This is a genomic window from Paenibacillus sp. V4I3 (assembly GCF_030817215.1).
In the GTDB taxonomy this organism is placed as follows: domain Bacteria; phylum Bacillota; class Bacilli; order Paenibacillales; family NBRC-103111; genus Paenibacillus_E.
Map to the genome: position 1 here is coordinate 1298257 of NZ_JAUSZA010000001.1, position 57671 is coordinate 1355927.

The window sequence follows — 57671 nt, forward strand, 5'->3', positions numbered from 1 at the left end:
AAGAGAGTATAGCGGCTTCATTTCCGATATCGATTTTAGTATCAGAAGCAGCTTTTCCAACGTTAAAGTCTTTCACCGATCCCTTTGGAAGCTCAATGACAATGCTTTGGGCAACAACGTTGACGGTTTCAAATGAACCTACTAACTGAATGCGTGAGTCTTTAGGTAAAGCTTCAGATAGTGTTACACTATTGATCTTTGAACCTGTCTCAGCCTCAATTTTTGCATTTGATTGCACTGTAACGTTGCCCACTTGTGTTGCTCCGTTAGCAACAATACGTACCTTGCCAGTAGCTTTATCTACAACAATGGTGACCATAATTGAGTCTTCAAAATGAATACTGTTCTCGCCACCGCCACGCACTGTCGTAGTTCCATGGACGTTAACATTTTTGAGAGTGACATCTCCTTCACCAATACCTTTACCTAGAAGAAGATCACCTTCAATCTCTACATTTCTCAAAGTGACATTGGCGGCATCTATAATGACATTCTGCTTGATCTTTTCTACGCCTGTTTCTGGACCATAGACGCCTGCTGTTTTATAAGTTATTGATTTAGCAGCTAAGGCTTTCTCCAATACTGTCAATGCCTCGGCCCTAGTTAAGTTTGATGTTGGTCTAAAAACATTGCTCTCATAGCCATTCATAATCTTGGCGTCAATAACAGAGCCAATCGCACTTTTACTCCATTCAGGGCTATTGTTTGTATCTGTAAAGGAATTGGCAGACGAAGACCTTTTTAAAGAAAGTATATTGGTAATGAGAACCGCTGTTTCTTCTCTTGTAATCTGGTTGTCTGCTCTGAAAGTATTATCGGCATAGCCTGAAATATATTTAGCGTTTTGTGCTGTTGCAACATCTTTAAAGAACCAATCGTTCATTGTTACATCTGAAAATGAAAGCTCGGATGAGGCTTGTTGAAAACCAAAAAGTTTGTTGATAATTGTAACGAGTTCAGCTCTAGTGATAGAACTATCAGGTTTAAAGGTGCCGTCCGGATAGCCTTGAACTACATTGTTGTAAACATAACCTGTAATTGTTTGTTCTGCCCAGTGTCCCTTAACGTCGGATAGTGAAGATGATAAGCTTGTCTTTGATTGCATGTTTGTAGAGTCGTTCGCATAACCGCCTGTTGGAATGCCTACTCCAATGGCTAACAATAGGGCTAGAGTAAAATAAATGAATTTCATTTTCTTCATGCTGGTTCCTCCCACGGATTGAATAATCTGTAATATTTAAATGACATGAAATGACAATTTACAACATTTTCCTTGTAAATTCAAATTAATTATATACATAAATAGAAATATATAGAATAAATAACGGAATTTATTAATAGTAAAATGTTTAACATGAAAAAACACCTTATTTTATCGTAAGTGCTACGACAAATAAGGTGTTTTTTTTCATTTCTTTACTCCACGCTAGTAAGCAATCCCCACACGACACCCCACATACTCGCCCTCGAGAGCGGCTCGGTAGGTGAAAGCCGCGGTGTCGCCCACGGAGACAGACATCCCGCCTTCGGGCAAATAGTCCCGCTCGATGCGGTACTGCCCCTGTGGCTCGCCGTCGGGTAAATAAGTTGGACAGACGACTGTCCAACTTAAGCCCGAGGCAGCGAGCTGCTCCCATGCTTTGCGATGCTCCTCGGCGGCGCGTGTTGAGGAGCGCCGGGAGTCCGGCGTCTCATAGCGCAGCAAGCCGGGATGCTCTCTGCTTTGCAGAATGCCGGCTGTACCGACAGTGACTATTCGGCTTACGCCGTGTGTCTTCATAGCCTCTATGAGCAGAGGCGTAAACTCGGTCAGCACCGTGCCGCCATCGGTGCCGAGGCAGCTTATGACCAGCTCCGCCCCGCGGAGGGCAGCATGTAGATCTTCTCCGTTACGAGCGTCCCCTTGAAGCATGGTTAAGCCTTCAGAGTGAATTCCCGGCAGTTTCTCAATGCTTCGAACGAGTGCAGTGACTTCGTGTCCGTTCGCTAGTGCTTTTTCAAAAATTCTTCTTCCTACTCTTCCTGTGGCTCCTAATATGAGAATATGCATGATGGGGCCTCCCTGTTTCTTTAATGGTTATCATTATTATACGCTTATCACACTCGGGGGTGGGAATTTCCCCGAGATATGCTCGCATTGTCTTGTCTTGTCATAACGGATTCATCGGTCCTGAACCCTTTGTTCAGACGGTGCAAGAATCTATTTATTTTTTACTTGGTCAGCTCAACGGGCCAATTGATTGTTCCACAAGGTCATTTACTAAGTTACAGTGTCGGTGACCGTTTTTTTAAATCAGGGCGTACAACCGGACTTGTTATTGGTACTGTCGAAAGTATTGGTATGCAATTTAATGTTGGACCTTACCGTGAGCTTGGCAATGCCACCTTACAGTTCCGCAATCAGACTTTGCTTACAGCACCGAATAACATATCATTGCCTGGTGATTCAGGCTCTGTCTGGATGAGAGGTAGGTTTGCGGCTGCTTTGAACTTTGCGGGCAGTGGCACTCGTTCTGTTAGTACCCCGATTGCAAGCGTTCTGAATACGTTTGGTTTGCGGGTAGCCATTCCTGCAGGAACTGGAGGTTTCAAGGCAGGTAGAGTTACAGGGGCTGCTCCAAAGGGGAATTATGCCTATGTTCGACCTTTATCGGCAGAGATGCTAAAGCAACTACGTGTCGTTCGCGCCACATCGTCGAAATAGATCCACCAAAGATCGCCCCGTGCACATCTGGTATGATCAGTGTGAGGGGCGATCTTTTTTTTGGCAATATGTTCCCTACATAGATCCCTTTGAATGCTACTTGAACCGAGTGAGCGAATCCAGCATAATAGTAGGTACTTGATTACGGCATAGAAGGGAATTTCCCAAGCATGAGAATTAACAAATTTATTAGCGAAACCGGTGTTTGCTCCAGACGGGAAGCGGACAAGTGGGTAGAGGCGCAGCGCGTTACGATTAATGGTGAGGTTGCCGGACTGGGGAGCGTCGTTGGCCCTGGGGATGAGGTTCGGATCGATGGTCGACCAATTGGCGAGAAGAAGGAACATGTTTATATTGCACTCAACAAGCCTGTAGGGATCACAAGTACAACCGAAGCGCATATCAGAGGCAACATTGTTGATTTCGTGGGGCATTCTGAGCGTATTTTTCCGATCGGCAGACTGGATAAAGATTCTGAGGGGCTCATCCTTTTGACCAACAACGGAGATATCGTGAACCAGATTCTGAGGGCGGAGAATAACCATGATAAAGAATACATCGTGACGGTCAATCGACCGATTACACCGATGTTTTTGCAAGGAATGGCTAGCGGGGTCCGAATTCTTGGCACGATGACGAAGCCTTGTGAGATTTACCAAGTTGGTGACCGCGTTTTCCGAATTATTCTCACACAAGGGCTTAACAGGCAAATTCGTCGGATGTGCGAAGCGTTTGGTTATCGGGTGGTGCGTCTGCAGAGGGTTCGGATCATGCATATCCATCTGGGTAATTTGAAGGTTGGCAAATGGCGGAATTTGACGCAAGGTGAAATGCAGGATTTAATGCATACACTTAGCAAAGAGAACACCCAATCAAACCGATAGTTTCAGTATAAGAATCGCACATGTATGAACACCCGACAATGGAGTGCTCAGACATGTGCTTTTTTGCTCAAAATTATTATTTTTTGAACATAAACCGTTTCGAACCAATGACATTTCGTGTAATTAAAAATATATAGCAGTAATCGAGTTTCTAAAGCAACTTTTTTCCAGTTTTAAACGTCAAGGATTATTATGGAATCTCTATGTTTCTAAAGCTTTAAAGCTGTATTTTGGAACGTAAAACGTTGAGGAGGAAGATGACTTTGAAATTAATCAAACAAGCAGGAACGTTGGTACTCGCTTCGACACTGCTGCTCACTGCTGCACCTGGGGTTTGGGCGGCTGAAGCTGCTGTAGGAAGCACGTCCATTGCACCCCCTGTATCTCCCGGTAAAGATGATAAGCAGCTGGATGCCAAAATTACCAAAGAACAAGCCATTGAACGAGCTAAGACCTACATAACGCTGCCGGAAGGTTATACGTTTCAATCCATCAGTTTGAATGCTTATTACAACATGAATGGCCGGAATTTCCCGACGTGGAACATTAATTACTCCAAAATGGTAAAAGATCGGAATTACGGCTCTTTAAACATATCGATTAACGGCTTGGACGGAACGCTGACTTCCTATTCCATGAATGACAATGACCCTGACCATAAACCTAGCTATCCACCGAAGGTGGATTTCAAAGCTGCCAAGGAAGTCGCTTCTGCCTTTGTTGGCAAAATGAACCCAGAGAAGCAGAAGGAACTTGTATACAATGATTCAGAGGAGAATGCATTTCGTACGCCGCTGAATGGTAATTACCAGTACAATATTCGGTTCGATCGATCTGTTGGCGGTGTGCCTTTTGCTCTAAATGGTATCAATGTGGTCGTCAATGGGGACGGACAGGTTACGAATTATAACTACAATTGGGATGATAATGTCACGTTTCAGCAGAATGTAACGCCGATTGCTAAGGAGAAAGCTGCCCAAATGTTCCGCGATAAGGCGAATCTTTCTTTACTTTACCAGATTCCATACGGTGCCAAAGGTAAGAAATTGCCGATTATTTCTTACATGCTTGGCGGCTTCTCCCTGAATGCAGAAACCGGTGAGATCTGGAGCCCAGTCAAAGGGCTGGAGGATGTTGAGGGGAATAAGCCGTTAACCGACAAGCCACTGGCTGCTAAGCCAGAAGCTACCTTGGACCTGACTAAGGAAGAGGCTGTTAAGAAGGTGACAACGGTTTTCAACCTATCCTCCGACTACAAAATCCAAGAAGCATCTTATAATGAATTCACCAACCCTGAAACAGGGGAAACCAATTCAAATTGGAATTTAAGTTGGAATGAGACGTCTGAGAAGGATTCTAAAGTTAAAATTGTCGGCAAAGGTGCATGGGCTAGCGTGAATAGCAAGACCGGAGAGATTACGAATTTCAGCAGCTACACCCCTTATGGTCCTGATGCCGATAAAGATATAGAGGGTAAAATTGCCCTGGAAGATGCGATAACAACAGGTGTTGATTTTGTGAAAAAGCAGCTTACTGCTTATACCGATCAGTTGTTGCTTCGTGTACAAACGGCTAAAAATTATTCGGAAGATCAACTGAAGCATATGCGCAATTGGGATATTAGTTTTAAGCGCGTGATTGATGGCGTAAATGCCGGGAATGAAGAAGTGACGGTAAGCATCGATCGTGTAACCGGCCAAATTGTTGGTTATCACTTCTCTATCAGCAATCTGCCATATCCACAGCAGAAGCCGCAGGTGCTGGCCATTGATAAAGCCAAGGATCTTTGGCTCGCGCAGTTCGACATCAAGTTAAATTATGTGGTTGAAGGCACCGGGTTCATCGGTGGGATTCCACTGGAGAAATACAGAGTCATGGTGGCTGCTGGGGATGTCCCGCAATCCATGGATCTGAAAACAGACGGGAAACTAGATGCAAAGCTTGTCTATTCACTCGTTCCTAAATTTAACCGTGAACCTTTCCTCTTGGATGCGCAAACTAGTCAATGGCGGAATAGTGAAACGGGTGAAGTGATTTCCTTGGATAAAGTGACAGTAAGCGACATTGACAATCACTGGGCTAAAAATGAGCTTCAGCTTATGCTTGATTATCAAGCGCTGGATGTGAAGGATGGCAAAGTGAATCCGAATCAAACCATTCAACGTGGTGAGTTGGTCAAAATGCTCGTTATTGCCATGAATGGCGGTAACGGTGGTATTTATTACGGGGCAGAACGGAAGGCATCCTTCGCCGATGTGAGTAAATCTTCTCCTTATTTTGCCTATGTCGAAAATGCGGTTGATCGCGGTTTGTTAGATGTAGGTGCTGATTTCAATCCAGAAGCTGCGATGAATCGGGAGGAAATGGCACAGCTGATCGTGAAGGCGCTTGGCTACAAGAGCCTGACGAAGTTCGATGGCATCTTCAATGGCAATTTCGCAGATGCTGCTAAACTTAAGCATGTTGGCGACGCAGCCATTGTGGTGGGGCTGAATATTATGTCTCTGGACGATGGACAATTCGTACCTCAGCAAGAAGTGACCAAAGCACAGGCGGCCAGCGCCTTCTATCGCTTTTTGCAAAGACGGTCTGAGCTTCAGGAGCAGCCTCGTTACTATTACTAACTAAGTGGTTGAGGGGAGTTAGCTAACTCCTCTAATATCACTAAAAGAAGCCTCAAATCCACTAACAAGTGGGTTTTGAGGCTTCTTGTGGTTGACCGAGCTCCAGATCGTGCCCTCTTTGATGAGGTTACAACACAACTTAAGTCCTAGCTTTAGAACATTGGGAACACATATCGAACTAGGAAATACAGAACGCCGAAAATGATGACGATGTAAGCAGCATATTTGCTATACCAATATTATTTTCGTACAGGCGGGTAGAGTTGTGTTACAATAATCTTTAAAACTTTAATAGCACAATGTGGAGAAAGGGAGTAAGAGAAAATGGTTGTTTCCAGTAAAGTAGGTTTGGAAGATATTATTAGGGCCAATCATGTGCTCAGCAGGGTGATCGAACCATCGCCATTGCAACGCAATGAGCTGCTCTCTAACTTGTATGAATGCAACGTTTATCTTAAACGTGAAGATATGCAAATTGTTCGTTCTTTCAAAATTCGTGGAGCGTATAATGTGATTCAAAGTTTAACGCCAGAGGAACGCGAAGCGGGTGTCGTGTGTGCGAGCGCCGGCAATCATGCGCAGGGTGTGGCTTATTCCTGTAAACAGCTCGGTATTGAAGGCAAAATCTTCATGCCGACGACAACGCCTAGACAAAAGATTTCCCAAGTTAAGCTATTTGGCGGATCGTTTGTTGAAGTTATTCTCACAGGTGATTCATTCGATGATTCCTCTAACCATGCCAAAGCCTACTGTGCTCAAGAGAATAAGGTGTTTATACACCCCTTCGATGATGTCCGTACGATTGCCGGGCAAGGCACGGTTGGCCTTGAGATCATGAATCAGATGCCCGAATCTCCTGACTTTATCTTCGCAACGATTGGCGGAGGTGGACTTGTAGCGGGAGTTGCGACCTATGTGGATAGTGTTTCTCCACGAACGCGCATCATCGGTGTAGAGCCAGAAGGCGCGGCAAGCATGACGGAAGCGCTCAAGCAGGGGAAGGTCGTGACCTTATCCACGATCGAGAAGTTTGTAGACGGTGCAGCCGTGAAGCGGGTCGGCGAGCTTACCTTTGACATTTGCAAAGAAAAGTTGGAGGATATTGTAATTGTCCCTTCCGGCAAGGAATGTACAACCATTCTTGAGCTTTACAACAATAACGCGATTGTCATTGAGCCCGCTGGCGCACTCCCCGTTTCAGCACTCGATACCTATCGGGAGCAGATTCGCGGTAAGAATGTGGTCTGTATCATCAGCGGCGGCAACAATGACATCGACCGTATGCAGCAGATTAAAGAAAGATCGCTCGTGTATGAAGGCTTGAAGCACTACTTTATTCTTAATTTCCCGCAGCGTGCTGGGGCCTTGCGCGAATTTCTGGAAGAAGTCTTAGGACCCACAGACGATATTACCCGATTTGAGTATACGAAAAAAAATAACCGCGACGATGCTCCGGCGTTGGTCGGCATAGAGCTCAAAAATAAAGATGATTATGAGGGGCTTATTGAGCGCCTATCCCAGAAAGATTATGGCTATATAGAAATAAATAAAGACCCCAAGCTCTTTAACTTGCTTATTTAAGGAAAAATAGCCAAATGTGGAATGACTATGATATAGTTAATTAGTCCCGCTTATTTCCTTAATATCGTAAAGGCAAACTTATCGAAAGGTAAGGACGCAAAGCTGCAGATCTAAGGTTGCCCTCGCAACAATGATGGCTGGCTGCCGACAGGTTGCAGTTTACCTAGACAGGTACACCTACGGCTATTCCGATTCGGAATAGCCTTTTTTAAATATCAGATAAGGAGGTTCATGAATGAGAGGCATATTTTCTAAGTGGATACAGCATATGAAAGCGCAAACGTTGGTCTATCTAGGCGTGCTGGGCTTCTTTTTGTTGACCGTTAATCTACTTGCTGCTTCTTCTTTCTCCTTTTCGCCTTACGTTTTCATTAGTATGCTTTTTCAAGCGCTAATCTGTCTGTTTATTGCGAAGAGTGTCCGACAACTGCTTCTTACTAGTAAGAAGCAGGAAGAAAAGAGCAAACAACTTGCCTTCTTGGCCTATCATGATACATTAACGGGATTACCTAATCGCCGATTGTTTAATGACCGATTGGAGCGGGCGCTCCTGCATGCGCAGCGTAGTGAACAGATGGCGGCTGTTATGTTCTTGGACATGGACAGATTCAAGGATGTCAACGATTCATTAGGTCATGCTTATGGGGATCGTTTAATTCGCCTTGCAGCAGAACGTTTACTGGGCTGCCTGCGGGGATCGGATACGGTGTACCGCCAAGGTGGCGACGAGTTTACTATATTACTAGAATCTTTTACAAAGCCTGAAGATGCAAGAGTTGTAGCTTCCCGAATTCAAATGGCTCTGGAAGAGCCTTTTATCCTAGATGGCATGCCAGTAACCATAACAGCTAGTATAGGGATAGCTCTGTATCCGTTAGATGGCAAGCTGCCTGAGCAGCTGATGGCGTATGCAGATGAAGCGATGTATGAGGCCAAAAACCGAGGACATAACCAGTTTCAATTCTATGCCTCTGACATCGATGCTATGGTCAAGAGCAAAGCTCACATGGAGAAAGAGCTGCGATTGGCCTTAGACAACAATCAATTTGAAATCCTATATCAGCCTCAATATGAAATAACAAATCGGAAATTAATCGGAATGGAAGCGATCATATATTGGAGCAAGGGAGACAACCTCCTCACACCTAGCATGGATTGGAAGAAAGCGGCCGAGGAAATGGGTTTCATGATACCCATCGGGAAATGGGCTGTACGAACGGCGTGCAGACAGATGAGAATCTGGCAGGACGATGGCTACACACCGCTGAGAATAACCCTACCAGTAACGGCTTCGCAGTTTAAAGATGAGCATTTTATTGAAGAAATTGCTGTTGTTTTGAAAGAAACAGGGTTGGATCCGATGTTGGTGGAGCTGGACCTTACGGAAAGCATCACATCTTCCAATGTACAAGAGGCTAGTGAAAAATTGATTATGCTGAAGAAATTTGGTGTGCGTATCGTTATGGATGACTTGTGTACAGGCCTATTTACACGAAGCGGGCTCGAAGGAATGCCGCTCGATAGCGTTAAATTGGATAGTACATTGATCCGGGATTTGGTCGACGACGATGAGAATCAGCTGCTGGCTGCTGCCATTATTCGCATGGCTCACCGTCTAGGTCTGAATTTAATTGCAAAGGGTGTTGAAACCGAAGAACAACTGGAGCATTTGAGACTTTTGCAGTGTACGGAAGTGCAAGGAATGCTGTTCAGCAGCCCGTTAGGACCCGAACAATTCCTGAGGCTTATGAACGATAAAATTAACAAAGGGTAATCTAGATTTTATTAACCAGTGGTAGTATAATAAATAATTGGGGCTTGGAACCTATATTGTAGGGGCTTACAAAAAGACCATGTCAACTTGTATGACATAACGAATTATGTTGTTTAGCTCGTGTATCGCTTTTCTGTTGGGTTTCAAAATGATACACTCAAGCTTATAGCCAGTCTTACATAATTTAACTAATTTTGGTCAACCTACGATGTGAGATTTCATGGTTTTTAATTAAATGATCCTATGGGGGTAATTAAGATGAAGAAAATGCTTTCAACAGCTCTTATGGCTGTAACGGTTTCTGCATTAGCTCTTTCCGGCTGTGCCAAAAAAGAAGAAACGAAACCGGCGGCTTCAGGGGCTCCAGCTACTACTGCAGCAGCAACAGCTTCAGCGGCACCAAGCAACAACAGCGGTAAAGATTTCAAAATCGGAATGGTTACCGATATTGGTGGCGTCAACGATAAATCTTTTAACCAAAGTGCATGGGAAGGTTTGAAGGCGCTTGAGAAACAAACAGGCGTTAAAGTGAAAAACCTTGAAAGTAAAGGCGATGCAGATTACACACCTAACTTAAACCAATTCGTTAAAGACGGCTACAACCTGACTTGGGGTATCGGCTTCTTGATGGGCGATGCACTAAAAACAGTAGCAACACAAAACCCAAATGCTAAATTAGCGATCATTGATAATGTCGTAGAAGCTCCAAACGTAGAATCCGTAACATTCTCTGAGCAAGAAGGTTCTTACCTTGTTGGGGTAGTTGCAGGTCTAACAACCAAATCAAACAAAATCGGTTTCGTTGGCGGTATCGACATCCCGGTTATCAAACGTTTTGAAGCTGGTTTCGTAGCTGGCGTTAAAGCGGTTAATCCAAATGCTAAAGTTCAAATTAACTATACAGGCGCTTTTGACAAGCCAGACCTTGGTAAAGCAGCAGCAGCTACGATCTACAACGATGGCGCTGATGTTATTTTCCACGCAGCTGGTTCCACAGGTAATGGTGTATTCAACGAAGCGAAAGACCGCGCGAAAAACGGTAAAAAGGTTTGGGTTATCGGCGTAGATAAAGACCAATCCCTTGAGTTCGGCGATGAAGTAACACTGACTTCCATGTTGAAACGTGTTGACACAGCAGTTATTCGTGTTTCCAAAGACATTATCGACAACAAATTCCAAGGTGGTAAAGTGGTTACACTTGGTTTGAAAGACGATGGCGTAGGCCTTCCTGAAACTTCCAAGAAGAACGTATCCGCGGAAATCTTGAAAAAAGTGGATGAGTTCAAAGCAAAAATTATTAGCGGCGAAATCAAAGTTCCTGAAAAACCTTAATTTAGGTATAAAAGGCATTGCGGTTACGAACGATAGGTTTGCTTCTGTTCAAACAAGGCTGGTTATAATAACTAGCCTTGTTCTTTAGTTTTAGAGGTAATTAAAAAAATTGATCCTTAGGGTGATCTGATGAGTGAAGTAGTCCCTGTTGTTGAACTTAGCAACATTACGAAGCGGTTTCCAGGAATAGTGGCGAATGATGCCATTAGCTTAAAGCTGATGAAGGGTGAAATTCACGCCTTGCTTGGCGAAAATGGTGCGGGTAAATCAACACTAATGAACATTGTATTCGGTCTTTATCAACCGGATGAAGGTAATATTAAAGTGCAAGGCAAGGAAGTATTTATTGATAGCCCGAATCGTGCTATCGAGCTTGGCATTGGTATGGTGCATCAACATTTCAAGCTGGTTCAGCCATTTACCGTGACAGAAAACATCATTTTGGGCATGGAGCCCAAAAAAGGGTCGAAAATCGATTACAAAACAGCGCAAGACAAAGTACGCAAGTTATCGGAGCAATATGGTTTGCGTGTGGATCCAAAAACGAGAATTGAAGATATCTCTGTCGGCATGCAGCAGCGTGTGGAAATATTGAAAACGCTGTATCGCGGCGCCGATATTCTTATTTTTGATGAACCTACAGCTGTACTAACGCCGCAAGAGATTAGTGAATTGATGGTCATTATGCGCAATCTTGTCAAAGAGGGCAAATCCATCATTCTCATTACACATAAGCTGAAAGAAATTATGGAGATTGCCGATACCGTGACAATCATTCGTCGGGGCAAAGTGATTGATTCGTTGGAAATTTCGAAGACGAATCCGCAGATTCTGGCAGAGAAGATGGTTGGGCGCGACGTCTCCTTCAAAGTGAACAAGCAGGATGTGAAGCTCGGAGAACCCGTTCTCCAGGTGCAAGAACTAGTCGCGCGTAACCAGCAGGGTTTGCCTGCTCTAAAGGGGCTTAACTTTGAGGTGAAAGCCGGAGAGATTCTGGGTATCGCCGGTGTCGATGGCAACGGACAGAGTGAGTTAATCGAGGCATTAACTGGGCTGCGTTCCATTGATAGCGGTCGTGTGCTGCTGATGGGAAGCGATATTACCAACCATACGCCGAGAGAAATCTCCGAGGCTGGATTGTCCCATATTCCTGAGGACCGGCACAAGCACGGACTCGTGCTCGATTTTACAATGAGCGAGAACATGGTGCTGGAAACGTATTTTCATCCTGCGTATAACAAAGCTGGTTTCTTGAATTATGAAGCTATCGACCGCCATGCGGAAGCGTTGATCAAGCAGTTCGACGTTAGAACTCCAAGTATCTACAATAAAGCGCGATCGTTGTCGGGTGGTAATCAGCAAAAGGCGATTATTGCCAGGGAAATATTCAAAAATCCCAATCTTCTCATTGCCGCGCAACCGACGCGAGGATTGGATGTCGGTGCAATCGAGTTCGTGCATCGTCAATTGATCGAGCAGCGGAACAAAGGCAAAGCAGTTTTGTTGATTTCTTTTGAGTTGGATGAAATTATGAATGTGTCGGATCGCATTGCCGTCATCTATGAAGGACAGATTGTGGGAGAAGTGCTGCCGCAGGAGACGAACGATCAAGAGATTGGTTTGCTTATGGCTGGCAGTAAGCGCACAGAGAAAGGAGCTGCTCATGAATAAGGTTGCTCGCATTTTTACAAGTGAATCAGCGGTGAATCCGATCGTTGCGATTATACTTGGGCTGTTATTCGGAGCACTCGTGATGCTGGCAGGCGGATATAACCCAATTGCCGCCTATGGGGCGCTATTTTCTCGCATTTTCGGTAATTCGTATGATATAGGTGAATCCATTCGGGCGATTACCCCTCTTATTTTGACAGGATTATCCGTCGCATTCGCTTTTCGTACAGGCTTGTTTAATATCGGTGCCGAAGGGCAATTCGTTATGGGTATGACGGGAGCCACATTTATCGGTGTCAAAGTGACAGGTCTTCCATGGATTATTCATGCTCCGTTAGCTGTTATCGTCGGTGCACTTATTGGTGGACTATGGGGAGCTATTGCGGGCTATTTGAAAGCAAAGCGTGGAGTTAATGAAGTCATTACAACGATTATGTTGAACTGGATCGCTTTGTTCCTGTCGAATTATATCATTAATCAATTTCTTCTAGAGCCGAAGCAGCAGCGCTCCTACATGATCCAAGAGTCGGCATCTCTGAGTATCACATGGCTATCGACAATGCTAGATAACGCGAGGATGCATTGGGGTACACTGATTGCGATACTCGCAGCGATTGTATTCTATGTCATCTTATGGAAAACCAAACAAGGCTATGAGCTGCGTGCAGTTGGCCATAACATCGATGCCGCGAAATATGCCGGTATGAATGTGAAGAAGAACATTATTAAAGCGATGTTTATCTCAGGCGTTTTTGCCGGTCTTGCGGGCGTGTTTGAAGTTCTTGGTGTATTCCACTATCAAGTTGTTTCAGCAGGCTTCCCAGGTTACGGGTTTGATGGGATCGCGGTATCCTTGCTGGGTGCTAACAATCCAATAGGGATTGTGCTCGGGGCCGCACTGTTTGGCGGATTGTCTTACGGTTCAGCAGGCATGAGTTTCGGTGCTGATGTGCCGCCGGAGATTATCCGTATTGTCATCGGTTCGGTCATCTTCTTCGTTGCAACCCAAGGTATCGTTAAATGGGTGCTCATCCCGTTCTATAGTAAACGCAAGAAAGAGAGGGCTACGTAACATGGACCTGCTCACCATGCTTAACGCGTTTTTCACGAAATTTAGTGAACTTATCAACACGACGCTCGTCTATTCGACGGCGCTCATCTTTGGAGCTTTGGGTGGGATTTACTCGGAGCGCTCCGGAGTAGTCAATATCGGGATTGAGGGCCTCATGGTTTCCGGGGCATTCGCCTCGGCTGTTGGTGCTTATTATGCAGAAGAGGCGAATATGGGTATCTGGTCCCCGTGGATCGGTTTATTGACTGCCATGGTATTTGCGCTCATTTTCGCTCTGATTCATGCGGTAGCAACGATTTCGTTCAAAGCCAATCAAGTCATCAGCGGTGTTGTGATTAACTTCTTGGCAGCAGGCGTAACGTTATATTTGGTCAAAGTGCTGTTCAATGGTGCTGGTCAAACAGAAACGTTAAATGATGTGTTTTCCAAATGGGAAATTCCGATTTTGTCCAAAATACCGTATATCGGATATGCTCTCTTCAATGCCTATCCAACAACGTACATTGCTTTAATTCTCGTCGCGGTTACTTACTATGTGCTGTTCAAGACACCATTCGGTTTACGTCTTCGTTCCGTTGGGGAGCACCCGAGTGCCGCGGATACCGTAGGGATTAAAGTGAAGCGTATTCGTTACATCGCCGTGTTGATTAGCGGTCTGTTAGGCGGACTTGGCGGGGCGACCATTACGCTTACGACAACAAGTGCCTTCTCACATAACACGATCTCAGGTCAAGGGTTTATTGCGATGGCCGCAATGATTTTCGGTAAATGGCATCCAGTAGGCGCACTGGGCGCAGCAGTCTTCTTCGGAATGGCGCAGGCGCTCAACAACTTCATGCGTTTGTTCGAATTCTCGAAAAATATTCCGCAGGAATTCCTCTACATGCTGCCTTATGTACTGACCATCTTAGTACTGGCAGGCGCAGTAGGTCGGGCTAAAGCACCATCAGCTCTTGGTGAACCTTACGATCCAGGTAAACGATAGAAATAAAACATGCATAGCTAGGGAATATTCCCGCGGCGGTGCATGTTTTTTTGTCTGATCATTGTAAACAATCACCAGTCAATTTGTGTCGGAAAATAAAGGAAAAATGTCGAAGCGTGGCGAATTTCCAGTCCACTCGATATTTTTCATAATCTATTACATATGACCGCGGAAGGAAGAATGCCACAAATGTCTTTTTTACGAACCTTGTTAGGAGCCAAGTCGCTGAAAGGTGAAAATGACGCTGCTGCTTCTTCTGTTGTTGAGTCTGATACCAAAGATCAGCAAATGCATATTGCGGAGCTTAGTACAAGCGAGATCAATGCCTGGCTGAATGGCAAAATTGCTTCTATTCAATCCGTTGTTAAAGCCCATCCAGAGTTTATGAATGCTAAAGCAAACACGATCTTACCCGTGCTGAAAGTTATGGCGGAGAGCGATCCGGAAGTGTATCGTTTTGCCTATATTGACCCGCTGGGCATGTCCGTTGACACAGCTGGCGATAAGTTGGACGCAAGCAAATTTGATAATTTTAAGAAAGCTATCGTTGATAAGAAAGTATCGGTATCCGAAATCATCAAGGAGGAAAGCAGCGGTAAAAACATTATCATCATCGATGTTCCGCTTGTGGACGGCAATGGCGATTTCCGCGGCATCGTGCAATCTTTCCTCTTTCCTGAACAAATGCTATCCATCATCAATCGCATCAAATTCGGCGAAACGGGTTATGGCTACCTACTCTCACCAAACGGTACATATCTCGTGCACCCGCAGAAGATTGGTGAAAAACTGGAGAAATCATCCACGGGTTGGAAGCTTATTTTGACCGGTGAGCAATCGGAAGTATTCCAGAAAGTAAATCTCCTAAAGAAAAATGCAGCCATCATGCTAGCTGTTTCTGCGCTGCTTGTCATTTGTACTAGCTATGATCGTCTCACGGATGATGATTCGCCCAATCACGACGATTTCATCCCTCATGCAGCGAGTAGGGCAAGGTGATTTATCCGGCCGATTAAACAACCATGGTGATGATGAGATCGCCTCGATGCGCAAGAACATCAATGCGATGCTTGATTCTTTTTCCGAGATGATTTGCAAAATATCAGAAGCAGTTTCGCACACCGCAGCATCTTCCGAGCAGCTCACTGCAATTGCGAGTGAATCGACGAAGGCTTCTGAACATATTACTGTAGCGGTGGGGCAGGTTGTGCGGGGTTCCGAAGCGAACTACCAGGCATCCGAACAAATTTCGACCGCGATGGGTGAAATGTCATCGGGCGTGCAAAAAATTGCCGAATCATCCACGAATGTCTCGGAAACAGCACAAAGTGTCGTTCAAGAAGTAGGACGTGGAAACGGGGAGATTCAACAAGCAATTACCCAAATGCGACAGGTCAGTCATGCTGTAGAACATACGGCCGAACTCGTGCACGGCTTAGAGGAGAAATCCGAACAAATTCGCCAGATTGTTAGCTTTATTTCCGAAATTGCCTCACAAACTAACCTGCTTGCCTTGAACGCTTCCATTGAAGCGGCAAGGGCTGGCGAACATGGCAGAGGCTTCGCCGTCGTCGCTAGCGAGGTTAAGAAGTTGGCGGAGCAAACAAGCAGTGCGACCGTGAACATTACCTCCATTATCGGTGAAACGATCAACGCTACGAAAGAAGCATCAAGCTCGATGCAGGGCGGACTGTCAGAGGTTGAAAAAGGCTCAGCTCTCGTTCAAACGGCTGGGCAAGTATTCCAATCGATTCTGGCCTCGATTGGGCATGTAAACGACCAAATCCAAGAAGTATCGGCCGCATCAGAGGAAATATCAGCGGGAACCGAAGAGGTGGCTGCCTCTTCTCAGGAGACAGTCAGTATCGTGAGGCAGGCTATGGATGAGCTGCAGGCCATTGCCAAGTCGGCAAGTGGTCAGCTGCAATCGATGGAAGAGATCAGCTCCTCCTCCGAATCGCTTAGCGTGTTGGCGGTCGATCTACAGGATCAAATCAACCGCTTCAAGTTGAAATAAAACGAAGCACCTCATCCGACTATCGGTGAGGTGCTTTGTTTATTTATTTTACAGATGAGATCCGCCGCTTGCATCAATCAATTGCCCTGTAATCCAGCGGCTGTCCGAAGAAGCAAGAAAGGCGGCGATATCGGCCACATCTTCCGGCTGCCCCCATCTGTTAAAAGGGGAGAGACCGGTAGCAAATTTCTGCCCATTTGGATCCTGCAGTGTTGCAGCATTCATATCGGTATCGATGATACCGGGCAAGATGGCGTTCACCGTAATGCTGCGATTCCCAAGATGCTGAGCTAAGACGAAGGTGAGTGTGTTGAGCGCACCTTTCGAAATGCTGTAGCCCAGAAGATTAGGGAAAGCCAAACGTGTGACAGCCGAAGAAATATTGATGATACGGCCCTCGTCTCTCAGACGTGGCAAAGCGTGTTGGATAAGAAATAGCGGTGCTTTGACATGGATGCCCATGACTTCGTCAAAAGATTGTTCCGTCGTCTCCTCGATGGTTCCACCTTGCCCGATTCCGGCGTTATTAACAAGAATATCAAACTGATTACCGCCAGTGTGCTTCTCGAGGGCTTCGTCCAAGTCCACATATAAATCACGAACGCCGTTTACGGCATTCAAGTCCGCACCTAATGTAAAGGCGGAGCCGCCTTTATGCAGAATCTCACGAACCACTCCCTCCGCGGCGTTATGATTCTTTCCGTAATGTACGGCGACTATGGCGCCATCCTGTGCGAGACGCAGTGCAATCCCTCGTCCAATCCCCCTACTTGCACCCGTTACTAAAGCGATTTTACCTTTCAGCATGCTCATATCCTCATCTCCTTAAATGTTTTCATGTTTAGTTTTATCACAGGGTGACATTCGAAATGTTGCTCTCTCATTAGCGAATGCGAAAAAAAGAGCCATTCGGAGGTATACTTTTACGATCGATGTGGGAACATTTAGGTTTGGGAGTGGGGAGTACAGATATGATCAGTACCCCCTTATGAACATGCTTCAGGAACTGCGTGAAGGATTTTATCCGATGCTTGCGGAGGTGGCGAATCGGTGCCTTGAGACACTGCGACCTTAAAATCAAAGCGATTTGATTTGATTCCGGTATTCGCTTGGCGAGACGCCGTACCAACGTCGGAATTGCTTAGAGAAGTACAGCGGATCGTAGAAACCGACGGATGATGCAATCTGTTCGATGGTGAGTTCCAGCCGTTCTCGAAGCAGCAGACGAGCTTTATCCACACGCAGTTTCAGAAGAAACGTGACGGGTGTTACTTTAGTATGACGCTTGAACATGCGCGATAAATATGCGCGGTTGTAGCCCAAACTCTCCGCCATCAGCTCAATGGTAATAGGCTCGGCGTATTGGGTGGACAGGTAGTGAATCGCTTGCTGCACGATGCGATCACTCTCGGCTTCTGTGACCGCGCTGGCTAATGTGGATGCTGATAATATTTCACAGTATTCACCGAGTAACAAATGTAGGTATCCGATGGATTTCAGCTGTGCGTTCGCTTGTTTGGATCTTAGAGCTTGCTGAATATGGCGAAAAAGGACGGGGATGTGGCGGTTGCGCTTGGTATGAATAATGGGCTGCAAAGGATTCACTCCTGTTGATGCAACCAACGCCGCGGCCTGCGTACCTGTAAAAGCGATCCAGCAATAATGCCACGGATCTGTCTCATCGGAGACGTAGCTAATGAGCTGTTCAGGCTCGATGACGAAGCTGTCTCCGGCGCCAAGCTCATACTCTTCACCTTGAGAAGAGAATACCCCTTTACCCGATATCACATAATGGATCAGATAGTAGTCGTATACCTTGGGGCCTAGCCGATGCTCAGGCTTGGTCTGGCTCTCACCCGCAAACAGCACGGTTAAGTCACTCTCCTGGGAGGGCAGTGGATTCGAAACAACGTAATAGCTCTCTGACTTTGGCATACCTACTCATCATCTCCGATCGAAGCATCTTCATATACCATCACTTTATCATAAATCTAATAAAAAGTAGTGAGCTTGAGATCACATTTTTCCATGTGGAAATAACATGCCTCCATAGCCAATCACGCGTTCTTCTCGTATACTGAAGTTACAAAGATACCAAGCATAAACGACTCCATCATCCTCAGATGACGAGCAAAATCACTTCTAAAACCACTAAAGGCGGTGCCAGAATGGCAGACTTGCAAGCTCTAAAAAACACGTTTATTGAAATTTACGGGAATTCTACAACGGCAATTTCAGCTTTTCATGCTCCAGGTCGGGTCAATTTGATCGGTGAGCATACGGATTACAATGGCGGTTATGTTTTCCCGGCAGCGTTAACGTTCGGAACGACTTTGATCATTCGTCCAAGACAAGATCGTGTAATTGGATTTGCATCGACAAACCTGGTGCTTCGCAAACAAATTTCCATAGATGACTTGTCCTATCAAGAAGAGGACGACTGGATCAATTATCCGAAAGGGATCTTCGTTCACTTGGCGAAAGAAGGTTTCCCTGTTACGCGGGGCTATGACCTTTTGTTCCACGGTGAAATCCCGAATGGTGCCGGACTTTCGTCCTCGGCTTCCATTGAAGTCGTTACAGCTTTTGGCTTATTAACACTTGAAAAGTATCCGATTGATACCGTGAAAATCGCACTGCTCGCTCAAAAAACAGAGAACCAATTCGTTGGCGTCAACAGTGGTATCATGGATCAATTCGCGGTAGCCAATGGCAAAAAAGATCATGCCATTCTGCTCATGTGCGACACGCTTGAGTATCGCCATGTGCCTTTTCAAAGCGGCAGCTACAAGCTGGTTATTGGGAATACGAACAAACGCAGAGGTCTGATAGACTCCGCTTACAATGAGAGAAGAAGCCAATGTGAGCAGGCTGTGACCTATTTGCAAAAGCAGTTTCCTTCGATCACTTTGCTTGGTCAACTGAACCTTGCGCAATTTAACGAATTCAAACATCTAATTCCAGACGAAACCATCCGCCAACGAGCGCAGCATGTTATTGAAGAAATTGACCGTGTTCTCAAATCCATTGAGGTGCTGGAAGCGAACGACCTTGAATCTTTCGGTAAGCTGATGATCGGGTCCCATGACTCGCTTCGTGATCTTTATGAAGTAACAGGGGTAGAGTTGGATACAATGGTTGCGGCAGCACTGAAGGTTCCGGGTGTACTTGGGGCACGTATGACAGGCGCAGGTTTCGGCGGATGCACGGTTTCTTTAGTTCATGAGGACAGTGTACAGACGTTTATCGATCAAGTGGGTAAAGAATATACGGAAAAAACAGGCCTGACACCAAGCTTCTACGTTTGTGATATCGGCAATGGTGTCGAGCAACTCGGGGAGGCTTTGTAAAATGGCTATTCTAGTAACGGGTGGAGCTGGCTATATCGGATCTCATGCGGTAGCGGAGCTGGTTGCCAAAGGGGAAGAAGTCGTTATCGTTGATAATTTGCAACAAGGGCACAGAAACGCTGTGCTTGGGGGCAAGCTGTATGTAGGTGATTTGCGAGACGGTGAGTTTCTGGATACGGTTTTCACTGAGAACAGTATAGATGCTATCATCCATTTTGCAGCGAATTCGTTAGTTGGCGAGAGCATGACCAATCCTGCGAAATATTATCACAATAACGTGTACGGAACGCTTTGCTTACTTGAGAAAATGACGCAATACGGCGTGAAGAAAATTGTCTTCTCCTCTACGGCTGCCACGTATGGTGAGCCTGAAAATATTCCTATTTTAGAAAGCGATCGCACCCTGCCGACAAATACGTATGGCGAAACGAAGCTTGCTATGGAAAAAATGATGAAATGGTTCGACATTGCTCATGGCATCAAATATGTATCACTTCGCTATTTTAATGCAGCTGGGGCTCATGCCGGTGGCAAAATCGGGGAGGATCATAGCCCAGAGACGCATCTGATTCCTATCATTCTTCAAGTAGCTCTTGGTCAAAGGCCGCATATTTCCATTTTCGGAGAAGACTATGCAACAGAAGATGGTTCGTGTGTACGCGACTACATTCATGTTAGCGATTTGGCAAGCGCCCATGTTCTTGCGGTTGAGAAGCTGCGCGGCGGAGCAGAAAGCAATATTTACAACCTAGGCAATGGTACGGGTTTCTCGGTCAAAGAAGTCATCGAAATCGCCCGTAAAGTAACCGGTCATGCGATTCCTGCCGTCATCGAACCGCGTAGAGCCGGTGATCCAGCAACGCTAATTGCCTCCTCGGAGCGTGCAAGAACTGAGCTTGGTTGGAAACCAACACGTGATTCCTTGGAATCCATTATCGAGAGCGCGTGGAACTGGCACCAGAATCATCCGAACGGGTACGAAGAGTAGAGTAAGGCAGAACAGTGCAGAACGGAGCTGAACAGAGGCTTGTTTTGTAGAAAGGAACGTGGCACATGGAACGGAAAGTTAAAGCATCGCAGCATGCAGCGTTGACCATAGAAAGGCTCCTTCAGTTCGCTATGCAAAATGGGCTGATTGAGCAACTTGATGTATATACTTCTCGCAATGCTTTACTTGATTTATTCGGTCTTGCTGAACCTTATCAAGGGGAAATTCCGATAGAGAAATTAAGCAGTCCGGTTGCACTGCTGGAAGAGCTGCTCGATGCAGCTTTCGAGGCAGGCCTCTTGGAAGAGAACACGACAACGTACCGTGATTTGCTGGACGCACGGATTATGGGGCTGCTCATGCCCCGTCCTTCCGAGGTCGTGCATCAATTCTGGAACACTGCCAAAACAACGAGCGTTGAGGCGGCGACGGATTACTTCTACAAGCAATCCATCGATTCCAACTATATTCGGATGGATCGCATTCAGAAAAATGCCTACTGGTTGTCCGAAACAACGTATGGCGATCTCGAAATCACGATCAACCTTTCCAAACCGGAGAAAGATCCGAAGGAAATTGCCCTGCTCAAAACACTGCCGCAAAGCAGTTATCCCTTATGTCTGTTATGCGCAGACAACTTAGGCTACGCAGGTCGTGTGAATCACCCGGCGAGGCAAAATCTGCGTGTTATTCCGCTGGAATTGGATGGTGAGAAGTGGTACTTCCAGTATTCACCGTACGTGTATTACAACGAGCACAGCATCATCTTCCATGAGAAACACATCCCGATGAAAACAACGGCGCACACGTTCTACCGTTTGCTGGACTTCATCGATCAGTTCCCTCATTATTTCATCGGATCGAACGCGGATCTGCCGATCGTAGGTGGTTCTATTCTGAACCACGATCATTTCCAAGGCGGGCGCCATAAATTCCCGATGGAAAAAGCACCAAGTGAGAAGGCATTTTCACATACTGAGTTTGCCGGTGTGAAGGCCGCTATCGTCAAGTGGCCTATGTCAGTGCTTCGCTTGAGCGGGCACAACAAGCAGCAGATTTTTAATCTTGCGAGCAAGCTGCTCGAAGACTGGCGCGCCTACAGTGATGCGGAAGCGGACGTCCTCGCCTTCAGCGAGAAGGACGGACAGCGGGTCCCGCATAACACGATCACCCCGATCGCCCGCAACAATGCACGGGGCGAGTACGAGCTTGATCTGGTGCTGCGCAACAACCGCACCAGTGAAGAGCATCCGGATGGGATTTTCCATCCGCACCAGCACTTGCACCACATCAAGAAGGAGAACATCGGCTTGATTGAGGTTATGGGGCTGGCGGTGCTGCCAGGCCGCCTGCAGGAGGAATTGGCGGATATCGCCAAGCTCCTCACCGGCGAAGCCGCATTCGGCCGCGAGATCCGCGAAGAGGCTAGCCATCCGCTGCATAAGCATGCGGAATGGATCGAAGCGATGCTCGCGAAGCACGGCGCTGCGCTGCCGCAGGACGGGGTGAATGCGGTGCTGCAGGCTGAAGTCGGCAGCAAGTTCATGGACGTGCTGCTGGACGCAGGCGTGTTCAAGCGTGATGAAGCCGGGCAAGCGGCTTTTGGACGGTTTTTGGCGGCTGCGGGCTTTGCGCAGCAGTAAATGTAGTTGGAACTCCCCGGTCACTTTGATCGGGGAGTTTTTTTGTTAATATATAAGAATTTATATTTTGGGGGTTAGGGTAAGGTGATGAACCTTACCTTATTTAGGATAGTTAGCTACAGATTTTTGCTAGGCTAAGTGAGATTATGGATAGGCATAATCATCGGCAAGTAACTATGTTTTTTTAACGTTTTGCTTCTGGTTTTTTGGAAAATTGGAGAATTAGAAAAGCAAGTTGTACTGCGTACAACAATTTCCTTGATTTCTTCTTGAAAAGCTCAGGATGTTGTATGCTATACAACAGTTTTGCCCTTTTATAGGCTGTAGAGCTATTTTAGACTAAAAGTGTTGTATTTTTTGCAACATTCGGTTGGAAAACGCGGATTAGCTTGCCTAAAGTTGTATAAAGTACAACTTTACACGGATAAGTATGCGAATGTTTCCGTATTACGTCACTTGGGCGTAGATTGCTTTGCATCAACCTTTATAAACACTCTCAACCAGACGGCGCATGCCGGTTTTTTTATTTACGTGGAATGAGGAGCGGTATTAGCTTTTGAATCCAGAGCTTGATAGTAGTAAACTGAATAGTAAGTAGTTGGAAATTAGTTGATGTGATCCTTTTGGATCGAGGAGGCGAAAACCGGATGGAAAACTTTGGGGCGTTAATGGTGGAGCGAACGGAAGAGCGTTTTGAAGCCAATGTAAGAGAGTTGTCGATGGTGGACTTGCCATCAGGCGAAGTGACGATCCGAGTGTTATACTCCGGCATTAATTATAAAGATGCGTTAGCTTGCAGCTCGACTGGACGCGTTGTGCGTGCCTATCCGATGGTACCTGGGATTGATTTGGCCGGAACCGTTGTAGCTTCGTCAGATCGTCGGTTTCGCGAAGGCGATGAGGTGCTTGTGACGAGTTACGAGCTTGGTACAGGGCATTACGGCGGATTCAGCGCTTATGCGCGTGTCCCGGCTGACTGGGTCGTGCCGCTCCCGCAGGGACTAACCCATCGCGAGGCGATGATACTGGGTACGGCGGGATTTACCGCTGCACTCTCCATACAGCGGATGGAGGAGAATGGGCTAAGCAAAGAGCAGGGACCCGTGCTTGTTCGCGGTGCAACTGGCGGAGTGGGCAGCAGCAGCGTGTCCATGCTGGCAGCGCTCGGTTATGAGGTGGAGGCAAGCACTGGGAAGTCTGCGGATCATCAGTACCTGCTCGACTTAGGGGCTAAGCGGGTACTAACGCGAGAGGAGCTTGCTCCCTCTGGTAGCAAGCCGCTCAATAAGGAATATTGGGCGGGCTCTGTTGATCCTGTAGGGGGCGACTCCCTTGCCCATGTGCTGAGCAGGATGAAGTACGGAGGTTCTGTTGCCCTGAGTGGTTTGACAGGTGGCGGTGAGTTCGCAGCGTCGGTGTTTCCTTTTATCCTGCGAGGTGTAAATGTGTTAGGGATTGATTCGGTTGCTTGCCAGATGGAGGTTAGAAAGCCCCTGTGGGAGCGTATTGCGAAGGAACTGAAGCCGAAGGACCTGGAACAGACAGTCTATCAAGAGGTTACGCTGGATGGAGTTGCGGAGGCTGCTAAGCAGGTTCTGGAAGGGAAGGTCAGAGGAAGAGTGCTTGTCCGATTATAAAAGGGGAGGCAGGTACTTCTTTCATGTATAAATTCTTCACATTTATTCACCTTCCTCTTTATACAATCATACTCTCTTTGCTTTTCAGCCAATATCAGACTATTACTTTTTGGATCCTAGATTTATTATTAATCATCCATGCAATCCTGCACTTATTTTTTGAAAAGCACCCCCGTAATGGATTTAAGAATACGTTCTCTAGAACAATTATTTATCCAATGGGAATCCTTACGGCAATTCATTTCGTTTTACTACAGTATTAAAAATAAAGGAGTTAAGCATATATAAGCAGCTTAACTCCTTTTTCATTTCCCTACCAACCAAAATCCAATGTCTTTCCAGTCTCCGCCAGTGTCTTGATATTGCTCAGAATCATCCACCAACTTGCTTTCGTAGTCTCGAAGCTTGGGTGGTTGGGTGTCCAATTATCATTGACCAACGTTAGTTTTGTACAGCTCCCAACAGTCTCAAGTGACAACGTCATTCTAGATTCAAAGTCCGCATGATTCGGGTTGTAAGATGGACCAGCATGTTCGGTACAACTAATGAGCTTTTCCGGCTCGTAAGCTAAAATCTTACCGTATACATGAACGGTTTCCTCACCGTCATTACCAGGCCCCACATAAGCATAATCGGATCCTATTTCAAAAGTAGACTGAAGCACACTGCCAAAGAGAATCTTACGAGTACCCTCCGGAGTCACTAGAATATCCCACACTTCTTTAAGTCCTGCCCCAATGTAAAATTCGTATTTGAGTTCCATATACTTCCGCTCCTTTGGTATGTGATATGATTAAGTATAGATGATTGTACAACCTATGTATTGTAAAAACGCGACAAGGAGTGTGCGAAGTGATTCCCAAAGCCTCCAAGCCCAGCCTAGGCATTATGAATCTGCAGCAAGGCGAGCAGAAATTTCAGCTTTCGCGACATACCCCCTCCGAAGATCTGGCCTTTTTCATCCGGCATTACTGGATAGTTAGGTGGGATTTAACCGACCAGGAGCCTTATTTGCAGCATGTTATCCCGAATCCCTGCGTTAATCTCCTCGTTGAACCAGGTCGAACGGCCATCTACGGTCCAGGGAAAGAGAAGTATGGGCATTATCTGCATGGCCAAGGATGCGTATTTGGCGTCAAATTCAAGCCTGGCGGATTTTACCCTTTTTTGAAACAGCCGATCTCCGGTTTGCTGAACAATCCAATGAGTGTCCAGAGCGTTTTTGACATAGATCCACGTCGACTTGAGACGAATATTTTTGCTAAAAAAGAAGAACATCTTATGGTTTCACATATCGAGCAGATAATCCGTCCCAAGCTTCCCGAAAAGGATGAACAGGTCGGTTTTATCAATAAGATCATCGATCATATCAATCAGAAGCCCGATCTCACCAAAGTTGATACCCTCTGCGATTACTTCAATGTGAATAAAAGAACGCTGCAGCGGCTGTTCGACCACTATGTCGGAGTTAGCCCCAAGTGGGTGATCAAGCTGGCCCGAATCCAGAATGCAGCTGAGACGACGGATCTAAGCCAGAGGCATAACTGGTCCAAGCTCTCCATGGATCTCGGTTATCATGACCAGTCGCATTTCATCAAAGAATTCAAGTCCATAATTGGCCAGACTCCTGATGAATATGCTCGGCTGACGGTATGAGAAAGAAGGACAGGCATCTTGCTGCCAGTCCTTCTTTTTTTTGATAGATAATTCTTCCAAGTGAATGAACATCCCCTCTGCCTGAATTCATAGATACATCGTTCAATGTTCACGAAAATTTATGTAAAATTATTTATTAGCTTACCACGCCATTGTGCAGACATGTATAATGACATCAGGTAAGAACATTAGAATGATGGAGGACAACATTTTGAAACAAGGCATATTACCAAGAGCAGGACTGTCACCGCAGGAGCTGGAGGAAGTTCGGAAGCTTTGGGAGGTTTGTAATAGCCATGACCATATCGAGATTAAACTAAATTGGAGCACACTATCGGACCGTCCGTCTGGCGTGACGAATGACTTTTTATTTTACCAAAATGACCGTATTGTCGGATTTTTGGCCATATATTGCTTTATGTCCACGGAAGTAGAGATTAGTGGAATGGTGCATCCAGAGGCGCGGCGCCAAGGTATTTTTGGCCAAATGGTTCAAAATGCAATAGCCGAATGTCGGCGCAGGGAAGTTCCAAAACTTATTTTTATTAATGAGCGTGGGTCGGAGAGCGGCAAAGCTTTCCTGACGAATCTTGGCGCAGCATATAGTTTTTCTGAATATGTCATGGAGCTTCAAGAGCAAGAGGCAGAGACTCCGCAAGCTTTAGATTTAAATGATAATATTGTCATTCGTTTGGCGGATGTGCAGGATACGGAGCTGTTGGTTAAGCTCAATATGTCAGGGTTCGACATGTCGGAGAGCGACACGAGAGAGTATGTCACCCAAACCATTACTGGTGCGAAAGAGCGGACGTGGATCGCGGAGCTTGGCGAGAAGAGAGAGCCCATTGGTAAAGTCGGAGCCATGGTCGAAGCAGAAGAGAATGGATTCATCTATGGCTTTTGTGTAGTGCCGGCGTATCGTGGCAAAGGCTATGGGCGGCGTATTTTGAGCCAAACAATAACAGAATTAAAGCAACAGGATCATGCTAGCTACATTAAGCTGGAAGTATCTGTTGAAAACGAGAAGGCGTTAGGCTTATACGAATCATGTGGCTTTAAAACGAAAAATGCGAATGACTATTATGTGCTTCTACTCAGCTAAAACGTTCCCAAAAAAGAAAGGGATAGATCGACAGGCAATCCCTGCGTTCTATCCTTTTCTATATATTTTACAAAGAATGACTTTTCTAATGAAAAATGAGTTCGGATGAACCGCTGATGATCGTGCCTGTATTCTGACCTTCACAAATCTCTTTCATGGAGCCAGGCTTATCGAAGTTGAAAACATGCATGGGGATATGATAATCTCGCGCCAAAATGAAGGCGGACTGATCCATGACCTTGAGGTTATTGTGGATAACGTCGTTATAGTGGAGTGATTTGTACTGAAGAGCTTCCTTATGGTGCTTCGGGTCTTTATCGAAAACACCGTCAACCCCCTGCTTCGCGACGAGAATCGCCTCACAGTTGACTTCAATGGCTCTTTGGACCGATGGATAATCGGTGGTGACGAAAGGCTGTCCATTGCCGCCTGCGAAAATAACGATGTACCCTTTTTCCAAGTGATGAATGGCCCTCAGTCGGATGAAAGGCTCCGCCACAGAAGCGATCGGAATCGCTGTCATGACGCGCACTTCAGCTTCGCTCTTCGCTTTAAGAACACCGCGCAGCATCAAGCTGTTGATGACGGTAGCAAGCGTACCGATATTATCAGCCTCTGCCTTCTCAATTCCCCAACTCTCGCCCATATTCCCGCGAAAAATATTACCTCCGCCTATCACGATGCACACTTCAACACCTAGATTGACAACGGTCATAATCTCATTGGCAATGTGATCTAGCTGCGTAGGATCAAAGCCAAACTCACTATCTCCAGCTACAGCCCCGCCACTAAGTTTAATTAGGACCCTTTTGTACCGCATATCCATCTCTCCTCCCAGATGAGAAAATCTGTATCATTGACATAAAAAAACACTAAAGCAACGAATGCTTTAGTGTTCCATGAATGAGAAATAGGAAAAGACCGCGTTTCTAATATCAACAGGACTCTTCATACGCCTCACACCTTCCGTCTATGATTAAAAGTTATTGTACACGAATTAAGAGGAGGAATGCAATTTCTGCGGCACACGCATATGAACGAACAGACCAATCACGACTAGGAACAAGAGAGAGCCTAAGGCTACGCGGCTAGCCAGGTTGCCAGATGATGCCAGCGCCCAGGTAATCGTACCATAGAGAGCAGGACCAACGATCGAGGACACTTTACCTGAGAAGGCGAATAATCCAAAGAATTGACCGCGTTTCTCTTCCGGCGTTAGCTCAACAATCAGTGTGCGGGATGTGACCCACATGGCGCCCATAGATACCCCATACAAGCTGCCGGCAATCCAGAATACGCTCTGACTTGTTGCAAATGCCGCTAAGGAAATCGCGATAATAAGGATGAAGGCGACGATGGTCACCGCTCTTTTGGGACCGATATTTCTGGCCACATATCCGAAAAGGAACGAACCGATAATGCTCGATACCGTCGAAACGAGGTAGAGCAGAATGAATTGCCCCGTGGTGAAGCCCATAACGGTATTCGCATAAATGGCCATGACGGCAATCGCCGTGGCAATCGCATCGTTAAAGAAGAAGTAAGCGATCATGAACAAGAAGGCAGCTCGGTATTTTCTTGCTTCTTTGAACGTAGCCCAGATCTCACGGTAACCGCTGAGGAGCGATTTTTTCCCGCTGACGGGCTTCTGGGTCTTCTCTTTGTAAAGAAACATAATAGGCAAAGAGAAGATCAGAAACATAAGCGCACTAGGGATGAACGTATTTTCAAAATGATTGCCATTGATCAATGGAAACACGACAAGTCCAACTAATGTACCGACATAACCAACCGCTACGCCAACACCGGAAATGATGGGGATTTCACGTGCATTACCCAGATCTGAAATCATTGAATCGTAGAAGATTAAGCTGGAATTGTAAAAGAATTTGGCGACCATAAAGAAGAAAATCACGCCTAGTATGGAGGTGTTGAGTCCCATCCACTGCTGGTCTGAGTGCCAAAGGGCTGAAGCGCCCATAAGCAGAGTTGCCGCGATAGCAATAAGCGTGAAGGGGACGAGGTAAGCCTTCTTTTTACCTGTCCGGTCAATCCATACCCCAAATAAGGGTGACAACAACACGAGGAAAAAGCTGGATAAAGCATTGGAGTAAGTGATGAAAGTACTTGCAATCTGATTCAATTCTTCGCTTTTGCCTAACGTTTCTTTTAAATAAAATGGATAAAATACAGTCACGATATTGGAGGAAAAAATCGTATTTGCGAAATCGTACATCGCCCAAGCGAATATCGGTAAGGAGAAGAACAGGGTCCAAACTTTACGTGCTTGCATCGGGTTGGAAGCGGATTCAAGCTTTGCCACTAGGGTCACACCTTTCCTTCTCATCAATTGGTATTTCTCTAGTATATTGGCTATAAGGCCGGGAAATCCCTCTGTCTTTACAATAAAAAAACTCTCCCTCTAATCAAATTGGAAGGAGAGAGAGGGATAACACAATAGTTGCATGAATTGCCTACCGAAAGCTCTCTTTGATGCGTTAAGCATCCGATTGCGGCTTTTTGATTTCGACCTCGATCACATCTATGCTCTCTTTCATTTCAAGCACATCGATGCCGTTCCGCTGTAGAGTGGTCGAGAGCTTCTCTTTATTTTGGGCAGGGAAAACGTACGCATTACTTTGCTTATTATCGAGGAGACGTTTCGCCACCTGGACGAGACGTTCCATTGTGAACGGCTTTTTGAGATATTTCTCAATCTCTTTCTCGTGATAATCATGAGGCGGATCGAGCGCTGTTGAAACGATAACAGGAGTCTGATAGTGCACCGGATGACGGTATAAATCAGCGATGAAATCCCAACCTGTCTTAGCGCCTTCTAGATGAATATCGACGATGAACAGAATCGGTCCCTCGCCTTTACAGCGATTAAGCGCGATAATGCCCTCCTCAGCAGAACGAAGCTGCATGGAAGGGAGCCCCAATTTGTTCAGTGCAACTTGAATTAATTTGGCCAGATTATCGTCATCTTCGAAAATAACAATTTGACCATCCATGGCAGAAATCTCATATTGGTCGAACTCAATGCGGAATGTCGTACCTTGCCCCATCTCAGAAGTATAGGAGATATGTCCGTTATGTCCTTCAACAATCTCTTTTACAATTGCGAGACCTAAGCCGGTACCGCCAATTTGGCGACGGTCCGAGTTGTCGACACGGAAGAACTTGGAGAACATTTGATTACGGGCTTCCTCTGGTATGCCGAGTCCGTAGTCTTGTATCGCTATGGTAATTTTACCTTGGTCGACAGTTATATGAATATCAATGCGATCTGCTCCTGGCGAGTACTTAATCGCATTGCTGATCAGGTTGTCGAATACTTGACGAATACGATCAGCATCGGCTCGTACCCATAGTTCTGCTTCTTGCTGATGAATGAGAATACGATGGCTATGTTTATCCTGCCACTGCTCAGCGATTTCTTGTACAGTAGGCAGCAGATTGACAGGGGAGAAATGATACAGTTGTCGACCTGACTCCATTCGCTGCAAATCAAGAAAATCGTTGATTAAATTCGATAAGCGATGTGCTTCTTTGTAAATGGTTTCCATGTATTTCTTTTGTTTCTCTTGTGAAAGATCCCGATGCAGCAATATCTCGATAAAACCAAGCACACTGGCAAGGGGAGTTCGCAGCTCATGGGATACAATGCTAATGAACTCATTCTTCATTTCATCAATACGCTCTTCTTCGGTGCGATCACGAAATACGAATAAGTAGCCTTGCTGTTCGGTATCTTCACTTACTACGGTCGCATATAGCTCCGCATGTTGGACCTGACCTTCGAGCTCGAAACTAAAACGTTGTGTGAGATTTGACAGTGAGCCATCGATCAACGCTTCAATGGATGAAGCGACGCCAATAAAGCTCGGAGAATCGGCAGCTATTTCGTGACTGCTATCGACCAGGTTCTCACTTATTCGTTCGTTTAAACTGAAATACTGATTCATTCGATGATTGGAGAACAGGATTGTACCTTGTGAATCACACATCATCATACCCTCATGTGCGGATTCCAAAATATTTTGAATCAGATCGCGCTGCGCTTCGATGAACTGCTTCTCCGTTGTTAATTGATCATTCAGCTCTGCTAAGCTGGCTGCTTGCCCCAGCCTCTCGTCGTTCATAACCTGCGCGTAGAAGGCGAGTCCGAACTGACGAACTAAACCTTTGGTCAATCGTTGGTTATTTTCTTGAAAGAGGGAACTTTGATAGCTCGTTAGCAGCAAGAAACCAATAACCTTCTGTTTATCATCCAAGAGTGGGACATATTGATCGATAGCCCGTGTCATTCCCCCATGGACACCTTGTTCATGACCGAATACATCTCGTGTATGAATAATAGGTGTCCCTTCATCGAAAACACGCCTAGCCGGCCCAAAAAGCTCTCTCTGATTCAAATTAATATGTTCTTTCGGATAACCAATGGAATGAATGACTTCATAAGAGGAAGAGTCCTCTGCGTGGCGTTCTATGACGACCAGAGCCGCATCCTGCGATAATGAATTGAGCAGGGCTGGCAGCGTATGCTTCAAGAAATCTTTCAACTTCACGTAACCTGTAAGCTTTTCCTGATAGGACGAGATGAGTTCCAAATCCCTTTCTCGTTCGGATAGCTTCGCGAGTGTGATCTGCTGCTCCTCCTGCTGGGCCATAATTTCCTCATTCTGCGTCTCCAAGCTCTCAGCCATATAGCGATATGTTTCCTCGCTTCTACGAATCTCTTCTTCAGCATGATAGGCTCGATAGGAAATGAAAATGGACAGACCACCTGCAATTAAGGCAATAATACTTCCGACCATTGTAATCGTACGAGAGGTTTTACCGGCTTTAAGGGAAGCTGTGTAGGCATCTGACGTGATTTGTTCTATGGCCTTTTCGATGCTTACATGAACAACTCGGTAGCGATCCATCATCGTTTTGCCGGACGCTACGCGAGCTTTCGCCTCTTCTGTTTTACCAGTGCTCACCAATTCGTATTGTGTGTCAAAATACTTTTGTAAATTATTAATGGCTGGAATGGCTTGCGTGTCCATGATAAGTTGTAAAGTTGGGTACTTTTTATCGTATTGGTTGATCGTGTTCAGATCAACTTCCAGCTGCTTTTTACCAGACGTATAGGGCTCCAGGTATTGCTCATTACCTGATAATTCAAATCCACGGATACCCGTTTCTTGGTTAATTAAATCTTTAAGCAGGCTGTTCGTTGTGATTGAAATCGGAATGGAATCGTGCACGATCGCATCGCTTTCCCTTTCCATATTGCGAGAAGCAATAAAGTTGGAGACACTCACAAAGGCTAATAAAATAACGATTAAAATAACGTATAGCATGGAGATCCGAGATCTCGTGAATGACTTCATAGCAATCGGTCACCTAGATTCTAATAGGATGAAAGGATGTACTAAAAATTCGACATGAGTCAACAAATTCCTTTTAAAAACGATCATGTTATGTTTTCTTCCATCAATAGATTGCAAGATATAGAAATGTCGTTTAAAATATGATTCATTACACGATTGATGTTAAGTTTAAGATCGTCGAAGTTTGCTTGAGGAGGGCGCACAGTGCAGGTAAAAGACAGCAGGATTCCGCCACTACACGAAGTACGTCCATTCTTCCAACCGATACTTTCATTTCAGAGCCAAGAAATCATCGGTTACGAAACACTGGGAAGACGAATTCGGGAAGGTAGTGTCGAAAGTTTGGGGCCTTTTTTCAAAAATCCTGACATTCCCGAAGACATGCAGCTTCATATTGATCGGCAATTGAGGGAGCGGGCGATTGAACAGCTAGCTTCGGCTCAAGATGAGAGTTCCTTATTCATTAACTTAAAACCTTCATGGATCTATCAAACCTATAAGCGCACAGGCGTGCTGCCAACTATCGAGCTATTAAGGAAATATCAAATAGATCCAGCGCGTATCGTGATCGAAATTACCGAAGAGGAATTCACAGGGAAGCTTCATGAGCTGACGCAAATTGTAGAATTATATCGAGAATTCGGCTGTACGATTGCCATTGACGATGTGGGCAGCGGGTTTAGCAATTTCGACCGAATCGCCAGTCTACAACCGAAGATATTGAAGATCGATCTTAATATTTTGAAAAAAAGCGCGGTCCATGCCGGCTACAAAGCGCTGATGCAATCCTTTTCCATTCTAGCGGCTCAAATGGGGGCTTCCCTGCTTGTCGAAGGGGTAGAAACGAAGCAAGAACTTCGCAGTGCTCTTCAAATCGGAGCAAGGTATGTACAGGGCTATCTCTTCTCCAAAGCTGAACCGCAGTTGCAGCGCCGGGATGCCTTCAAGTCTATGCTCAAAGAGGAAATGAAACTCTTTGGTAACGATGAACTTGGGCGCTATAGCCGCCTTTTGACCATTCATCAAAGTCTAGATTTGCTTATCCATTCTTCTGCCTGTATATCAACAGCTGAAGATGCAGATCGCGTCATCGAAAATATCATTAGCAACGTGTCGGAAAACTGTATACGTATGTACATATGTCGGGAGGACGGCTACCAAATCTCGTCCAACTACAGCCGCAAAGACGAAGCATGGAGCAAAGATGAGAGCTATCGCGGGGCAAACTGGACGTGGAGGCCCTATTTCATCTCCAACATTATGATGATGAACCTGCAAAAACAAGGGATTCTATCCCAAGCTTACACGGACCTGGATACCTCGCATGAGATCCAGACTTATTCCTGTGCGTTAGGAGAGGGCTTTTATTTGTTTGGAGATTTGATGATTTGATTTGAGAGATTTATAAGAGAATGAGAGAGAGTGTTTGAGAGAGTACGTGGCAGAGAGTGGGAATAAGATAGTACGTCAAAATGAGTGTCTTGTGAGAGGTTACCCCAGGTGGCCTTTTTTTGTGTTGGAGCAAAACATTAACCGACCAGATCTCCGAGCCCAGACTCGGACCCAGAGATATAGCTATTCCTACTAATCTAAAAACTCAACGAACGAGCTAACATTGGCTGATTGGGTGGCAAGATGCTTGGATGATTAGTGGTTACATTCAGGCAAAAAGAAATCCTGCACAAAACTATGCAGGATTCTGACAAACGTATATGAGGCGTTGTGGCTAAACCCCGAACCCCCAGACTCCTAAGCTTCGACCCACTCGCGGCGCAGCGAGAACAAATCGCGCAGCTCGTCGGTCGACAGCTCGGTGATCCAGTTCTCGCCGGAGCCGACGATTTGCTGGCTGAGGCCTAGCTTGCGCTCGATCATCTCATCGATGCGCTCCTCAAGCGTGCCCAGCGTCACGAATTTGTGCACTTGCACATGGCGCGTCTGGCCGATACGGAAGGCGCGATCCGTCGCTTGATTCTCGACGGCGGGGTTCCACCAGCGATCGTAGTGGAACACATGATTCGCCGCCGTCAGGTTGAGCCCGATGCCGCCGGCCTTCAGCGAAAGAATGAACACATTCCGCTGCTCGTCGACAGGCTGGCTGACGTCTTGGAAGTGCGCGATCATCTCATCGCGCCCATTCTTCGGTGTTCCGCCGTGAAGGAACAGCACTTTCTCGCCAAGCTCCTGCTGCAGCACATGCTGGAGCAGGTTGCCCGTCTCCACAAATTGCGTGAATATCAAGCATTTGTCGCCCTCTTGGCGCAGCTCTTGCACCATCTCGAGCAGGCGCTCCAGCTTGTTAGAGCGTCCGCTCCATGGCGCGTGGATGCCTTCTTTGAGCAGCAAAGCAGGGTGATTACACACCTGCTTCAGCTTCGTCAGAGCGGCGAGAATGAGACCTCGCCGCTCCATAGCGGAGAGCTTATCCAGACGATCGAACATGTCTTGGATGTAGTTCTCATACAGCGAGCCCTGCTCGGCGGTAAGTGAAATGAACGTCTTCGACTCGTTCTTCTCCGGCAGATCGAGCTGAATTGCAGGGTCTTTCTTCTCGCGGCGCAGCAGGAAAGGGCGGATCAGCTTCTGTACCTTGCCGATCGTCTCGCTATCGCGCGTCTTCTCGATGGCATTCACATAGCGGTGCGTGAACTCGCGAACTGTGCCCAGATAGCCCGGGTTCGCAAAATCAAAGATCGACCACAGCTCCGTGAGCCGATTCTCAATCGGTGTTCCCGTTAACGCTATGCGATGGTAACCATCGAGTCGGCGAATAGCGGAAGCTTGCTTCGTATAAGCATTTTTTATATTTTGGGCTTCGTCCAAACAGATGGAGTTCCAGGCAATAGAGCCTAGCTCAACCTCATCCAGATGGGAAAGCGTATAGGATGTTAAAACTAAGTCAACCTTGCCAACGACTTCTTCATTAAAAGCAGGTCCCTTTAATCGTTGAGGGCCATAGTGAAGATGAACCTTCAGCGACGGCGCAAAACGCTTAAGCTCCATCTGCCAGTTCCCCAGCACGGACGTCGGACATACCAAAAGGGAAGGTGTATCAGGCTTCTCGTTCTCTTTCACCGTAAGTAAATACGTAATCCATTGGATCGTCTTCCCGAGACCCATGTCATCGGCCAAACAGCCGCCTAGGCCGAAACGGCGCAGGAACAACAGCCAAGAGATACCGTCCACTTGATAGTGGCGCAGCGATCCTTGAAAGCTGGGCGGCGGCTGTATCGTCGGAATTGACTCCGCCTGTGTGAGCTGATCGACCATGTGGCGCAGCTGTTCGTTCAGCTCTACCTCCATCTCGATGTAGCGCATCGCTTCGGGGTCATCCTCAGACGGCAGCAGCCCGCCGGCATCGCCCGCGAAGTGAAGTTCCAGCACATCGCGGAAGGAGAGGCCCTGCTTCTTCTGCACCTGCTTCATAATCTGCTCGACCTGTGCCATGAACAGCGGGTCGAGCTGAATCCAGTTGCCGCGAATCTGGATCAGCTTGCGCTTTTCCTCCAGAAGCTGCCGGAATTCCTCTTCTGTCAGCTCCAAATCCCCCACAGCCAGCTTCCAGTCAAACTGCATCAGCTGGGTCAGCCCGAACATCGTCTCCCGTCCAGAACCGACGGAAGACTTGATCTTCGCGCGCAGCTTCGGCTTCATCTTGCGGATGCGCTCCCACCAGGCCGGCAGGAACACGCTCGTTCCGGCCTCAACAAGCCGCACGCTTCCCTCTGCGAGGAAGCGCCAAGCCTCTTCCTCCGTCAACGTCTGACGGAGTCCGCCTTCCTCCGCATCCAGCCACGGCAGGATGCGTACCCACTTCGCCGCGTCACGTTCTACGCGGCCAAGCTCCGGCTGCCACGCCTCCGGCAGCGGCAGCTCACCAACGACCGGCTCGCCGCTGGGCGTCACCGTGCGCAGCACCTCCGGCGCAAGCCGGTCCTGCAGCAGCACGCGCAGCTGCCAGCCCGCGCCGTGCGCCAGGTCCGGCTCCACGAGCTGCAGACAGGTCCGCATGGGCGACCGGTCTTGGCGCCAACCAATGGCGACGAGCCAATCCTCCTCGTCGAGCCATAGATCAGCGCCGATCTCACCGCGGCGCATTAGAGGATGCGCTGCTTCGAGCTTGCGCAGATTATCTTTCATGAGGCCGTCTGCGTCCACCCACTCAGGAATCAGCGCATGAATCCAGCGCGATACGGCTGGTGATTCTAATGCCTGCAGTTCCTCAGGAAGCTGCAGCTTCCAGCCGATTTCGCCGGCTTTCCACTTTTCATAGTCCGGCATGAAACTACCGGACGCCAACGCTTCTCGAACAGCCGGAGCAAGGCGCATCAAATCCGCACAGTCCTGATGCCAGCTAAGCTGTAGATGCTGCACAGGCTGTGGATCGCTGAAATAATCGAGCGCATCGAGCGGTTGCAGCTCGATGCCTTCCCGATTTTGCCACTCGCTGGGCTCCATGAACGTGCCGAAAAAAGAGGCGCGATGCCAGGCGAACAACATATTTTTCAAATCAAGAGCATCCCAAATGCCGCCGTTCTCGCGGGTACCCCATAGAAATAAAGAACCATTAGGTATGGAGCTAACGTGAACTGTCAGCGCGCTGGTTTCGATCATCGAATCCATTTTCCTTTCTTGAGCTCTTCTTGGAAAGCACGCAAGCGTGAGAACTTATCCGCTAATCGATATACGTAGTGCTCCCAGCGGTCGTCCTGGCCTAATTGTTTATAAATGCCGTGCAGTTTCTTAAGCAGTCGAACAGCTGTCTTATAGGAAGCCCTATTTTTCTCCAGAACAGCCCGTTCGGCCGCTTGGTGATAGAGGGGGAGGAGTAAAGCCGAATCATGCTCTTCAATCGCTTTAAGCTCCGTGCCATATAAGCTCAGCGGTGATATTCGGTTTGCCAATTGCAAGTCCACCCACTGCCGATACCGTTTCGTTTGCAATAAATATGCCGTGTAATAGTAATAGGAACGAGGCAGTAGGGACTCCATCACCTGCACCCATTCGCTATCAGATTCTAGATGCTTGGTCGTATCGAGCCAGTATTGGCAGAAGGTCCGGAAATCATCGTGATTTGCATTCCTAATCGACGTGAACAGCCAACGGAGCCAAACAAGCATGTTGTTCCACTGTTTATCGTTGGAATAATAATTCAGGTAAAGGAAGTAATCCTTCGCATTGGGATGAGTGAGCTGACCAAGACGCTCGAAAGCGCGATCCATGTCCCCCTGCATAATATCAAAATGCGCTCTTGCCGCCAGAAGTGTATCCTTCTTTCGAGCTAAGAGGTCCTTCTTCGTGAGAAGTGCCTCGAGACGCTGGATTTCCTCTTTCTGAGCCGCAGAATGATTCGTCAGTTTCCACCAAATGAAGCGATACACAAACAGCCAATCAATCGGACTATCCTTGCCCTGCAGAGCGAATTCTCCAAGCATTTTCATGGTGGATAGCCAATGTTTGGGTTCCGCCTCGAAAGAGATATTCACATCTGTTCGTTCCACGAATTCAACCAGCTTATCCTCACAATTTTTTGCGGCAATTTTGCAGCCGTTCTCGTGATAGTAAGACAGGTAGGAGCTTTTCGTTTCTTGATAAAATTGTTCAATTTTCCGCATCATGAACAGCACGATATGGAACATATAGAGCTCGCGGGTTGAACTTCTCCAATTTGCCGCATAGCCGGGCAGGGACTCCAGTGCTGAATCGTAGAAGGTTTCGATCGAGTGCTGATGAGAAATGGAGAATCCATGGAATTTCCCTTCAAAAAAGCGATGCCAATCTACTGGCATAGCCTCTTCAAGAGGCACGTTGGCCTGTGCAGCTGCAGCGGCTTTGCGTTCCTGTATCAAAGCTGCCCCGCGTGCGGGCTTTTTCCGTGTGTGTATTTGTTGTTTTAACTGTTGAAGCAGTAGTTCCGGACGTCCATAAGGTGCATACAAGCTGAAGAAAGTGGCACCGATATGTTTACAAAAGCCATCATAGGAGCAGCTGCACTCGCTAGTGGCGAAATTTTCTAAATTAAGCATCGTGTTCAGTATTTTTTTGCCTGCGACGGTCGCCTGAACGTTCATGCCTTTCAGATCGACTTCGGTCACACGACCTTTATGGTAATACTCCCAGCCCTGCTCCAGAACGACGGCGTCGAAATGAAGCGGGATTTGCTTGATTAGGTAGTTCATTCGATTTTTGGGAATCTGCAGTTTCAGCATGTGTGCTTTCCTACCCTCCGAGCGGTACATTCCTTCTTCCATAGTAACAGATTTTTCCCGAAATTGCCCATTTCCACAGTTTATGCCAAAGGGGTTTTTTTTACACATCAGAAAATAAGTTTTCATCGGGGTAAAAGGGGTTAACCCTGCATTCCTGACTATAATATGATAAAGTGAAGCTATACGAAATGCTTTTGAAGGGAGACTGCGAGGGTGGGCATAAAATTTGGCAGGGAATATAAGGACATTGTCACTGATTTCGTGCGTGGCATTGAGTTGGTTGATGGATTTTATGAGCTGTTGGAAATGAATGCAGACGACTGGCTGGAGCTTGATAAGGACGAACAAGAAGAATGCCTGCGAACGCTGGCTGACGATATTTTTTACGGATTAGGAAACGCACCTGTGATGCAGATCGGAGCGGGATCCGTTCGCCATGATCCGAATAATCACGTGCTGAAGGTTCATGACGGGGAGAAGTTGGTTTCCGTCATCTATTTGGTCTAAATAAGGCAGAAGTGTGATATAGAAAGGTGTATGGAAGTTATGCTGGATGGAGCAAGGAAGGTTTTACAACAAGTTTATGGATACCCGGAATTTCGCGAGGGCCAGAAGAATATCATTACGAATCTGCTTGAAGGTCGAGATACGCTAGGCATTATGCCGACGGGCGGAGGTAAATCGATCTGTTATCAAGTGCCTGCCATGCTTATGGAGGGAGTGACGCTGGTTATTTCACCGCTCATCTCCTTGATGAAGGACCAAGTGGATGCGTTAAGTGTGCTAGGTGTTCCGGCAACTTTCATTAACAGTACGCTGGAAGCTAAAGAAGTAGAACAGCGGATGCAAGGCGCCATGCAGGGCAAATATAAACTGCTGTATATCGCGCCAGAGCGCTTAGAGTCGGAACGATTTCGTGCTCGAATGTCAGCGCTGAATCTTCCGCTAGTGGCCATTGATGAAGCGCACTGCGTTTCGCAATGGGGGCATGATTTTCGCCCGAGCTATGTGTCGATTGCTCCGTTCATTCGTGAGCTGCCTAATCGCCCGATTGTCGCAGCCTTCACAGCTACAGCTACTGCCGAGGTAACAGCCGATATTGCGAGACTGCTTGATTTGGATCAAGCGGGCATATTCGTCAATGGTTTTTCACGTGATAATCTGGAATTGACGATTCTGCGAGGTGAGAATAAGCGGGATTACATTCAGAATTATGTGAAAGAACATACGCATCAGCCTGGTATTATTTATGCCGCTACGCGTAAGGATGTTGAAGAACTATATGAAACGTTACGCAAAAAAGGCTTCGCCGCAGGGAAGTACCATGCCGGTCTAACCGATGAGGAACGCTCCTACATGCAGGAGGCGTTTCTATACGATGATATTCGCGTGATGATCGCGACGAACGCTTTTGGGATGGGCATCGATAAGTCCAACGTCCGGTATGTCATTCACTACAATATGCCGAAAAATATGGAGGCTTATTACCAAGAAGCCGGTCGCGCTGGTCGTGATGGAGAGCCGAGTGAGTGTATCCTGCTGTTTAGCGCGCAGGATATTATGACGCAGAAGTTTTTGATCGAGCAGAATCAGCTCTCGCCGGAGCGTAAAGCGAATGAGTACAAGAAGCTGCAGACGATGATCGACTTTTGCTATTCGCCACGATGCTTGCGCAACGTCATTCTGCACTATTTTGATGAAACCAATATTAAAGATACTTGCGGCAATTGCAGCTCGTGCAAAGATGATCGCGATACGGTGGATATCACCGTCGAAGCGCAGAAGATTTTCTCCTGCATCCGCAGGATGGGGGAACGCTTCGGCATCTCGATGGTCGCCTCCGTGCTCAAAGGCTCGAAAGCGAAGAAGATTGTCGACTATCGCTTCGATCGTCTGCCGACCCATGGCATTATGCGAGATTTGCCGGAGAAGGAAATTTCTGATCTCATCAACGTGCTGATTTCAGAAGGGTTTTTGCAGTTATCGGATGGTCAATATCCAGTTGTGAAGCTGATGCAGCCCGCAGCCGAAGTGCTTCAAGGGAAGCTGCAGGTCAACCAGAAGGTGCGTAAGCAGCAGGTTAAGGCTGCCGCTATCGATAACACCTTGTTCGAGCAGCTTCGCCTGCTTCGTCGGGAAATTGCTGCACGTGAGAAGGTGCCGCCGTATATTATTTTCTCGGACAGCACGCTACGTGAAATGAGTGAGATTTGTCCGACATCGGAATCCGCCATGCTGCGAATCAAAGGTGTCGGCGAGGTGAAATACCGAAACTACGGGAAGCCGTTCCTGGACCTCCTTCGCACGTATGCGGGAGAGGGAGAATTGGGTGCGGTCGCCTATGATTTTGATTGAAATCAGAGGAGTGGTCATGGGTGAAGCTTGGGAACACTGACATTGATCAGAAGCTTGCGGAGGTGACTGGCTGGACGACAGACGATCACAAATGGATTGTGCGTAAATATCGATTTACTTCTTTTATGCAGGGCATAGACTTCGTGAATGAGGTTGCCAGCATAGCAGAAGCCGATAATCATCACCCTATGATCGCCATCGATTATAAGATGGTCACGCTGCGACTTACCTCCTGGCATGCAGGCGGCTTAACTGATTTGGATTTCGAATCCGCAGCTAAATTTGATCAGGCTTTTGCTGACATTACTACTGGCAGTGGATCACCAGATTAAGCTCGGTCCGTTATATACCATGCAGTGAAAGTCAGCCATTCCGGTCGGAGTCCACTTATTATATGTGTCTGTAATCGTAAAACCAGCTCTCTCATACGTCTGGATCGCACGTTCGTTCCAGACGAGAACTTCTAGATCAATCTCCTGCTGGGGCGTCCGGCGCTGGGCCTCTTGAACAAGAAGATGGACGAATTGGGTACCGATTCCGCTCGCTTTCCCGCAAAGATCCGGTCGAAGTCCTAGTCCTAAACGTGTCACCCCAACAATGGGGAAGAATTGAACGAACCCAGACAATATTCCGTTTTCATCCACGACAGCTCGATATTGCTCTGCTCGAATTTGCGGGTCGGCGAATTCAGCTTGTTCACGAAGCATAGTCTCCCATGGAGACCAATTGTATAAATCGTATGGAGGCGAATACTTCCAAGTGCAAAGTTCATGGCAATTCGCTTCAGTAAGGGGAACGACGCGCCATGGTAGGCTTTCATGCATCATATTGTTCGTAGTTATCATCCTTTCATCTATTGGTTGGAGGTTCAAATGGATTGGTATAGTCAACTTCCAATTGGCACAATAACTCTATTTTCTATGCTGGTATTGGGACTGACCCTATTCCGGATCTCGGTGAAAAAAAAATGGCCGCTTGTGCTGCTTGTTTCCTTCGTTATTTGTTGCTTATTTAGATTATTTTTATCCCAGCCGTGGGCGGAGAGCTTGCAACCTATGCTCATTATTGTAACGGAAGCGGTTTTTATTCACTATATATTTCGCGTGCGAAAGCTGCATGCGCTCATGGTAGCGTTTCTCGGCTCGCTTGGCTATACGATTTATTTGGCCATTGTTCTATTTATCATGCCGCTCATTACGCATATTTCTCTGGTTACTTATTTTGAGGGGCTGGATACCTCTTATCGTGCTTTGAAAATGGTGGCCGCATCGCTTACATTCCTCACAGCTTTGGTTCTGGTTAAGAAACGCTTAGGTTTTACCGTTCGAATCGAGTTAAGCTCCAAAAGTGCTTGGCTTCCACAGAAAAATGTCCTGTTACATGTGTTTCTCTTTGCATTTGTGCTGTTCTCATTGACTTATTATGGGGTTACGTTGAAAATAACGTCCATATTCTATTTCGCAGCAGGCTTATCCCTACTATTAGGATGGATCATTTATCTCCTGTATCGGAAGGAAATGGAAGACATTTAACCGAGGATACCTTTCATCATAAAGGCAAGATTTGGGGTACAATGAAAATATAGACTTAATAGGAATAGGAGGTCACCCTAAATGACCCAAGTTACGATTCGCGAAGCGGTAATACAAGATATCCCGCAGTTGAAAACGTTAATGCTCGCTTATATTGTGGACTTCTATCAGTATCGACAACCTGAGGATGAGAAGTTGAACGGATTGATTCACCAACTGCTTGAGCAGAAGGAAGGAATTCAATTCGTAGCGGAGACGGAAGAGGGGACGCTGGTCGGCTTTGCGACCTTATATTTTACCTTCAGCACTTTGCGTGCGTCCAAAATAGCAATTATGAACGACTTATTCGTCATAGAGGCTGAACGTGGTCAGGGAGCGGCAGCGAAACTATTTGCTGCTTGCAAAGGATACGCCGCGAGAAATGGATATGCCAATTTAACGTGGACAACGGCCAAAGATAACTTCCGCGCCCAAGCATTTTACGATAAAATGGGTGGAGATCGCAGTGATTGGCAGACGTACTCCGCTAATCCGACGAGTGGAATGGGCGATTAATCGAATGACGAAAGATGGTGGCATGAAACTGTGGAAAATATCGTAAGTCAAACTTGGCTGCTAGGACAGCTTGGCGATGCGAACATCGTGATTGCGGATTGCCGCTTTGCGCTAGGACAACCAGAATCAGGCAGACAGAATTATGAGAAAGACCATATAACAGGAGCCGTGTATGTAGATTTGGAGAAAGACCTCTCCGGTGCCAAAATGGCGCACGGAGGCCGGCATCCGCTCCCTGATCTAGGAGCCTTCTCTATCCTCGTGGGCAACCTAGGGATCGATGGTACGAAGACCGTCGTGGCTTACGACGATCAAGGCGGAGCCATGGCTTCGCGGCTATGGTGGATGCTGAAATTCCTAGGTCACTCCGAGGTATACGTATTAGACCAAGGGTATTCAGCATGGAAAGCTGCTGGCTATCCGGTTACCGATGAAGTGTCCACGGTGTTCCCGCGGACCTTCTCACCGAAGGTGCATCGCGCCATGCTTGCCAGCATGGACGAGGTCAAGGACAAGCTCGGCCGCCCAGGCACCGTGCTCGTTGACTCGCGCGAGGAGCGCCGCTACCTCGGCTTGGAAGAGCCGATCGATGCGGTGGCCGGCCACATCCCGGGCGCGCGCAGCTTCTTCTGGAAAGGCGTTCTCGGTGAGAACGGCGCCTGGTTGTCAGCTGCGGAGCAGGAGCAGCACTTTGCCGCGCTGCGCGATGCCGATGAAATCATCGTCTATTGCGGCTCCGGCGTAACGGCGTGCCCGAACGTGCTGGGCCTTAGCGAAGCGGGCTTTGATAACGTGAAGCTCTATAGCGGAAGCTGGAGCGATTGGATCTCGTATGAGGATAATTCGATTGCGAAGGGCGAGGAGTAAAAGGCGAAAGACCGCGTCGGACGCGGGTTTGAGGGCTGTGACAGGTTACCGAGAGGTGGGCTGTTGCGGCCTTTTTTTGGTCTTTTGCAAACAAGCTTGTAAACAAGAAGTTGATGAAAACAATTACGGTAACCCTGGTACCACCCACAGTGGGTCGGTCGGCTCACGACCTATCCACAACTCGCTATTCCATCTTCCTGTCCGTCAATCTGCATGATTTTTCAGATAGAATGAACGGGATTTACGCTAAAAGAGTGATTCTATACGATTTTTCATACAGATTTTTCGATAATACGATCTTAGGGAAAATTTTATATGATAATTCATATAGAATTAAATGAATGGTCATAGTCACACCAAATCCGGACTTAGAATAGAGCCAACGTATTCATAGTAAGTTATCCGCCCCGATACTCCACTCGCCACAGCTCGAAATTTCCCCTTATCCACTAGCTTGCGACAGTATTTAATGACGGTCATAGTATGCAACTCCAATTCCTTCGCCGCCTCGGTGGGGCGAATGGTCCGATTGTGGCGAATGGCCGCTCGCATCAAGTCTCGTTCGATTTTTGAAAAGAATCTTTCAACCGTTCTTTTGGTTCCGCTCCCAGCCCACAGATAAGGGGACAGGATGTTCCGCAATGCAGAGAGGATAAACGCTGGATTCTCTTTTAACTCATCCAGAGAGATATAGAAGACAGTACAGTCTTGAGCCTGGAGAAAAAGTCCTCGGTTCAAATCCATTCTATACTTGCTGCGATCCGTGCCATGCGAGCCATAGTCCATAATCTCAAATACAATTCGAATAGCCCCAACAATCCACATGAAATCGACAAAGTAGGATCTCCCCCGCCAGTCCTTTACTTCATATTCAGGATGCAATCCGTGGAAGTTTCCAGCAAGCGACCACCAGACTCGCTCAACAAACAAACGATTTCCGTACCCGTGGCCACGTTTCAGAGCATCCAGACGTTCCCCTTTTCTTCGCCTTAGATGATCGCCTACCCATTTATGGTGTTCAATTTCAAAACTCATTCCCCTCACCTCTCCAAATTCGTTTAAAAAAGCACAAAACCCCGACACCTTTCCAATTCGAAAGGAAGCGGGGCATTCTTTGCCACTAGGCTACTGCTTGATACCCATAGTGTGACACAAAATGGTAAGGGGACGCAATAGAAATATAGGCATACCGGATTGTTTCGATCCAATTGCCATTCTTGGAACGAACGGGATCGACGGTCGGATAGTCTTTGGCTATCAGGTATAGCATAAAATCAAACTCAGCTTGAATATTCTCGATTGTGTTATCTTCTTCATGAATGAACCTGAGGAAATGTCGATCACCATTTCTTTCAAACAAGTAAATAAAATTGCTGCTTGCCCTCCAAAACTTCAAAGTTTCAGCATCATGATCCCAGTACTGAATCAGTTGTTTGACACGGGAATCATTTTCTAATCCTCGTAGCATATTTTTTAAAGACATCATTTCTTGTCTGCCTCCCATTACCTAATGAGAGGTCTACTTGATTACGAATAACGACCTTTCACAGGCTCTTTTGTGTTTTTGTTAGTATTCAAACACCATCACTCCTTTAGATCGTAGTAGGGATACAAAGACTGTGTGAGTTGGGGATTTATCCCTCTATGAAATATCATTGGATAAATATTCAGTTTTATCAAGGTGCAGTTTGAACTAAACAGTTTTATCCGACGCATGTTGGCAAACAACCGGCACCAAGCTTCAAACAACCCATGGGCTATCACCTAAGTGCAGGAGTTGTTTGCTTTTTCCTGTTGGCGTTGGTTATGTACATTGGGATTCATGGCATTCACTTGTTTGGGCTTGCCTTGGCTCAATAGGCACGTTGTTCCGAGCCGCGTCGTCCGCGGGCTTCTTGCTCCCTAATTGCTCCCAAGCGTAGCCAAGGGAGATCGCTTGATATGGGTTCTGGCATATCGTCGGATGCATTCCCTCGCGATGATTGGAAACCCCATATTTTTGTTTCGGAACCCTCTGAACATAGGGGTATGTGGAGGAATACGAAGCTCGAGTAATTGGATTTCGTACGAGGATAATCCGATTGCGAAGGGCGAAGAGTAAGAACTTGGAAGCCGCGTTGTACGCGGGTTTGAGGGCTGTGACAGGTTGCCGAGAGGTGGGCTGTTCCGGCCCTCTTTTGGCTGAAAATATGTGCGGTATCGGAGTCAATGCCAGATGACTGTGATATTACTTCTTGACGAACAGTCTACATGCGTTCTAATATTCAATTAATGAATTGAATATGAAAGGATACACAATCATGGAATCTGTACCCATTGCTAACACTTCTGCAAAAGAATTTAAGAGTGAACTGTTTCAGCAGTTAGCCCGGGTGGGGAAGTGTCTATCCAGCGACAAGCGGCTTGAAGTCTTGAGCCTGCTTGCTCAGGGGCCTAAGTCAGTAGAAAAGCTGGCCCAAGTCACGGAGATGAGTGTGGCTAACGTATCCCGCCATCTGCAGGTTTTGCTCGATGCTAGGCTGGTGAAGTTCAGCAAGAAAGGTACATATGTCATCTATTCGCTGGCTGACCCATCAATTGGCGCGTTTTTGTTTGCTTTGTGGAGCATTGGCGAGAGTCAACTTGCGGACGTCACTCGGATTAAACAGGAATTTTTACACGAGTACAAGGATATTCGGACGCTATCTTTGGAGGAAGCAAGGACGAAAATGGAAGCCGGAGCGATCATCCTACTCGATGTAAGACCGAGAGACGAATATGAGGCTGGCCATCTCGCGGGAGCCATCTCCATACCGATGGAGGAGTTGGAACCATACCTTCACAATCTACCTAGGCCCGTTGAAGTTGTGGTGTATTGCAGAGGCCCCTACTGCATCAGTTCGACGCAGGCCGTTGCCAAGTTGCAGCGTGAGGGAATCACGGCATACAAGCTGGAGGGGGGAGAGCATGAATGGCTGAAGGAAGCGAATTAATTAGAGAATACATTCATTCTCCTGAGAAACAGCAGCAGTTGTATCGGAAATCGTTGATGATCGTGATCATCGCCCAGCTATTCGGCGGAGCAGGACTCGCGGCAGGCGTCACGGTCGGAGCGCTGCTTGCTCAGGATATGCTCGGGACGGATAGCTTAGCAGGGGTTCCTTCGGCGCTATTGACGCTGGGCGCGGCCTCGTCGGCACTGCTTGTCGGACGGCTTTCTGGGCGGTTTGGCCGTCGGGTAGGCCTAACCATGGGTTTTCTTGCAGGGGGGATCGGCGCGATCGGCGTCGTATTCGCAGCCATCGCTGATAACCTTCCACTTTTGTTCGCTTCAATGCTGATCTATGGCGCCGGCACGTCGACTAACTTGCAGGCGCGTTATGCGGGAACCGACTTAGCTCAGCCTAAGCAGCGTGCAAGAGCCATCAGCTTAGCCATGGTATTCACGACATTTGGTGCGGTTGCGGGGCCGAACCTGGTGGGGGTCATGGGACGATTCGCGACATCTGTCGGCGCCCCTGCTCTGGCGGGTCCGTTTATGCTGGCGGCAGTCGCTTTTATCCTAGCGGGTCTGGTGATGTGGGCTTTGCTCCGTCCAGATCCTTATCTCGTTGCTAAAGCCATCGCCGAAGCGCAAGAAGCGAATCCATCCAAAGCGACGGTTAATGCGAATCTCATGGCGCCAGCTGTCCGTAACCGGGGAATCATCATCGGGACAACCGTGATGGTCTTAACGCAGCTCGTGATGGTCGCCATCATGACGATGACACCGATACATATGAAGCATCACGGACATGGGTTGAGCGCGGTCGGCATGGTGATCGGCATTCATGTCGCGGCGATGTTTCTGCCTTCCTTGATAACGGGGGTTCTCGTAGATAAGGTCGGGCGTACGTTCATGTCCTGCGCAGCTGGGTTCACGCTGCTGTTGGCGGGACTGCTTGCCGCATGGGCGCCGGCCGATTCGATGGTCTGGCTCATCGTCGCTCTAGCGCTGCTCGGACTCGGTTGGAACTTCGGACTAATTAGCGGCACTGCGCAGATCATCGATGCAACATCTCCGGTCACGCGCGCCAAGACACAAGGAACTGTGGATGTCCTAGTATCATTGGCAGGGGCATCGGGCGGAGCGTTGTCGGGCATGGTCGTCGCCAATTCGAGCTTTGCCTTCCTCTCTCTGACGGGCGGGTTCCTGTCTCTGCTACTGATCCCGGTTATGATCTGGTCACGCAGAGGGATCGGTCGATAAATCAAAACGTGAGAAGATTAGTACAGCGATCTAGTGTTATAATCACGCTAGACTGATGGAGTTAGAAGGGTGATAGTATGAGTGTAATTCGTTTGGAGAACGTCACTAAGAAATATGAAGAGTCCCTGATCTTTCGCGATATCTATTTTCGGGTGACCCAAGGAGAGCGTATTGGCCTAATCGGGCGGAACGGTGCCGGTAAGTCGACGGTTTTCAAGTTGATTATGGGTAAAGAAGAACCAACGTCCGGGAAAGTGGAAATAGATCCGCAGGTTAAAGTAGGGTATTTCTCCCAATTCTCGGAAATGCGAGGAAGCCTGTCCGTTCAGCAAGAGCTAGAAATGTGCTTCGAGCAGGTTGTTCTTATCGAACGGGAGCTGCAGGAAGTTGGAGAAAAGCTGGGTCTGGTCACCGAAGACGGTGAAATGGATCGGCTGTTGACGAGGCAGGCGGAGCTATTCGAACAAATGGAGCATTTGGATGGCTGGAACGTATCCGTTGAGATTAACACAGTTCTTACGAAGCTGGGGTTCAACGAGAGGTCGCGGAATCAGCCTATCGATGAACTATCCGGAGGTTGGAGAAACCGTGCTGCGCTCGCCAAGATGCTTATTGAGCTGCCTGATGTCGTCTTGCTTGACGAACCGACGAATTACTTGGATATGGAAGGCATAGCGTGGTTGGAGCAGTGGTTGTATCGGTTCAAAGGCGCTATGATTCTGGTATCACACGACCGGCAATTTATTGACAAAGTAGTCACGCGAACGATCGAGATCGAGAATTATCATTTTCAGGAATACGAAGGGAATTACACCGACTACATCCGCAAAAAGAAAATGCGTAAGAAGGAGTTGGACCGCCAGTTTGAATGGGAGGAAGAGCTTCTTCTCATGGAGTCAGAAGCCATCGACAGCCGTGCAAGCAAGAAATCTTCAAAGGATCGTCTCTCCCGCCAACTGGCGGATAACAAAAAGCGGATTGAGCCGCACCCCGTAAATGTTCTAATCACTGATATTTATGAGAAACTGCGCTTCCCTGACAAGCTATGCGAAGTTAAGAAAATCGGGCAGACCTATGATGATCGGCCGATCTTTCAGAACGTCAGCTTCGACATTCAGAAGGAAGACCGCTTAGTCATCGTTGGTCCAAACGGAAGCGGGAAGTCCACGCTCATTAAGGTGCTTACGGGTCAGGAGAAGCCCGAATCCGGCGAGGTGATCTGGGAGAAGGGCGTCAGCTACGCCTACTTCAACCGGATGTGGGAGGAGCTTAATCCTAAGGATACCGTTAGCCACGCGGTGAATACGTACGGATTGGGACTGGACGCTCCACGGAAAAAGGTGAACAAATTTCTATCCATGCTGCAATTTTCGGAGATGGACCTAAGCAAGTTCATCGGTAACCTATCCGGCGGACAGAAGGCTCGGGTCGCGCTTGCGAAATGCCTTCTATCCGGTGCCGCAGTCATCATATTGGATGAGCCAACCAACCATCTGGATTTAACGAGCATTCAGGTTATGGAGCAGGCGTTGATCCATTTTCCCGGCGCCGTCATTACGGTAAGCCATGATCGGTTCTTTATTGATAAAATCGGGACGAAAATGCTGACCTTCGACCCGGCATTGGGAATAAGCGAGCAGAATATATAGGAAAGAGGCTTCTCAATTTGAGCTGGGTCGTGAGGAGAAGTAAGAGATGAAAGACTGCGTCGGACGCAGGTTTAAGGGTTGTAGCAGGTTACGATGAGTAGCCTGCTACGGCCCTTTTTGGTTTCTTTGTAAACAAATCTAATGGGTTGGCTCTTTTTAATGTCCGCTCATAACTACCGTACAAACGTCCTGCTGTTCGTACGCTTCTTTTCACCAATGATAAGCTCTGCTAGCAACAAATTGGGTATCCAAGCAATCCAAGCGATGACGAAGAAAGTATCATTCGTATCGGTCAATCCTAGAAATACCGCAGCCAGCGGGGTATATATCCGGAGTGTGATTGCCGCGCAGCTAAGCGCGTAATTTCGTACCATCCAGCGGCCATGATCAGCTTTATCGCGATCGACGATGATGCTCTTTAGACTGCGGAAGAGTGTATAAAGCCATAGGACTGACAGCGACCCGAAGCCAAGTTGCGCGAACCAACCGCCACTCGCATAGAAAGCTAAGTACAAACCGGTTAGGCCCGCGATTGTAATCATTGTGGAGTACAAATAGCCAATCAAACGATGAATGTTCGGTGCATGATGGCGAAGCTTCTTGATAAACTGAAGCCAGCCTATAGCAAGTGCTACTCCAGCCGAGATGGCATGGGCCCAGAGGATGTTGTACCACAAATCGGGCAGACTGCCTTTTCCCATTACGAACGTCTGCCTATGGAGGTGGTCAGGCGTTCCGTACATGACCAAAGCATAAGCTCCAATTGCTAAAGCCAAAAAAGCCAATAGTCCAAATGACCAAGCGCGAATCGTACTTCGTCGTACTCCCATTATTCATCCCTCGCATTCGGTCTTTTTTATCATTGAGTTGATTCTATCATCAAAGGATCCACCTTCAAAAGCGACTTCAGACGGAGTGATGACCCCAACCAAAGTCGGGGATGGAGCTGCCAGAATGCCCTTCTAAGAGGGCATTTTATAAATTACTTTATCTTGACAAAATAACTTAACACATGTTAACTTATTTACTAAAGTTAATTATAGTCATAGGAGATAACTCATGGATCGGTCAGCTATTTCTTTAAGGGAATTAAAAAAGGCTAGAACCAAAGTGGCATTGTATGAAGCCAGTTTGTTACTGATAGGAGACAAGATGTTTCGAGACATGATGCTCGATGATATTTGCCGGAAGGCGGAAATATCCCGGGTTACGTTCTTTAAGTTTTTTCAAAAAAAGGAAGATTTGCTCGTTTATTTTATGCGTGTTTGGTTAACGGAACGTATCATTGAGATCGAAGCGGAGGGTACACGTGGATTCTCAGTTATCCAGCATGTGCTGAATAAAGTGGCGGAAGAGGCTGAGGAAAGAGCAGGATTGATGCCAAGTTTGATTTCTTTTCTGGCAGAAATGAACATGCATCCTTGCATGCCGGAATTGAGTGAAGCGGAGGTTCATTTGCTGTTCCCTGGTCATGAAGAAGTTGGCGCGCAGACACCTGACATGTATAAACTGTTTCATCGTTGCATGACCGAGGCTGATACGGATGGAAAGCTAAGAAAAGAATTTACGGTAGAAACAGCGGTAAAGGTTTTATTTACGGTGTTTTACGGAGCGTTTTTGACCGCTCAACTATATAGTTCCAAGGATATTAAGGGCTTTTATAACACCCATCTACAATTGCTTGAACATAGGTAAAAGGAGCGATGAATTTATGAGTAAAGTAATTCCGGGCAGATTTACGGCGCAGATGGATGGTTCTTTCGTTGTCTTTATCATTGGGATGAGAGTGAATAAATTATGGGCTCTGCATAAGTGGCTGCCTGTGGCCAAGGCAATGAATCCGATGCTTCAAGAATTGTATCGCAACCCTGAATTAGGTTTTGTAGAGGCCAGTTTTCATCTCTCTTGGCGAGGCGTGACCATTATCCAGTATTGGAAATCGTTTGAGCAATTAGAACACTATGCTAGACATGGGGCAACCCATTTAGAAGCGTGGCGTAATTTTAATAAAAAGGTTGGAACAGACGGCGTTGTCGGGATTTACCATGAAACCTATTTGATTCCTGAAGGAAATTACGAGTGTGTCTATAACAACATGCCTGTCTTCGGTCTTGCAAAGGCTGGAAGTCACGTCCCCGCTGTCGGAAAACGAGAAACGGCAAGCAGAAGGCTTGGGCGGGATGGAGAGCCTGCCGTTCCAACGCCTTCTAATTCGGCATAAGTGATTGTGCGTTGGGTGAGTGAGCTGCGATTCACTTAATAGGCTAATCTTATGGCTGTGCCAGTTTGCCTTTGTGGCAGGCTGCTGCGGCTTTTTTTGTTTTACAAAAGTCTTGAATTTCAAGACTTGCTGAATAGCAAAAGAACCCCATAGAAGGGGTTCAAAGAAGTGCTTTGGAATGAAATAAGCGGCTTGAACATCGTCTAAGCCCTCTTTTTCGGGTCGATTGAATGCCCCTTTTTTAGCTCCAACTCCTCGTTCTGGATCATACGATCTTGCTTGATGAAGAGGAACGGGATGAAAATACAGCCAATAATTAGGAGTGCTCGTTTCAAGTTCCAACGTCTATTCACAAAAGCGTGTACCGCCGTTAAGATGTAAAGCACGAACATCACACCGTGAAACATACCGCCGACAGAAACGAGTTGAGGCTGGTCCAAGAAGTATTTAAACGGCATGGCTATAAACAGTAGGAAAAGATAGGAGATACCTTCAATATAGCTTGTTAGACGCAAACGCCCTAAGGAAGAGGTTAGTATAATAATCGCTCCAATCTCGTTTTCAACGTTTGAATTTACTTTTATCAGGTCAAATCGAGCTCCAAAACGACAGGACAATGATCGCTGCCCAATATTTCGCAGTCAATTTGTGCATCAATAATTTTAGGACCTAGTCTCGTAGAAGCAAGGAAATAGTCGATTCTCCATCCCACATTCCGTGCTCTTACGCCTGGCATATTAGACCACCACGAGTAGACATCTGTCCGATCAGGGTAGAGATGTCGGAACGTATCAATAAATCCTGCATCCAACAACTCCGTCATTTTGCCGCGTTCCTGAGGGGTAAAGCCCGAATTATTGAGATTCCCTTTCGCATTCTTGATGTCAATTTCATGGTGGGCAACATTCAAATCGCCGCAAACGATAACTGGCTTTTGGGCGTCCAATTGCAAGAGGTGGCTGCGAAAGCGATCTTCCCACTCCACACGGTAATCCAGCCTAGAGAGATCACGCTTCGCATTGGGTGTATAGACGGTCACGAGGTAGAAATTGTCGAACTCCAATGTGAGTATCCGACCCTCCGGCTCTTCGTTCTCCTCCATACCATATCTCACCGAAATCGGTTGAATTCTTGTAAAAACGGCAGTGCCGGAATACCCTTTTTTAACAGCATAATTCCAATATTGTATATAGGCTTCGCCCAGTTCAAGGTTAATTTGTCCTTGCTGCAGCTTCGTCTCTTGAAGACAAAAAATATCTGCTTCCGTTTGCCCGAAATAATCCATAAACCCCTTATTGACACTTGCTCTTAACCCATTAACGTTCCAAGATACTAGTTTCATCTTCACCTTTTCCCCTTGCTGCTTACAGTCATATATAGTTCAGTGTACCATAAGTTCGTCCTCGTCGGCGATGTATGAAGATCTGGGAAGCTTTACTACCCCAACCCCAACCCCAACCCAACCCCACTCACTCTTACTATTTCAATTCATCGGTGATTATACCAAATAAGGATAATATAAGAAAATAGCATACCGATCTATCAGCATTATTGATCTATTTTTTCACTCGCCTGCGTGATATACTGTATTTATCCGATTAAGTTCATAGGTTTAATAATAGATAGGAAGGCGAGGTTTTCTTATGACAAAAATTTATAGCAATTTGACAGAGTTAATCGGTAATACGCCGCTGCTCGAGCTCTGGAATTATAATAATCGGCATGGACTTGATGCCAAAGTCGTCGCGAAGCTGGAGTGTTTTAACCCGGCTGGCAGTGTAAAAGATCGTATTGGTTTCGCGATGATTAAAGAAGCTGAGAAATCAGGAAAGATCAATAAAGAAACTGTCATTATCGAGCCTACCAGCGGAAATACAGGAATCGCTCTTGCTTTTACTGCCGCTGCTCTTGGATATCGGTTAATCATTATTTTACCTGATTCTTTTAGTATTGAACGTAGGAAATTATTAAAGGCTCTGGGTGCAGAACTCGTTCTCACGCCAGCCTGTGAAGGCATGTTAGGCGCAATTAAAAAAGCAGAGGAATTAGCTGCAAAGATGTCAAACTCATTTATACCGCAGCAATTTAGCAATCCAGCTAATCCGGAGATTCACAGAAATACCACTGCCGAAGAAATATGGAAAGATACAGACGGTAAAGTGGATATTTTCATCGCAGGAGTTGGTACGGGAGGGACGATCACTGGTGTGGGTGAGATACTGAAACAGAGAAATCCATCCGTCCAAGTGATAGCCGTCGAGCCATCCGATTCACCCGTCTTGTCAGGTGGCAGTCGTGGTGTGCATCATATTCAGGGCATCGGTGCTGGGTTTGTTCCAGATAATTTTAAAAGTTCAGTTGTAGATGAAATATTAACAGTGACCAATGAGGATGCCATAACGACGGCCCGTGAACTGGCCAAAACGGAAGGTCTGCTGGTCGGCATCTCATCCGGCGCGGCAGCTTACGCAGCAAGAGAAATTGCGAAACGACCGGAGAATAAAGGGAAGACCATTGTTGTTATCCTGCCAGATACCGGTGAGCGGTATTTGTCTACGAATCTATTTGATGAGTGATAAGTTAAAACGCAAAAAAGACCAGGAATCCGCGGCAGGATCTCTGGTCTTTCTGTGTTGCACGGTTTATACGAAACTTGCCTTAATGCGATGCGGCCGCGAACGTTTCTTTATCTGTTTCTATCACGAGTTTCTCTTTGCTCATGGCAAAAGCGGCAGCTAATGCGAGTACTGCAGGGATAAGTCCCCACGCAAATGTGGCCACGATGGAGGAGGAAAGTCCTTCAGATATTTTACCAAGCACTTGCTCCGGAATTTGGGTGCGAGTCGCCGGGTCAAGCAGAGCATGCGGGTCTTTAAAGTCTAGACCCTGCGGCATCGCGGATTGTCCGCTCCCCGTAAAGGCATCCGATAAATACCGGGTTAACGAATGGCTTTGAATAATACCGAAGATAGTGATTCCGATCGTCATGCCGAGTGAGCGAAGGAAATTCAGCGTAGAGCTCGCTGCCCCTCGTTGACTGGCAGGTACGGAATGAATGGCAGCGTTACTGAGCACAGAGAATGAAGCGCCGATTCCTAAGCCAACTAATATCATATAAATAGTAATAAGCAAACGCGATGAATCTGGTGTCAAAGTAATCAGCAGTGCCATACCTGCCACAAGCAGAATGAGGGTGGAGATCAGGATGGCTCGATATGAAAATTTACTAATGAGGAAGCCGCCAGCGGTAGCTGTAACGACAGTGCCGAGCATCATAGGCAGAAGTACGAGGCCTGAGTTCGTCGCACTTCCTCCGAGAACACCTTGAATGAAGATCGGAATATAGACAGAAGCCGTAATGAAGGCTGCTCCGCTTAACATCGCGATCGCATTGCTTGCCGAATAGAGGCGATCCCGAAACATCCGGAAGGAGATAATAGGTTCCTCTGCCCGCGTCTCCACATAGAGGAAACTAACCGTGAGAAGAGCAAATCCAGTAAATAAGCCAATAATCGGAGCGGAGTTCCACGCAAATTGCTTACCGCCAAGCTCCATGGCGAACATTAGGCAGACGATGGCACCTACAAGCGAGAAAGCGCCGGCCCAGTCGATACGCTGTTTAGCATGCTGACGGGATTCCTTATAGAAGATGGCAACCATTAGGAAGGCAATCAGACCAAGTGGTAAATTAATATAGAAAATCCATTCCCATTTAATATAGTCGGTCATATAAGCGCCAAGGAGCGGCCCGAAGATGCTGGACATACCGAACACTGCTCCAAACAAACCCATTAGCTTGCCTCTGCTTTCTGGTTTAACCGCATCGAACATGATTGTGAAGGCAATGGGTACCAAAGCACCTCCGCCAATGCCTTGTATGGCCCGGTACAAGCTTAACTGTACGATCGAGGTGGCTGTTCCACAAAGAGCGGATCCAAGCATAAACACCAAGATACCAAAGATGAAAAAACGTTTACGCCCATACATATCCGATAATTTACCGAAAATTGGCATCCCTGCCATTTCAGCGACCATGTAAGCCGAGGTTACCCAAACGAATTTATCGAGTCCTCCGAGGTCTGCGATAATGGAGCCCATAGCGGTCGCAACGATGGTATTGTCCATCGAAGACATTAGAATGGCTAGCAGTAATCCAGCTAAAACAATGCCGGTTTGGTTCGTTGATTTCGTCATATAATCATTTCCCTTCTTCATTCATTGATTTGTATAAATCGATTATAAACAAACAACCCTGACAAGAGTCTGTCAGGGTTGAAACCTCGTGAGGAAAAGAATTTGCTCTAGAAGTAGTCTATTAAATCGTCTTACGCTCCGGAAAGAACGTTCGGTAAAGTAATAAATGAATAGCTTGCAAAAATAAATAAATCGGTATCGAATAAACGAGCTTATACCCATGTTTGTAATGAAATATACCAACAAGCTCGCTTAGCCACTCGATACCAATGCCCATTGACGTCCAGAGTAAGATATAGGGTAACGTGTAAAAACCACGCACATCCCATTTTTTGTAGAAATAAACAAATATATAACCAAATGGAGCATACATCGTATAGGAGAAAATATCAAACAGCTGATAATGGGATTCGTCACCAACATCGTAGAAATCAAAGGGTGGGACGGCAATCGTATGATCAAACATGAGACCAAAAACAACCCCTATCAATAAATTAAACAAGCTCTGTGTTAAGGTGAATTTTTTTGGTAATATCCAAATCGCAAGGGTCCCCACGACAATCATCGCAATGACGAACCATTCGTTTCCGTTAAATCCATTATCGTAAATGGTTATGTCATTCATAGAGACCTCTCCTTTTGCTTTAGATGAATGAATAAGCGGCCAGCCCAATAAGTGAAAATCATGAGTGAAACGATTAAAAGGCACTCGTAGAAGATGTTCCACTTCACATAGGTTATAGCACCATTCAAGCTTAGGAATTGGCCTGTGCACAAGAGAAAAGTGAATGTATAGAGAGAAATGCCTATTTTTATACTGCGTTTCAATGTGGTCAAATAGACATTGGCAAAAGTGAGAAGTGTTATTGAGAAGGTGAAGTCCCTATGTAAAATAACCGAAAGGAATTCAGGAACCTTTTTACTAAGTTGGAAAAGTCCTAAAGTGTCACTTAAAATCGTTAGTTTGTTAATGTCCACAATAGCTAAGAGCATGTAAAGCAGCACGTTCGTAATGACAGACAACTTATTGGGCAGGACGGCAAATATAAGGATACTAAACCAAACAAAAAGCAGACAAATGACTAGAATCAAGGCAGGGCTCCTTTGCGACAAAATAATCGAATAGCGTAAAAAGATGCAAATAAGTATCGTCTCCTATTTTTACCTTTATTGAGATGTTTAAACCTTCCTCTTAGGAGGGGACAGCTGATCTAAGTAAACAAAATAAAGATTGCCTCCTACCCGGCCTTTCTGGTCTGGTGATTGGCAATCTTTTTCAGTTCGGACAAAATCCCGGAGTCTGTGCGTATAACTGCTGCGTGAAGCGGGGATCCAGCTTGGCAAGTTCAGTGAAATAGTTGCTAATCGAGTGGTTAGCGGAGACGGCGCCCCCTTGAAAAGTTAATTCAACCCCCTTTTTCACATGAATATAGTGGTAAATCTTTTCTGTTCGAGGCGAT

The 57671-nt window shown here is 46.7% G+C and carries 52 protein-coding genes and 1 riboswitch (2 of these 53 only partly in view); of the genes, 32 read left to right on the top strand and 20 right to left on the bottom strand.

All coding sequences use genetic code 11. The features are described 5' to 3' along the window. Nucleotides 1-1201, bottom strand: partial view of an S-layer homology domain-containing protein gene (locus QFZ77_RS06090; protein WP_307437515.1) — the beginning only. 1208 nt of this gene lie to the left of the window's left edge; the window shows 1201 of its 2409 coding nt (coding positions 1-1201); its start codon is at nucleotides 1199-1201; its stop codon lies beyond the left edge, outside the window. A 225-nt stretch (nucleotides 1202-1426) separates the two neighbouring features. Continuing rightward, nucleotides 1427-2050, bottom strand: coding sequence for an NAD(P)-dependent oxidoreductase (locus tag QFZ77_RS06095; RefSeq protein ID WP_307437517.1), 624 nt, complete (start codon nucleotides 2048-2050; stop codon nucleotides 1427-1429). 78 nt (nucleotides 2051-2128) lie between these two features. Here QFZ77_RS06095 and QFZ77_RS06100 point away from each other — a divergent pair, with 78 nt between their 5' ends. From QFZ77_RS06100 to QFZ77_RS06150, 11 genes are all read left to right on the top strand, one after another. After that, the gene (locus QFZ77_RS06100) at nucleotides 2129-2704 is read left to right on the top strand and encodes a chymotrypsin family serine protease (protein ID WP_307437520.1); all 576 of its coding nucleotides are present in this window, start codon (nucleotides 2129-2131) and stop codon (nucleotides 2702-2704) included. A gap of 170 nt (nucleotides 2705-2874) precedes the next feature. Next, complete coding sequence (gene rluF, locus QFZ77_RS06105) at nucleotides 2875-3588, top strand: 23S rRNA pseudouridine(2604) synthase RluF (RefSeq protein WP_307437523.1); 714 nt, start codon at nucleotides 2875-2877, stop codon at nucleotides 3586-3588. 263 nt (nucleotides 3589-3851) lie between these two features. After that, entirely contained in the window at nucleotides 3852-6212 is a 2361-nt protein-coding gene (locus QFZ77_RS06110) for an S-layer homology domain-containing protein (RefSeq protein WP_307437528.1), read from the top strand. Between the two features lie 324 nt (nucleotides 6213-6536). Beyond that, nucleotides 6537-7793 (top strand): threonine ammonia-lyase IlvA, encoded by a 1257-nt coding sequence (gene ilvA, locus QFZ77_RS06115; RefSeq protein ID WP_307437531.1) that lies wholly within the window; start codon nucleotides 6537-6539, stop codon nucleotides 7791-7793. Nucleotides 7794-7854: 61 nt separating this feature from the next. Further along, nucleotides 7855-7942: riboswitch (cyclic di-GMP riboswitch) on the top strand. Nucleotides 7943-8028: 86 nt separating this feature from the next. Then, nucleotides 8029-9567 (top strand): putative bifunctional diguanylate cyclase/phosphodiesterase, encoded by a 1539-nt coding sequence (locus QFZ77_RS06120; protein ID WP_307437533.1) that lies wholly within the window; start codon nucleotides 8029-8031, stop codon nucleotides 9565-9567. A gap of 258 nt (nucleotides 9568-9825) precedes the next feature. Beyond that, nucleotides 9826-10899, top strand: a complete 1074-nt coding sequence (locus QFZ77_RS06125) for a BMP family lipoprotein (protein ID WP_307437535.1) — start codon at nucleotides 9826-9828, stop codon at nucleotides 10897-10899. Nucleotides 10900-11028: 129 nt separating this feature from the next. After that, entirely contained in the window at nucleotides 11029-12570 is a 1542-nt protein-coding gene (locus tag QFZ77_RS06130) for an ABC transporter ATP-binding protein (RefSeq protein WP_307437538.1), read from the top strand. Beyond that, the gene (locus tag QFZ77_RS06135) at nucleotides 12563-13642 is read left to right on the top strand and encodes an ABC transporter permease (protein WP_307437540.1); all 1080 of its coding nucleotides are present in this window, start codon (nucleotides 12563-12565) and stop codon (nucleotides 13640-13642) included. Before QFZ77_RS06130 ends, QFZ77_RS06135 begins: the two co-directional genes overlap by 8 nt. Nucleotide 13643: 1 nt before the next feature. Beyond that, the gene (locus tag QFZ77_RS06140; RefSeq protein ID WP_171649599.1) at nucleotides 13644-14627 is read left to right on the top strand and encodes an ABC transporter permease; all 984 of its coding nucleotides are present in this window, start codon (nucleotides 13644-13646) and stop codon (nucleotides 14625-14627) included. A gap of 189 nt (nucleotides 14628-14816) precedes the next feature. Further along, entirely contained in the window at nucleotides 14817-15626 is an 810-nt protein-coding gene (locus QFZ77_RS06145) for a cache domain-containing protein (RefSeq protein ID WP_307437545.1), read from the top strand. Further along, a complete protein-coding gene (locus QFZ77_RS06150; protein ID WP_307437548.1) occupies nucleotides 15568-16644 on the top strand; it encodes a methyl-accepting chemotaxis protein in 1077 nt (358 codons plus the stop codon). Before QFZ77_RS06145 ends, QFZ77_RS06150 begins: the two co-directional genes overlap by 59 nt. 48 nt (nucleotides 16645-16692) lie before the next feature. On the opposite strand, the gene QFZ77_RS06155 is transcribed toward QFZ77_RS06150, so the two are convergent. Next, the gene (locus QFZ77_RS06155) at nucleotides 16693-17457 is read right to left on the bottom strand and encodes an SDR family oxidoreductase (protein WP_307437551.1); all 765 of its coding nucleotides are present in this window, start codon (nucleotides 17455-17457) and stop codon (nucleotides 16693-16695) included. 181 nt (nucleotides 17458-17638) lie between these two features. Between QFZ77_RS06155 and QFZ77_RS06160 the strand changes: the two genes are divergently transcribed. Further along, nucleotides 17639-17719: a hypothetical protein gene (locus tag QFZ77_RS06160; RefSeq protein ID WP_307449296.1), complete on the top strand. Its 81-nt coding sequence runs from the start codon at nucleotides 17639-17641 to the stop codon at nucleotides 17717-17719. 2 nt (nucleotides 17720-17721) lie between these two features. Here QFZ77_RS06160 and QFZ77_RS06165 read toward each other — a convergent pair whose 3' ends face one another. Then, nucleotides 17722-18579 (bottom strand): AraC family transcriptional regulator, encoded by an 858-nt coding sequence (locus QFZ77_RS06165; protein ID WP_307437554.1) that lies wholly within the window; start codon nucleotides 18577-18579, stop codon nucleotides 17722-17724. 233 nt (nucleotides 18580-18812) lie between these two features. Here QFZ77_RS06165 and QFZ77_RS06170 point away from each other — a divergent pair, with 233 nt between their 5' ends. From QFZ77_RS06170 to QFZ77_RS06190, 5 genes are all read left to right on the top strand, one after another. Further along, entirely contained in the window at nucleotides 18813-19994 is a 1182-nt protein-coding gene (locus QFZ77_RS06170) for a galactokinase (protein ID WP_307437556.1), read from the top strand. A gap of 1 nt (nucleotide 19995) precedes the next feature. Continuing rightward, the gene (gene galE, locus QFZ77_RS06175) at nucleotides 19996-20982 is read left to right on the top strand and encodes a UDP-glucose 4-epimerase GalE (protein ID WP_307437561.1); all 987 of its coding nucleotides are present in this window, start codon (nucleotides 19996-19998) and stop codon (nucleotides 20980-20982) included. 65 nt (nucleotides 20983-21047) lie between these two features. Next, nucleotides 21048-22625, top strand: coding sequence for a UDP-glucose--hexose-1-phosphate uridylyltransferase (locus QFZ77_RS06180; RefSeq protein ID WP_307437564.1), 1578 nt, complete (start codon nucleotides 21048-21050; stop codon nucleotides 22623-22625). Nucleotides 22626-23272: 647 nt separating this feature from the next. Further along, nucleotides 23273-24262, top strand: a complete 990-nt coding sequence (locus QFZ77_RS06185) for an acrylyl-CoA reductase family protein (protein ID WP_307437568.1) — start codon at nucleotides 23273-23275, stop codon at nucleotides 24260-24262. A gap of 23 nt (nucleotides 24263-24285) precedes the next feature. Continuing rightward, a complete protein-coding gene (locus QFZ77_RS06190) occupies nucleotides 24286-24525 on the top strand; it encodes a DUF6713 family protein (RefSeq protein WP_307437572.1) in 240 nt (79 codons plus the stop codon). Between the two features lie 50 nt (nucleotides 24526-24575). Here QFZ77_RS06190 and QFZ77_RS06195 read toward each other — a convergent pair whose 3' ends face one another. Next, entirely contained in the window at nucleotides 24576-25025 is a 450-nt protein-coding gene (locus QFZ77_RS06195) for an SRPBCC domain-containing protein (RefSeq protein WP_171649611.1), read from the bottom strand. A gap of 89 nt (nucleotides 25026-25114) precedes the next feature. Here QFZ77_RS06195 and QFZ77_RS06200 point away from each other — a divergent pair, with 89 nt between their 5' ends. Beyond that, nucleotides 25115-25918, top strand: coding sequence for a helix-turn-helix domain-containing protein (locus QFZ77_RS06200; RefSeq protein ID WP_307437576.1), 804 nt, complete (start codon nucleotides 25115-25117; stop codon nucleotides 25916-25918). Nucleotides 25919-26129: 211 nt separating this feature from the next. Next, entirely contained in the window at nucleotides 26130-27020 is an 891-nt protein-coding gene (locus QFZ77_RS06205) for a GNAT family N-acetyltransferase (RefSeq protein ID WP_307437579.1), read from the top strand. Between the two features lie 85 nt (nucleotides 27021-27105). Here QFZ77_RS06205 and pyrH read toward each other — a convergent pair whose 3' ends face one another. From pyrH to QFZ77_RS06220, 3 genes are all read right to left on the bottom strand, one after another. Beyond that, nucleotides 27106-27840, bottom strand: a complete 735-nt coding sequence (pyrH, locus tag QFZ77_RS06210) for a UMP kinase (protein ID WP_307437582.1) — start codon at nucleotides 27838-27840, stop codon at nucleotides 27106-27108. A gap of 177 nt (nucleotides 27841-28017) precedes the next feature. Then, a complete protein-coding gene (locus QFZ77_RS06215; protein WP_373462568.1) occupies nucleotides 28018-29343 on the bottom strand; it encodes an MFS transporter in 1326 nt (441 codons plus the stop codon). Between the two features lie 175 nt (nucleotides 29344-29518). Continuing rightward, a complete protein-coding gene (locus tag QFZ77_RS06220; protein ID WP_307437585.1) occupies nucleotides 29519-32401 on the bottom strand; it encodes an ATP-binding protein in 2883 nt (960 codons plus the stop codon). A 204-nt stretch (nucleotides 32402-32605) separates the two neighbouring features. Here QFZ77_RS06220 and QFZ77_RS06225 point away from each other — a divergent pair, with 204 nt between their 5' ends. After that, nucleotides 32606-33793 (top strand): EAL domain-containing protein, encoded by a 1188-nt coding sequence (locus tag QFZ77_RS06225; RefSeq protein WP_307437588.1) that lies wholly within the window; start codon nucleotides 32606-32608, stop codon nucleotides 33791-33793. A 357-nt stretch (nucleotides 33794-34150) separates the two neighbouring features. On the opposite strand, the gene QFZ77_RS06230 is transcribed toward QFZ77_RS06225, so the two are convergent. Together QFZ77_RS06230 and QFZ77_RS06235 are read right to left on the bottom strand one after the other, a co-directional pair. Then, nucleotides 34151-37024, bottom strand: coding sequence for a DEAD/DEAH box helicase (locus tag QFZ77_RS06230; protein ID WP_307437592.1), 2874 nt, complete (start codon nucleotides 37022-37024; stop codon nucleotides 34151-34153). Continuing rightward, complete coding sequence (locus QFZ77_RS06235) at nucleotides 37012-38610, bottom strand: SWIM zinc finger family protein (RefSeq protein WP_307437595.1); 1599 nt, start codon at nucleotides 38608-38610, stop codon at nucleotides 37012-37014. Before QFZ77_RS06235 ends, QFZ77_RS06230 begins: the two co-directional genes overlap by 13 nt. A gap of 213 nt (nucleotides 38611-38823) precedes the next feature. Between QFZ77_RS06235 and QFZ77_RS06240 the strand changes: the two genes are divergently transcribed. The 3 genes from QFZ77_RS06240 to QFZ77_RS06250 are packed head-to-tail and all read left to right on the top strand — an operon-like array spanning nucleotide 38824 to nucleotide 41297. After that, nucleotides 38824-39117, top strand: a complete 294-nt coding sequence (locus QFZ77_RS06240; protein WP_307437597.1) for a hypothetical protein — start codon at nucleotides 38824-38826, stop codon at nucleotides 39115-39117. 39 nt (nucleotides 39118-39156) lie between these two features. Next, nucleotides 39157-40965, top strand: a complete 1809-nt coding sequence (gene recQ / locus QFZ77_RS06245) for a DNA helicase RecQ (protein ID WP_307437600.1) — start codon at nucleotides 39157-39159, stop codon at nucleotides 40963-40965. A gap of 20 nt (nucleotides 40966-40985) precedes the next feature. Then, entirely contained in the window at nucleotides 40986-41297 is a 312-nt protein-coding gene (locus tag QFZ77_RS06250) for a 4a-hydroxytetrahydrobiopterin dehydratase (protein ID WP_307437601.1), read from the top strand. Here the strand turns inward: QFZ77_RS06250 and QFZ77_RS06255 are convergent. Next, nucleotides 41286-41810 (bottom strand): GNAT family N-acetyltransferase, encoded by a 525-nt coding sequence (locus tag QFZ77_RS06255; protein WP_373462569.1) that lies wholly within the window; start codon nucleotides 41808-41810, stop codon nucleotides 41286-41288. The two genes, QFZ77_RS06250 and QFZ77_RS06255, sit on opposite strands and share 12 nt — an antisense overlap. A gap of 27 nt (nucleotides 41811-41837) precedes the next feature. On the opposite strand from QFZ77_RS06255, the gene QFZ77_RS06260 reads away from it, so the two are divergent. The 3 genes from QFZ77_RS06260 to QFZ77_RS06270 all read left to right on the top strand — a co-directional run bounded on the left by QFZ77_RS06260 (nucleotide 41838) and on the right by QFZ77_RS06270 (nucleotide 43919). After that, complete coding sequence (locus tag QFZ77_RS06260) at nucleotides 41838-42497, top strand: hypothetical protein (protein WP_307437607.1); 660 nt, start codon at nucleotides 41838-41840, stop codon at nucleotides 42495-42497. Between the two features lie 81 nt (nucleotides 42498-42578). Next, nucleotides 42579-43052, top strand: coding sequence for a GNAT family N-acetyltransferase (locus QFZ77_RS06265; protein ID WP_307437610.1), 474 nt, complete (start codon nucleotides 42579-42581; stop codon nucleotides 43050-43052). Between the two features lie 30 nt (nucleotides 43053-43082). After that, nucleotides 43083-43919, top strand: coding sequence for a sulfurtransferase (locus tag QFZ77_RS06270; RefSeq protein WP_307437612.1), 837 nt, complete (start codon nucleotides 43083-43085; stop codon nucleotides 43917-43919). A gap of 351 nt (nucleotides 43920-44270) precedes the next feature. On the opposite strand, the gene QFZ77_RS06275 is transcribed toward QFZ77_RS06270, so the two are convergent. Beyond that, entirely contained in the window at nucleotides 44271-44954 is a 684-nt protein-coding gene (locus QFZ77_RS06275; RefSeq protein WP_307437614.1) for a hypothetical protein, read from the bottom strand. An 85-nt stretch (nucleotides 44955-45039) separates the two neighbouring features. Next, nucleotides 45040-45405, bottom strand: coding sequence for an aminoglycoside phosphotransferase/kinase family protein (locus QFZ77_RS06280; RefSeq protein ID WP_307437616.1), 366 nt, complete (start codon nucleotides 45403-45405; stop codon nucleotides 45040-45042). A gap of 814 nt (nucleotides 45406-46219) precedes the next feature. Here QFZ77_RS06280 and QFZ77_RS06285 point away from each other — a divergent pair. From QFZ77_RS06285 to QFZ77_RS06295, 3 genes are all read left to right on the top strand, one after another. Beyond that, nucleotides 46220-46891 (top strand): ArsR/SmtB family transcription factor, encoded by a 672-nt coding sequence (locus QFZ77_RS06285; protein WP_307437619.1) that lies wholly within the window; start codon nucleotides 46220-46222, stop codon nucleotides 46889-46891. Next, nucleotides 46870-48147, top strand: coding sequence for an MFS transporter (locus QFZ77_RS06290; protein WP_307437622.1), 1278 nt, complete (start codon nucleotides 46870-46872; stop codon nucleotides 48145-48147). Before QFZ77_RS06285 ends, QFZ77_RS06290 begins: the two co-directional genes overlap by 22 nt. 77 nt (nucleotides 48148-48224) lie before the next feature. Further along, on the top strand, nucleotides 48225-49796 hold the full coding sequence (locus QFZ77_RS06295) for an ABC-F family ATP-binding cassette domain-containing protein (RefSeq protein WP_307437626.1): 1572 nt from the start codon (nucleotides 48225-48227) through the stop codon (nucleotides 49794-49796). 173 nt (nucleotides 49797-49969) lie between these two features. Here the strand turns inward: QFZ77_RS06295 and QFZ77_RS06300 are convergent, their stop codons facing one another. Continuing rightward, nucleotides 49970-50626, bottom strand: a complete 657-nt coding sequence (locus tag QFZ77_RS06300) for a DUF2306 domain-containing protein (RefSeq protein WP_307437629.1) — start codon at nucleotides 50624-50626, stop codon at nucleotides 49970-49972. A gap of 229 nt (nucleotides 50627-50855) precedes the next feature. On the opposite strand from QFZ77_RS06300, the gene QFZ77_RS06305 reads away from it, so the two are divergent. Beyond that, entirely contained in the window at nucleotides 50856-51491 is a 636-nt protein-coding gene (locus QFZ77_RS06305; protein WP_307437634.1) for a TetR/AcrR family transcriptional regulator, read from the top strand. Nucleotides 51492-51507: 16 nt separating this feature from the next. Further along, nucleotides 51508-52017, top strand: a complete 510-nt coding sequence (locus QFZ77_RS06310; RefSeq protein ID WP_307437637.1) for a DUF4188 domain-containing protein — start codon at nucleotides 51508-51510, stop codon at nucleotides 52015-52017. Nucleotides 52018-52220: 203 nt separating this feature from the next. On the opposite strand, the gene QFZ77_RS06315 is transcribed toward QFZ77_RS06310, so the two are convergent. Together QFZ77_RS06315 and QFZ77_RS06320 are read right to left on the bottom strand one after the other, a co-directional pair. Further along, nucleotides 52221-52634: a DUF3817 domain-containing protein gene (locus tag QFZ77_RS06315; RefSeq protein WP_307437640.1), complete on the bottom strand. Its 414-nt coding sequence runs from the start codon at nucleotides 52632-52634 to the stop codon at nucleotides 52221-52223. Beyond that, on the bottom strand, nucleotides 52601-53359 hold the full coding sequence (locus QFZ77_RS06320; protein ID WP_307437642.1) for an exodeoxyribonuclease III: 759 nt from the start codon (nucleotides 53357-53359) through the stop codon (nucleotides 52601-52603). Before QFZ77_RS06320 ends, QFZ77_RS06315 begins: the two co-directional genes overlap by 34 nt. Before the next feature lie 301 nt (nucleotides 53360-53660). On the opposite strand from QFZ77_RS06320, the gene cysK reads away from it, so the two are divergent. After that, nucleotides 53661-54593, top strand: a complete 933-nt coding sequence (gene cysK / locus QFZ77_RS06325; protein WP_307437646.1) for a cysteine synthase A — start codon at nucleotides 53661-53663, stop codon at nucleotides 54591-54593. A gap of 82 nt (nucleotides 54594-54675) precedes the next feature. Here the strand turns inward: cysK and QFZ77_RS06330 are convergent, their stop codons facing one another. The 4 genes from QFZ77_RS06330 to QFZ77_RS06345 form a co-directional block, all read right to left on the bottom strand. Beyond that, nucleotides 54676-56211: an MDR family MFS transporter gene (locus QFZ77_RS06330; protein WP_307437651.1), complete on the bottom strand. Its 1536-nt coding sequence runs from the start codon at nucleotides 56209-56211 to the stop codon at nucleotides 54676-54678. Nucleotides 56212-56332: 121 nt separating this feature from the next. After that, nucleotides 56333-56836, bottom strand: coding sequence for a hypothetical protein (locus QFZ77_RS06335; RefSeq protein ID WP_307437654.1), 504 nt, complete (start codon nucleotides 56834-56836; stop codon nucleotides 56333-56335). Continuing rightward, a complete protein-coding gene (locus QFZ77_RS06340; RefSeq protein WP_307437656.1) occupies nucleotides 56833-57303 on the bottom strand; it encodes a hypothetical protein in 471 nt (156 codons plus the stop codon). The genes QFZ77_RS06335 and QFZ77_RS06340 overlap by 4 nt, the downstream gene beginning before the upstream one ends. A 184-nt stretch (nucleotides 57304-57487) precedes the next feature. After that, a protein-coding gene (locus tag QFZ77_RS06345; RefSeq protein ID WP_307437658.1) for a lipase family protein crosses the window boundary here: on the bottom strand, nucleotides 57488-57671 show its 3' portion. 599 nt of this gene lie beyond the right edge of the window; 184 of the gene's 783 nt are visible here — the last part of the coding sequence; its start codon lies beyond the right edge, outside the window — the gene reads right to left on this strand; it ends in the stop codon at nucleotides 57488-57490.

What these genes read in the sequence shown, in the direction of transcription:
- QFZ77_RS06095 (WP_307437517.1), bottom strand. Translation starts at nt 2,050, where the DNA reads ATGCATATTCTCATATTAGGAGCCACAGGAAGAGTAGGAAGAAGAATT.
- QFZ77_RS06100 (WP_307437520.1), top strand. Translation starts at nt 2,129, where the DNA reads ATGCTCGCATTGTCTTGTCTTGTCATAACGGATTCATCGGTCCTGAAC.
- rluF (WP_307437523.1), top strand. Translation starts at nt 2,875, where the DNA reads ATGAGAATTAACAAATTTATTAGCGAAACCGGTGTTTGCTCCAGACGG.
- ilvA (WP_307437531.1), top strand. Translation starts at nt 6,537, where the DNA reads ATGGTTGTTTCCAGTAAAGTAGGTTTGGAAGATATTATTAGGGCCAAT.
- QFZ77_RS06120 (WP_307437533.1), top strand. Translation starts at nt 8,029, where the DNA reads ATGAGAGGCATATTTTCTAAGTGGATACAGCATATGAAAGCGCAAACG.
- QFZ77_RS06125 (WP_307437535.1), top strand. Translation starts at nt 9,826, where the DNA reads ATGAAGAAAATGCTTTCAACAGCTCTTATGGCTGTAACGGTTTCTGCA.
- QFZ77_RS06130 (WP_307437538.1), top strand. Translation starts at nt 11,029, where the DNA reads ATGAGTGAAGTAGTCCCTGTTGTTGAACTTAGCAACATTACGAAGCGG.
- QFZ77_RS06135 (WP_307437540.1), top strand. Translation starts at nt 12,563, where the DNA reads ATGAATAAGGTTGCTCGCATTTTTACAAGTGAATCAGCGGTGAATCCG.
- QFZ77_RS06140 (WP_171649599.1), top strand. Translation starts at nt 13,644, where the DNA reads ATGGACCTGCTCACCATGCTTAACGCGTTTTTCACGAAATTTAGTGAA.
- QFZ77_RS06145 (WP_307437545.1), top strand. Translation starts at nt 14,817, where the DNA reads ATGTCTTTTTTACGAACCTTGTTAGGAGCCAAGTCGCTGAAAGGTGAA.
- QFZ77_RS06150 (WP_307437548.1), top strand. Translation starts at nt 15,568, where the DNA reads ATGATGATTCGCCCAATCACGACGATTTCATCCCTCATGCAGCGAGTA.
- QFZ77_RS06155 (WP_307437551.1), bottom strand. Translation starts at nt 17,457, where the DNA reads ATGAGCATGCTGAAAGGTAAAATCGCTTTAGTAACGGGTGCAAGTAGG.
- QFZ77_RS06160 (WP_307449296.1), top strand. Translation starts at nt 17,639, where the DNA reads ATGCTTCAGGAACTGCGTGAAGGATTTTATCCGATGCTTGCGGAGGTG.
- QFZ77_RS06165 (WP_307437554.1), bottom strand. Translation starts at nt 18,579, where the DNA reads ATGCCAAAGTCAGAGAGCTATTACGTTGTTTCGAATCCACTGCCCTCC.
- QFZ77_RS06170 (WP_307437556.1), top strand. Translation starts at nt 18,813, where the DNA reads ATGGCAGACTTGCAAGCTCTAAAAAACACGTTTATTGAAATTTACGGG.
- galE (WP_307437561.1), top strand. Translation starts at nt 19,996, where the DNA reads ATGGCTATTCTAGTAACGGGTGGAGCTGGCTATATCGGATCTCATGCG.
- QFZ77_RS06180 (WP_307437564.1), top strand. Translation starts at nt 21,048, where the DNA reads ATGGAACGGAAAGTTAAAGCATCGCAGCATGCAGCGTTGACCATAGAA.
- QFZ77_RS06185 (WP_307437568.1), top strand. Translation starts at nt 23,273, where the DNA reads ATGGAAAACTTTGGGGCGTTAATGGTGGAGCGAACGGAAGAGCGTTTT.
- QFZ77_RS06190 (WP_307437572.1), top strand. Translation starts at nt 24,286, where the DNA reads ATGTATAAATTCTTCACATTTATTCACCTTCCTCTTTATACAATCATA.
- QFZ77_RS06195 (WP_171649611.1), bottom strand. Translation starts at nt 25,025, where the DNA reads ATGGAACTCAAATACGAATTTTACATTGGGGCAGGACTTAAAGAAGTG.
- pyrH (WP_307437582.1), bottom strand. Translation starts at nt 27,840, where the DNA reads ATGCGGTACAAAAGGGTCCTAATTAAACTTAGTGGCGGGGCTGTAGCT.
- QFZ77_RS06220 (WP_307437585.1), bottom strand. Translation starts at nt 32,401, where the DNA reads ATGAAGTCATTCACGAGATCTCGGATCTCCATGCTATACGTTATTTTA.
- QFZ77_RS06230 (WP_307437592.1), bottom strand. Translation starts at nt 37,024, where the DNA reads ATGGATTCGATGATCGAAACCAGCGCGCTGACAGTTCACGTTAGCTCC.
- QFZ77_RS06235 (WP_307437595.1), bottom strand. Translation starts at nt 38,610, where the DNA reads ATGCTGAAACTGCAGATTCCCAAAAATCGAATGAACTACCTAATCAAG.
- recQ (WP_307437600.1), top strand. Translation starts at nt 39,157, where the DNA reads ATGCTGGATGGAGCAAGGAAGGTTTTACAACAAGTTTATGGATACCCG.
- QFZ77_RS06255 (WP_373462569.1), bottom strand. Translation starts at nt 41,810, where the DNA reads ATGATAACTACGAACAATATGATGCATGAAAGCCTACCATGGCGCGTC.
- QFZ77_RS06260 (WP_307437607.1), top strand. Translation starts at nt 41,838, where the DNA reads ATGGATTGGTATAGTCAACTTCCAATTGGCACAATAACTCTATTTTCT.
- QFZ77_RS06265 (WP_307437610.1), top strand. Translation starts at nt 42,579, where the DNA reads ATGACCCAAGTTACGATTCGCGAAGCGGTAATACAAGATATCCCGCAG.
- QFZ77_RS06275 (WP_307437614.1), bottom strand. Translation starts at nt 44,954, where the DNA reads ATGAGTTTTGAAATTGAACACCATAAATGGGTAGGCGATCATCTAAGG.
- QFZ77_RS06280 (WP_307437616.1), bottom strand. Translation starts at nt 45,405, where the DNA reads ATGATGTCTTTAAAAAATATGCTACGAGGATTAGAAAATGATTCCCGT.
- QFZ77_RS06285 (WP_307437619.1), top strand. Translation starts at nt 46,220, where the DNA reads ATGGAATCTGTACCCATTGCTAACACTTCTGCAAAAGAATTTAAGAGT.
- QFZ77_RS06290 (WP_307437622.1), top strand. Translation starts at nt 46,870, where the DNA reads ATGGCTGAAGGAAGCGAATTAATTAGAGAATACATTCATTCTCCTGAG.
- QFZ77_RS06295 (WP_307437626.1), top strand. Translation starts at nt 48,225, where the DNA reads ATGAGTGTAATTCGTTTGGAGAACGTCACTAAGAAATATGAAGAGTCC.
- QFZ77_RS06300 (WP_307437629.1), bottom strand. Translation starts at nt 50,626, where the DNA reads ATGGGAGTACGACGAAGTACGATTCGCGCTTGGTCATTTGGACTATTG.
- QFZ77_RS06305 (WP_307437634.1), top strand. Translation starts at nt 50,856, where the DNA reads ATGGATCGGTCAGCTATTTCTTTAAGGGAATTAAAAAAGGCTAGAACC.
- QFZ77_RS06310 (WP_307437637.1), top strand. Translation starts at nt 51,508, where the DNA reads ATGAGTAAAGTAATTCCGGGCAGATTTACGGCGCAGATGGATGGTTCT.
- QFZ77_RS06320 (WP_307437642.1), bottom strand. Translation starts at nt 53,359, where the DNA reads ATGAAACTAGTATCTTGGAACGTTAATGGGTTAAGAGCAAGTGTCAAT.
- cysK (WP_307437646.1), top strand. Translation starts at nt 53,661, where the DNA reads ATGACAAAAATTTATAGCAATTTGACAGAGTTAATCGGTAATACGCCG.
- QFZ77_RS06330 (WP_307437651.1), bottom strand. Translation starts at nt 56,211, where the DNA reads ATGACGAAATCAACGAACCAAACCGGCATTGTTTTAGCTGGATTACTG.
- QFZ77_RS06335 (WP_307437654.1), bottom strand. Translation starts at nt 56,836, where the DNA reads ATGAATGACATAACCATTTACGATAATGGATTTAACGGAAACGAATGG.